The sequence below is a fragment of the Parageobacillus sp. KH3-4 genome (assembly GCF_022846435.1).
Taxonomy (GTDB): Bacteria; Bacillota; Bacilli; order Bacillales; family Anoxybacillaceae; genus Parageobacillus; species Parageobacillus thermoglucosidasius_A.
The window spans coordinates 2,490,517-2,548,187 of record NZ_AP025627.1 but is presented as its reverse complement, the minus strand read 5'-3'; the positions used below and the strand labels follow the sequence as shown (position 1 = coordinate 2,548,187).

Below are 57,671 nucleotides of genomic sequence, written 5' to 3'. Positions count from 1 at the left end.
AGTTCTGTACGTACTGTATCGTTCCGTATACGCGCGGAAAAGAACGAAGCCGCCGTCCGGAAGACATTATCCAAGAAGTGCGCCATCTCGCCGCCCAAGGATATAAAGAAGTTACGCTTCTCGGCCAAAACGTCAACGCCTACGGAAAAGATTTCACGGATATAAAATACGGCCTTGGCGATTTAATGGACGAACTCCGAAAAATTGATATTGCACGTATCCGTTTTACGACTAGCCATCCGCGCGATTTTGACGATCGTTTAATCGAAGTGCTCGCCAAACGCGGCAATTTAGTCGAACATATTCATTTGCCGGTGCAATCAGGCAGCACGGAAATATTGAAGTTAATGGGCCGGAAATATACGCGCGAGGAATATTTAGAGCTTGTTCGCAAAATTAAAGCGGCGATTCCAGACGTTGCATTAACGACGGACATTATTGTCGGATTCCCGAACGAAACGGAAGAACAATTTGAAGAGACGTTGTCGTTATACCGCGAGGTCGAATTTGATTCTGCTTATACGTTTATTTATTCGCCGCGTGAAGGCACACCGGCAGCGAAAATGGTTGACAATGTGCCGATGGAAGTGAAAAAAGAACGCTTGCACCGGTTGAATGCGCTTGTCAATGAAATTTCGGCAAGAAAAATGAAGGAATATGAAGGGAAAGTTGTCGAAGTATTAGTGGAAGGAGAAAGCAAAAACAACCCTGATGTCCTTGCCGGATATACGCGAAAAAACAAACTAGTCAATTTCACCGGTCCAAAGTCGGCGATTGGCAAACTAGTGAAAGTACGGATTACCGAGGCGAAAACGTGGACATTAAACGGGGAAATGGTAGAAGAAGCGATCGAGGTGAAATAAGATGGCCAAATATACGCGTGATGAAGTTTTAGCACAGGCGAAAGAACTGGCAAAAATGATTGCCGAGACGGAAGAAGTTGATTTTTTTAAACGCGCGGAAGAAAAAATACACCAAAATGAAAAAGTGCGCGCGATGATCGCGCAAATTAAATCGCTGCAAAAACAGGCGGTAAATTTAAAACATTACGGGAAATACGAAGCGCTGAAAAAAGTAGAAGAACAAATTGACGACATCTATGAAGAACTTTCGCAAATTCCGATTGTAAACGAATTCCAGCAGTCGCAAATGGAAGTGAACGATCTTCTCCAACTTGTTGCTTCTACCATTTCCAATACAGTGACCGATGAGATTATCGCATCTACAGGCGGCGACGTATTGCGCGGCGAGACGGGCGCGCAAATACGCTATAGCAGAAACGGCGGCTGCCATTAATAAAAAGAGAGAAGAAAAGGAAAGAAAAGGAGACGTCCTTTGTTGAGGGAAGGGCGTCTTTTTTTATGGTCGAAAAAGTAGGCACATCATACGAACCCCACGCATACAATGAACTATAAGGGAATGATTCATCAACTTATGTGCACATTAGGCGAAGTCATGCATAGGATGAAATGAAGAAGATTCATTTGAGGAGGGTTTTTCGTATGTCTGAATACAGAGAAATTATTACAAAAGCGGTTGTCGGGAAAGGCCGTAAATTTACGCAATCGACGCATACAGTTACGCCCCCAAATCGGCCATCAAGCATTTTAGGGTGCTGGATTATTAACCATCGCTATGACGCGAAAAAAAGCGATAAAACGGTCGAAATCCATGGAAACTATGACATTAACGTTTGGTATTCGTACAACAACAACACAAAAACAGAAGTTGTTACGGAAACCGTCTCTTACACGGATGCCGTGAAATTAAAATATCGCGACAATGACGACATTATTAACGATGATACAGATATTATCGTCCGCGTCATCCAGCAGCCGAACTGCTTGGAATGCACCATTTCGCCAAACGGAAATAAAATCGTTGTTGATGTAGAACGGGAATTTGTTGCCGAAGTTATCGGAGAAACGAAATTATACGTGGCGATCAACCCGGAAGGCCGCAGCAGCGACGATGATTTCGAATACGATGAACTTGATGAAGAATTGGAAGATTTAAGCCCAGATTTGCTTCTTGATGATGAAGAGTAAAAACTAGGAAGGAAGACCTTCCTAGTTTTTATGTTGGAAATATATGAGGTTTAATTTGCTACCATCTAGCACATCTTGAATATTATATCAAAGTTTACATCATATTTATGATCCAGGTCCTGATTTATTTTGTAAAATTTCTTTCTCGGTTCAGCGAATTTAGGATTTGGGAAAAACAAAATCCTGGACTTAATCATGCTTGTTATTTTTTAATATTAATAAAATTAAAAAAATAATAAAAATATTAAATTTTCTGTAGACATGTATATTTATATGTGTTATTCTATTTAACAAATAAGATGTATTAATTGTGGATCGATAGAATAAAAGGTCATACAAATTAATTTATCTCTTGTTTTCCAGAAAAAGCTAGAGATTGAAGAGACAAAAGGCGCTTTTGATGGAACATGTTTTGGTGTTCTCTAGTTGTTTTAGTCATTGAAGCAACGCTTCCACACTCATTGAATTGCCTCAGCGTTCTTCTGATTTAACGTCAGACATATTATCCTTCTGCTGTTCCACTGAACAAAGCAACGTTTCCGCTTGCTGAACTTTTTGATGTTCCAATGCATCCACAATGATTTTGGCTATTCGTTGGCTTTTAAATGTTTATTTATTCCAAAAATTATATATTTTACTTGTTGATGTTTTATAAATCATTGCTTTCTGCATTTGGAAATTACTATTTCTTTTTTGTAAGAATAATAAAATTGCCACTTCTATGATCATCTCTTTTGTCAATATCCATCCATTAAAGGAGGTGATGATGTTTAGCTTAGGGTAAGATCGAACACAAATTTTTTGTACAGATTGCTTTGTGACGACCGAAGAGTAGTGGTGGCATGAAAAGGTCATATATGTCCAAAATTCCATCTTATGATCCAGTTTGGCATTAAGCTTCTAGCCTGCTTTCCGGATCTATCGTTTATAGCCATTTTCTTATAAAATATCACGATAACATGTAGGAAGGGGATGAAAAAATGAAAACAGCGGTAAAAAGAAAGGCGCAAATTCTTGCAATTGATGCCGGAGGGACGATGACAGACACATTCATCATCGATGAAAACGGAGAGTTTGTCGTCGGGAAGGCGCAATCCACACCGGAAGACGAATCGATAGGCCTCTTAAACTCCGCAAAGGATGCGTTTGCTTACTGGGACACAACGGTTGAAGAGCAATTTCCGCAACTGCTTGCCGGAGTCTATTCGGGAACCGCGATGCTGAACCGGCTCGTTTCAAGAAAGGGGCGCCGGGTCGGCCTGATCGTTAACAAGGGCATGGAAGATTTTCACCGGATGGGTCGGGCGATCCAAGCATACCTCGGTTATTCTTATTCAGATCGCTTGCATTTAAACACTCACCGTTATGATCCTCCTCTTGTACCGAGGGAGTTGACAAGAGGTGTAACGGAAAGAGTCGATTTATTTGGCAACGTTGTCATTCCGCTTTATGAACATGAAGTAGAACCAGCTGTAAGGGAACTTCTCGAACTAGATGTGGAAGCTATTGTCATTAGTTTGCTCCACTCTTACAAATATCCTAATCATGAGCGGAGAGTGAGAGATATAGCGAAAGAAGTCATGAAGAAAGTTGGAAAAGAAGTTCCTGTGTTTGCGTCGGTTGATTATTATCCAGTCAGAAAAGAGTCGCACCGGACGAATACGACGATCATTGAGGCGTATGCGGCCGATCCTTCGCGCGAAACGCTTATCAAAATCAACAACATGTTAAAAGCGCATGGCGCCAATTTTGATTTGCGTGTGATGGCAAGCCATGGCGGAACGATTAGCACGCGGGCGAACGAATTGGCAAGAACGCTTGTTTCTGGTCCGATCGGCGGCGTCATCGGCGCGAAATACCTTGGGGAACAGCTTGGCATCCGCAACATCGCTTGTTCGGATATTGGAGGAACAAGCTTTGATATGGCGCTCATTACCCAGGGGGACTTAAGCATCAACACAAGTCCAGATATGGCCCGTCTTGTGCTTTCACTTCCGCTTGTCGCCATGGATACCGTCGGTGCAGGAGCTGGAAGCTATGTGCGGATCGATCCAAACTTTAAATCGTTAACACTTGGTCCGGACAGTGCTGGATCGAAAGTCGGTGTCTGTTATCCAGAAGGCGGCGTAGACACGGTAACGGTCACAGATTGCCATGTTGTTCTTGGATTGATCAATCCGGATAATTTTCTGGGCGGGGAAGTCAAGCTCTATCCAGAGCGTGCATACGAAGCGATTAAAAAACAGATCGCCGATCCGCTCGGATTATCTGTCGAAGATGCGGCATACGGTGTCATCGACTTGCTTGAATCGCAGCTTCGCAACTATCTTGAATCGATGATTTTAGGAAAAGGGTATTCACCGTCCCAGTATGTATGTTTCTCATATGGAGGCGGCGGACCATTACATACCGCCGGTTATACGAAAGGCCTTGGTTTTGAAGATGTGCTTGTGCCGGCGTGGGCAGCAGGATTTTCTGCGTTCGGCTGTGGTGCGGCGGATTTCGAATACCGTTATGATAAAACGCTCGATATTAACGTTAATAACGGTGCCAGCGAAGATGACAAATTAAAAGCGGGAAAAGAACTGCAGGCCGCATGGGATGAGCTAAAGGAAAAAGTCGCAGCTGAATTCGAAAAAAGCCAATTCAGCAGAGAAGACGTTGATTTCCGTCTTTATTTCCGCATGCAGTACCAAGGGCAATTAAACGACTTGGAAATTGAAGCACCGATCAAAGAATTCAAAAATGTAGGTCACTGGAATGAACTTGTAAATGCGTTCGAAGACACATATACAAGAGTTTACGCCAAAGCAGCGAAATCGCCAGAGCTCGGTTACAGCATCACAGGCGCGATCGTTCGGGGAATCGTTGAAGTGCCGAAACCGAAAATCCCAGTAGAGCCGTTTGCGGGTGAAACACCAGCGAAAGAAGCGTTCCTTGGCAAGCGCAGAGTGTATTGGAAAGGCAAATGGATCGAAGCGGATATTTGGGAAATGGAAAAACTGAAGCCGGGCAACAAAATTAAAGCGTTTTCCATCATTGAGTCTCCGGCTACGACATTTGTCATTCCGCCAGGATTTGAAACATATCTTGACCAGCATCGCATTTTCCATTTGCGAGAAATTTAAAAGGAGGTTGAGTTGAAGATGGCGATGAACATAAAAGAGGTGAAAAAACGCAAAACGATCGGGTGGAATGGAAAAACACTCAAAGAAATGCGGGAGGAAATCGACCGGCTTAGCCAGCTGACTGGACATTACGCGGGATTGAAAGAACTTCCGCTGAAAGAAAGCGATCCGATCCGTTATGAAAAAATCTTTTCCAAACTGCGCGGCGGTGTGGTACACGCGCGGGAAACGGCGAAAAGAGTTGCCGCATCGCCGATTGTCGAGCAAGAAGGTGAATTATGTTTTACGCTTTACACTCCTGAAGGCGATTCTATCGTTACTTCCACCGGCATCATCATTCACGTTGGCACGATGGGTGCCGCCATCAAATTTATGATTAAAAATGATTATGAAGAAAACCCTGGCATTGAAGATGGCGATATTTTCTGCAACAACGACTGCCAGATCGGAAACGTCCATCCGTGTGACGTTCATACAATCGTGCCGATTTTCTACGAAGGAGAACTGATCGGCTGGGTCGGCGGCGTTACTCACGTTATCGATGTTGGCGCAACAGCGCCTGGAAGCATGACGGTCGGTCCGGTCACCCGTTACGATGACGGTTATCAGGTAGCCTGCCGCAAAATTGGGAAAAATGATACACTGCTAAAAGACTGGTTAATTGAAAGCCAGCGCTCGGTCCGTACTACCAAGTACTGGCTGCTTGATGAACGGACTCGCATAGCCGGATGTCATATGATCCGCGATCTTGTTCTTGATATTGTAAAAGAAGAAGGAGTCGATACGTATAAACAATTTATCCGCGAAGTGATCGAAGAAGGGCGCCGCGGCTTTATCAACCAAGTAAAAACGCTGCTTATTCCAGGCAGATACCGTCAAGTTTCCTTTGTTGACGTACCGTACAAAAATCTGGATGTCCCTCCTTATGCTCGTGTCAACACGATCATGCACGCACCGACGGAGATAATCGTTCACAAGGACGGCAAGTTTGAAATCGACTTTGAAGGGGTTAATCGATGGGGTTGGCATAGTTATAACGCAACGCCGGTTTCGATTACGAGTGGAATCTGGGTTATGATGTCGCAAACGCTTATCCCAAACGACCGGGTCAATGACGGTGCATATTATGCGAGCAAGTTTGACTTGCCATACGGTTCATGGCTAAACCCAGACGATATTCGCACCGCGCACAGCTATGCATGGCATTTCCTTGTATCTGCGTGGAGCCCGTTATGGCGTGGGCTCAGCCGCAATTATTTCGCCCGCGGCTATCTCGAAGAAGTCAACGCTGGAAACGCTAATACATCCAACTGGCTGCAGGGCGGCGGCTACAACCAGTTCAATGAAAACCATGCCGTCAACAGCTTCGAGTCAGCCGCTGAAGGTGTTGGAGCAAGCGCGGTAAGAGACGGGATCAGCCACGCCGCGGCGATTTGGAATCCGGAAGGCGATATGGGCGACATGGAAATCTGGGAGCTGGCAGAACCGCTCATTTATCTCGGAAGAAGCATTAAACCAAATACAGGCGGCCATGGGAAATACCGTGGCGGAAACGGCTATGAAACGTTGAGAATGGTGTATGGGGCAAAAGACTGGACGATGTTTTTCATGGGGAACGGTTACGTGTCGAGTGACTGCGGATTGATGGGCGGTTATCCGGCTGCATCGGGATACCGTTTTGAGGCCCATGGCACGAACTTAAAAGAACGGATCGAAAAGAAACTGCCGATTCCAACTGGCGGTGATCCTGACCCGGATGATCCGCAATATGAAAAACTGATGGAAGCAAAAGAAATTATCCGTGATAAGCAGGCGATTACGACGGAAACGATTTTTGAAAACTATGATTTATATTTGAACTATTTGCGCGGGGGCCCAGGGTTCGGCGATCCGCTAGAGCGGAAACCGAAAATGATTGAAGATGATTTAAACGAAGGCCATATCCTCCCGCGTTTTGCCGAAAGTGTTTATGGAGCAGTTTTCACCCAAGATGAAAAAGGGAGATATATCGTTGATGAAGAAGCAACGATGAAACGCCGGGAGGAAATAAGAAAAGAGCGGCTGAAGCGGGGGGTGCCGACAAAACAATGGATGGACGAGGAAAGAAAGAAAATTATCAATAAAGAAGCAGCGATACAAGTGCGTCACATGTATGCGAGCACTTTCGCGTTAAGTGAAAAGTTTTACAATGAGTTTAAGCTGTTCTGGAACTTGCCGGAGGATTGGAAATTGACGGAAGATGAACTAGGCATCCCAGTCTTTGGCGCAAAAATTAATAAAATGAGATGAGGTGGTGAAAACATGGAAAAGTATGATAAATACGATCGCAAGACGATAGAGGAATTAATTGACGGCACGATAGATTTTTTCAAATTAAAAGAAATGCTCTCCAATTTTAAAGACGTTGACCGGTTTGACAAATATATCAGCATCCTGCAAGAAAGAGTGCCGTGGGATGATCCGATTTTGCTTCCGGCCGGGCTTCATCTCTACATTGTTCAAAAGCCGGATGGCCGGCGCATCGTAAAATGCGATTGCGGGCATGAATTTTGCGAGGCAAGCGACAACTGGAAGCTTCATGCGCTCATCTATGTTCGCGATACGGAGGAAAAATTGGCGGAACTGTATCCAAAATTGATGGCGCCAGATCCGGAATGGCAGGTGTTCCGTGAGTATTATTGCCCTGGTTGTGCAACCCAGCTTGAGGTGGAAGCAGTGACGCCTTGGTATCCGGTCATCAAAGATTTCGAACCTGATATCGATACGTTTTATAAAGAATGGCTAAAGCGCCCGCTTCCGCAGGCGAAATGAAAAAACAGACGGCGGCTGTTAACCGCCGTCTGTTTTTGTTTTTATGCTCGCCGGATTAAATAGGGGAAAATATGAATCCAGACTGCTTCTCATGCTTTAGCGATGTTATCATTGAACTTTCTCTTTTTCTTTTTTAATATGTTATAATGAAACATGTTGGAACGATTATCGATTCATTAAATTTATAAGTGGTTCGGAACTAGATACATAATGTCGATGAGGAGATCGCGAAGATTTTTTTGGCTGTTTTGTTTCGAAGGCGATGCACGGATGGAAACGCCGATGATTATTTCGTTGAGAAAGAACGGTTCGTTCCTTTTTTGCATGGAGAAAAAGAAACGTAGATTTGTAAAGGTTGGAGGAGAACGATGGCAAAATATACGCCAATGATTCAGCAATATTTGGACATTAAGGCACAATATCCAGATGCCTTTTTATTTTTTCGTCTTGGTGATTTTTATGAAATGTTTTTTGATGACGCCATCAAAGCGGCGCAGGAACTGGAAATTACGTTGACAAGCCGCGATGGCGGCGGCGAAGAGCGGGTGCCGATGTGCGGTGTTCCATATCATTCAGCGCAAGGGTATATTGAACAGTTGATTTCAAAAGGATATAAAGTGGCGATTTGCGAGCAAGTCGAAGATCCGAAGACAGCAAAAGGCGTTGTCCGCCGCGAAGTCGTCCAGCTCATTACTCCTGGTACGGTGATGGAGGGAAAAGGGCTTCTTGAAAAGGAAAACAACTATTTGGCGACGGTGACCATGTTTGCTGACGGCACGTACGGTTTTGCATATACGGATTTATCAACGGGGGAAAATCGCATCACGATTCTTGCCTCCTTTGAAGACGTGATGAACGAACTGTATGCGATTGGGACAAAAGAAATTGTCCTTGCCAGCGATTTTCCAAGCGACGAGCAACAGCTATTGAAAGAACGATATGGGGTGACGATCTCGTACGAAGACGGAACGGAAATGCCGGAAGGGTTTGCGGCGATTGCCAGCGGGCTTGCACAGGACAAGCTGCAAATCACGTTTGCCCGCCTCCTTCATTACATTATTCGTACGCAAAAGCGGCGCCTTGATCATATGCAGCCCGTTCAAGTGTATCAAGTTGACCACTATATGAAAATCGATTTGTATTCGAAGCGGAATTTGGAATTAACCGAGACGATCCGTTCAAAAGGGCGGAAAGGCTCGCTCTTGTGGCTGCTTGATGAAACGGTGACGGCGATGGGCGGACGATTGCTGAAGCAATGGCTCGACCGCCCGCTTTTGGACCGCGGACAAATTGAACGGCGCTTGCATATGGTTGAAACATTGATTCATCACTATTTCGAGCGCCAAGAGCTGCGCGAACGCCTCCGTGAAGTGTACGACGTCGAGCGCCTCGCCGGCCGTGTCGCCTACGGAAACGTAAACGCGCGCGATTTAATTCAGCTCAAAAAATCGCTTCAGCAAATTCCTGCGCTAAAAGATATTGTCGCAAATCTTTCCGATGACGAAGCGCAGCAGCTTGCCGACAAACTCGACCCATGTTCGGAGCTTGTCGATCTGTTGGAGCGGTCGATTCAAGAAAATCCGCCGTTATCCGTAAAAGAAGGCAACATCATTAAAGACGGGTATAATGAGACGCTCGACCGTTTCCGCGATGCAAGCCGCAACGGAAAATCGTGGATTGCCCAGTTGGAAAGCAAAGAACGAGAACTAACCGGAATTAAATCGTTGAAAATCGGTTATAATCGCGTGTTCGGCTATTACATTGAGGTGACAAAGCCGAATCTTCATTTATTGCCGAAAGGGCGCTATGAGCGGAAACAGACGCTTGCCAACGCCGAGCGTTTTATTACCCAGGAATTAAAAGAAAAAGAAGCGCTTATTTTAGAAGCGGAAGAAAAAAGCATTGAACTAGAATATGAATTGTTTGTCGACATTCGCGAACGAGTCAAACAATATATTCCGCGTCTGCAATCGTTGGCGAAAGCAATCAGCGAGCTTGATGTCTTGCAGTCGTTTGCGACCGTCAGCGAAGAGCGCCATTATGTGAAACCGCAGTTTTCCGATCATCGGGAGCTTGTCATTCAAGCGGGCCGCCATCCTGTAGTGGAAAAAGTGCTTGGGGCGCAAACATATGTGCCGAACGATTGTTATATGAATAAAGAACGGGAACTGTTGTTGATTACGGGGCCGAATATGTCCGGAAAAAGCACGTATATGCGGCAAATTGCCCTTACTGCCATCATGGCGCAAATCGGCTGTTTTGTACCAGCAGATAAAGCAGTGCTCCCGATTTTTGATCAAGTGTTTACGAGAATCGGCGCTGCCGATGATTTAGTGTCGGGGCAAAGCACATTTATGGTCGAAATGCTCGAAGCGCGCAATGCGATCGTTCACGCAACGCAAAACAGCCTCATTTTGTTCGATGAAATCGGGCGCGGCACGTCTACGTACGATGGGATGGCGCTGGCGCAAGCGATCATCGAATACATTCATGACCATATTGGCGCGAAAACGTTGTTTAGCACACATTATCACGAATTAACGGATCTGGAGCAATCGCTTCCGAAACTGAAAAACGTCCATGTGAGCGCCATCGAGGAAAACGGAAAAGTCGTGTTTCTCCACAAAATTGAAGAAGGGCCGGCCGACCAAAGCTATGGTATTCACGTCGCCGAGCTTGCCGGCCTTCCTTCCTCCCTCATTCAACGCGCTCAAGAAATTTTGGCGGAGCTTGAGCAGCAAGAGCAGCGGAAAGAAGAAAAAGAAGAGCCGAGCGGCAAGAACGAAGCGGCCTTTGAACAACTAAGCATGTTTGCCGAAGAAAAGCCTTCCAAAGAAGAATCCCGTCTATCGAAAAAGGAAAAAAAGGCGCTCGAGGCGCTAAGGTCCGTCAATTTATTGGAAATGACACCGCTTGAAGCGTTAAATAAATTATACGAAATTCAAAAACTATTAAAGTAAAGGGGGCATAGCGATGGGAAAAATTCATAAGCTCGACGACCAGCTGTCCAATAAAATCGCTGCAGGAGAAGTCGTCGAGCGCCCTGCCTCCGTCGTCAAAGAGCTCGTGGAAAACGCGATTGACGCGAATAGCACCATCATTGAAATTGAGTTAGAAGAAGCGGGACTGATGAAAATTCGCGTCATCGATAATGGAGATGGAATGGAAGAAGATGATTGTCTCATCGCATTTGAGCGGCATGCGACAAGCAAAATTAAGGACGAGCATGATTTGTTCCGCATCCGCACGCTTGGTTTTCGCGGCGAAGCGCTGCCGAGCATCGCCTCCGTCTCAGAAGTCGAAATGAAGACAGGCACCGGCGATGGTCCGGGAACGCGGGTTGTCTTCAAAGGCGGCAGACTCGTCAAACGCGAACGGACAGCAAGCCGCAAAGGGACGGATATTACCGTATCCAACTTGTTTTTTAATACACCGGCTCGCTTAAAATATATGAAAACGATTCATACGGAGCTTGGGCATATCACCGATGTCATTAATCGCCTTGCCATGGCGCATCCTGACGTTTCGTTTCGCTTGCGCCATCACGGGAAGCAGCTGCTTTATACGAGTGGAAACGGTGATGTGCGCCATGTGCTTGCCGCGATTTACGGCATGGATGTCGCGAAAAAAATGATTCCGATTCAAGCGGAATCGCTTGATTTCACTGTCCAAGGCTTCATTTCGCTTCCAGAAGTGACGCGCGCGTCGCGAAACTACATGTCCACGATCGTCAACGGGCGATATGTGCGCAACGTTCCGCTCATGAAAGCGATCGAAGCGGGATATCATACGTTTTTGCCGATCGGCCGCTATCCGATTGTACTTTTATCGGTGACGATGGATCCGATTTTAGTCGATGTCAACGTCCATCCGGCGAAATTGGAAGTACGTTTCAGCAAAGAAGCCGAATTAAATGAGCTCGTCACCCAAGCCGTCCGCCAGGCGCTTCAAGCGCGGACGCTTATTCCCGAGATGACCGCCAAGCCAAAAGAAACGCCAAAACTAAAAGCGGAACAGACAACTTGGACGTTTGAACATGTCGTGAAAGAGCCAATTGTTTCTCCACTCATTCATGTCGAGGAACCGAAACAACCGAGTCAAGCGGAAGAACAGAAGGAAGAACTCCCTCCGCTGCCGCCGCAAGCGGAAGCAACAAAAAATAGCGCGGATGAGGAACGGGTTGAGACGAGCGAGAAGACGGAATCAGCCGAACGAGAACAAGCGCGCGTGAATGACCGGCTTCCGCCGCTTTATCCAATCGGACAAATGCACGGAACGTACATTTTGGCGCAAAACGAGAGAGGGCTTTACATCATTGACCAGCACGCCGCCCAAGAGCGCATTAAGTACGAATATTTTCGCGAAAAAGTTGGGGAAGTAACAAACGAAGTGCAGGAATTGCTCGTTCCGCTTACGTTCCATTATCCGGCCGACGAATATGTGCTGATTGATGCGCATCGTGAAGAATTGGCGAAATGCGGCGTTTTTTTAGAACCGTTCGGCCACAATACGTTCATTGTCCGCTCCCACCCATCATGGTTTCCAAAAGGGGAAGAAGCGGAAATTATTGAAGAAATGATCCAGCAAGTCATCGAGATGAAAAAAGTCGATATTAAGCAGCTCCGTGAAAAAGCAGCGATTTTAATGAGCTGCAAACGCTCGATAAAAGCGAATGAGTACTTGCGCGATGACGAAATCTTCGCCCTGTTGGAATCATTGCGCAAAACGACCGATCCGTTTACGTGCCCGCACGGCCGACCGATCATTATCCATTTTTCTACATATGAGCTCGAAAAAATGTTTAAGCGGGTGATGTAAACACATTAGCGCAACACCCTTGTTTTATCAAGGGGTTGCGCTGTATTTTTTAACATTTGGCCACATTTTGACTGCATTATTTGACTCCGTGAAGTTTTTTCAGCGCTCTTTCAAAACGGTCGGATGATTGTTGCTGCATGTCAGTGGTAGCATGAGAATAGGTGTTCATGGTCATCTCGATGGATGAATGGCCAAGATGTTCAGAGACGACTTTCGGATGTTCCCCTAATTGAAGCATAATCGTTGCGTGCGTGTGGCGCAAATCATGAAAGCGAATTTTCCTGACTCCTGCCTTTTTAATCATTTGGTGAAGTTGGTTATAACACATATTGCAAAATATGAAGTGTGTAATTATTTTTACATATTTGTTAAATACAATAGTGGATTCAGCGGGTTGCCCATTACACAAAAGTTAGAATAAAAGTATTTCAACTAATACTGTAATTTGCTTACTTTAGAGTTTTACGGAGGAAAAGTGAAAAAGGCGGGGCAAAAACTGAAAACGGTGATTGATCTTGGTGCTGTGACAAATGGACTACGCGAGAAAGGTCTCTGCACGGTAGGAACGGATTTTAGTGCTGGTCCATATTTTACTTTCTTTTTTGTCGTAATGTCATTCTACGGAAATAGTGAATTTATTATTTTTTAAACTGGGCGTGAATTGTATTTTGCTTATTGGTAAATTTTCACCTTTGTTCGTACCCCCTGACGCTTTCTTCGCTTTTAAATACTCATCGATAGTATCGTATTTAGTCGGGGAGACTTGAAAAGTATATGTAATACCGACATATAAATTCAATGTAAAAAATTTTTTGTTTACAATCATCGTTTTATCTTTAGGAACATAGGCAATTTCTTTGGTTTGGTATCCTTTTGCAGTAATATGCACTAAGAACTTAGAATATTTGCCACCCTTATCTAGTATTTGTATGGTTACAGGTATTTTATCAGGGACTTGATGAACCGCATCTTTTTTGTTAGAACAAGCGACTAGCAATACAATAATAATTAATAAAAATGTTTTTTTTATTTTCAAAGCCTCCTTCCAAAAATTATAAAAAATCATTGCAGCTAATGTTATAATATAGTAAATTTACAAAAAATTCAATGATAAGGGGGATAAATTGAAGAAAGACGAAAATTGTTTTATTTTCACTAGTATTATCACTTTAACTTTCGGGTACGAGCTTAGCGAACAAAATCCTTGTAGCAACGTTCAATGGCGAGACTGCCAAAAATGATATTTACGAAAAAATGGCGTTTCCGAAAATAGGAAAATAACGTACGGAGAGATGCACAATATGATTAAATCATCCAAACTATTAATACCAATTTACAAGTTGATTTAACAGGTGATCACAGCGATAAAAGGTTTGGGTACAATGATGGTTCATATTACGATTACATGTGCGGAAGCTCCGGTAAAATTCATTGCACATACGTCTATGTTACATTAGGAATGAATGATGGGCCAGTTATGTTAACTAGTAATTGTTGTAACTTTAATAGCACTTCTAGTTGGAAAGCTGCTTTTTCAACAGTTTCGAGAACTTATGGTGCTAAAAATAACTTAGGAGTGTCAGTGGGATAAGAAAAACAAGAGGTATGCAAACATATTAAGCATGACTAATATGTGCTTACCTTTATTTTTTAGGTTTTGATAAAAAATCCCTGCTTTTTTAATTAGTCCAAATGGATGTTAATTTTTGCGCCTTCAAACGGAATCCGTTAGAGTGAGAACTCCGCCTTTTTTAATTGGCCTGTTAAATTTCGGTGTTGAATTTTAGACCGCACAAAAAAGACCGAAAGAAATCGGTCTTTTTTGTGCGTCTTGTTTAACCATGGCACTCGCAGTTCAACAAATAACGGGAAGTGTAATCATTTAACAATTTTCAAATCCACATAGGAAAGGGGATTTACCAGAATCCAAACCCTGGGCCATAACCGCCAAAGCCATACCCTCTTCCGTAACCACCAAAGCAGCCACAACCAACAATGATCAATAAGATGAACAGAACAACGATAAACGCAAGGCCGGCACCTGCATATCCTCCAGCACTCATTTAATTTCACCTCCATTTATTTGCCTTCAGTTTATAATATAGGACTTTTGTTCAATTTGATTGGGCTTAAATAAATTTCCGCGAATGCTGATTAACAGAGCCATTGAAAAAGGGGGCATGGATCATGTTTTGCCTTAGTCTTTTTATGTATCCATTGCCACATTAGTCAGAAACGAAAAGCTGGAAAGTGGCGCAGGCAGTATGAAATTCTGCATGAGGTGTTGTGTAGGCAGGACTTCTGAAGAAAAAAATTCACTTTCTTGACTACGTGATCATCAAAATGACCCAAATAGATAATACAATGTTTGGGTTGACAAATTGCTTGAAATCAGTGTAGAACACTTGATCTGTCAAAATGCGAAAGTCGTTAATCAAACGGTGATGTGGTTAACAAAAAATGCAACCCTTTTATTGAAAGATGGTGTTGCAAAACTAGAGTAAAAACTCGAAGTTATGCATAAGGATACAGCATAACACATGCAGTAAATATCGATGAAATCCATACCATCGCGGCTGTTCCACCCCGTCACTTTTTAACTCATTAAATACCCGTTCTATCTCGCGGCGAAGTCCAAACAGCCATTGGCCAAATCTCGTTTTCAAAAAGACAGGAACAACCCGTCCATAGGCATCTTTTCGCTCCTCGCTATTGCGGCGGTTGATAGGGGAAATGAATAGGATTCCTGACTGCTCTGCAGTTTGACGAACCTTTTCGCTGTCATACGCGGCATCGCCCAATACCAATTCGATATCCCACTGCTTTAAAGAAACAAGCAATTCTGGTGCTACTGCCGCATCATTTCGATTTGCGGTGGTCAACACATGAGATAAAATGATTCCCTCGGCAGTAGTGCACAGATGGAGCTTATATCCTTTAAACCAGTGATATCGGGTGGACACTCCCCACTTTGCCTGTGAATCGTAAAGACTGCTTCGAAGGGCCGTGCTGTCGATCAGCACGATTTGCGGATAACGTACTTCTAGATCTTTGAGCAGCTGTGCATGAAAAACAGGAAATCCTTGTTCCCTAAACCACTTCGCCGCACGGGAAAACGTAGAAAGGTGAGGGACTTCACCAAGCCCACAGGCCCGTTGAAAACAGCGAAAACGCTGCAGAATGCGCACTAATTTTCGCAAGGAATCAATGGAAAAATAGGTTTTCAAAAAGAAACATTTCAACAACGATTTTTTCGATACTGGCGGCCTTCCTGTCACATACGATGTTTCCGGCAACGACAGCGAGTCGATATATCGAAATAAGGATGCTAAAAGTGGATCAATTTCATAAGGCCATGCATGTTCGTTGTTTAAATTGGAAATCATGATAGTGTCCACCCCTTGGAGAGTTGTTTTTTGGTCACTGTATATGATTTCCAAGGTGGTGGATTTTTTATGTGTATTTATGCATTCGTTATACGTTTTGCAACACGTTCTTGAAAGCAAAGAGTTGCGCAATATTTTTGTCGCACTTTTTTAGAAAAGTTGGCTTTATGCTGGGGGATCGACGTTTTTAATTTGCGTTCAAAAGAGATTCTTTAGGGATACAACAGATTGTACCACCTGTCATAGTGCAAGGCGATGGGAATATTTTCTTTTTTTTAAAAGTAATGCTACAAGTTTAGTTTATGTTAGTTTATTTGTTATGGCTTTTGAGGTTTTTTTCTTGTTTTCTATCGCTGTGTTTCCTAACCTCATAAAAACGGCGTGGTAAAGAATGTCAATGACAGTAATTTGGGAAATTTTTGATGAAAGTGCTCCACCTTGTAAAGGCCCTTCTTTTGATCCGTGCACTAAAACGATATCGGAAATTTTAGTTATCGGAGATTTTGCGTGATGTGTTATGCTGATAATTTTGGCTCCCGACTCTTTGGCAATTTTTAAGGCATCATATGTATCCTTAGAGCTTCCTGAGAACGAAATCCCGACTGCTACATCTTCCGAAGTTAAAAGAGAGGCCGCCATTAGTTGTAAGTGAAAATCCACAAATGAGTTTATATTCATTCCTATTCTCATGAATTTGGCTGCAGTATCTTGTGCTGTTATAGAAGATGAGCCCACGGCAAATAATTCAATTTTACGGGCTTGTATAAAAGCGTCAACGGCTCTTTCCAATTCTTTGATATTTAGGAGCGATAAAGTTTCATTAATTACCCTAACATTGTTCATTACTACCTTTTGTGCTATCACGTCTAAGGAGTCGCCCGGGGATAAATCTTCGTTGATAAGTGTTAAGTGGTCTTCATTTTTGGAAATATCTTGGGCTAAAGATAGTTTAAATGACTGAAAACTTTTAAAACCGACTTTTCTGCAAAACCTGAGAACTGTAGTATCACCAACTCCTGCTTCTTGTGCTATATCACTGACAGACATGTACAAAATCTTTTTTGGTTGAGACAAGATAATATCGGCTACTTTACGTTCAGATTTAGTAAGAGAATCATAAATGCTATGTATATATGTCCATATTTCTTTATCGCATTCTAACATTGTACAAAACCCTCTCAATTGTAATATTTGTTTTTTGTATAAAAGTCTAACATATAAAAATTTTTAGTGCAAAATTGTCTTGAAAGATCTATAAAAATGGAGGATAAATCCTAAAAATAATTTAAAATAGGTGGAAAAATCCTCTTAATGGTGGTATACTTTGATTAACAAATGAATTTCGACAATTAATTATATTTGTGTAATTTTAAATAATTAGAATATTAGTTATAACAAACATTTTACGGCGGGTGACAGTTATGAAAAAGGAAGAAATTTTCAATGCGATAAAAGGGGGGCTAATTGTATCATGCCAAGCATTAGAACATGAGCCTTTACATGGTTCGTATATAATGTCAAAAATGGCTCTTGCAGTACAGATGGGGGGAGCGGTTGGAATCAGAGCTAATAGCGGAAAAGATATTGTTGCTATCAAGGAGAAGGTAAATTTACCAGTTATAGGAATTGTAAAAAGAAACTATCCTGATAGTGAAGTATATATCACTCCTACAATAGAAGAGGTCAGGGAAGTAGTTCAAGCAGGGGCAGAAATAGTTGCGGTGGATGCCACCAAACGAAAAAGACCGAATAACATCATGTTAAAAGATTTTGTTAGGCAAGTTAAAAAAGAATTTCCCCAGATCATTCTTATGGCGGATATCTCTGATTTTGAAGAAGGAGTAACTGCTGAAGAACTTGGATTTGATATTGTGGGTACTACCTTGAGTGGATATACAGAATATACAAAAGGAGTTAGTTTACCCAATTTTCATCTTATGAAAACGCTTGTAAATAGACTCAGCGTGCCAGTTATTGCAGAAGGAGGGATTTGGACACCGGAGCAATTAAGAAAGGTTATGGATATTGGAGTACATGCGGCGGTTGTGGGGACAGCTATTACTAGACCGCAGGAGATCACCAAAAGATTTGTACAAATACTAGGCAAAAGCAATAATTAGCAAAAATGTTTCAATGCCAAGGAAACTAATGCGAATCATCTTTAATTTTTTGAAAGCGATTCCTATAAATCGGTTTGTAGTTAATAGTCGATTTCTTTTGTTGGGACTGTGTTTAAATTTGCAAAATATGTTTCTAAAAAGAGGCGAGAAGCAGGAAAAGGGGGTGAGCAGCAAAATACTTCTTTAAATAAAGAAAGGCAACAGCATAATAAAATAATTCAAGGAGGGAGACTATATGTTTGAAAGACTACAACGTTTGGGAAAAGCTTTCATGGTTCCAATCGCTGTATTGCCTATAGCAGGATTGATGTTAGGAATAGGTGCTTCTTTTACAAACCAAGTCATGCTGAAAACATATGGACTTGAAGGAATTTTTGGGGAAGGAACGTTTTTACATTACATTTTAACTATTATGGCTGGTATTGGTGAAGCTGTTTTTAATAATCTTCCTTTTATTTTCGCGATTGGCGTTGCAGCAGGGTTAGCATTGCAAGAAAAGGGAACAGCTGCATTATCTGCTGGAATTGGTTTTATAGTTATGCATATAGTAATTAGTAAAATATTAGGTTTTTTAGGGTATACACCAGAAACTACAAGCATTGATTATTATCTAAAGCAAGGGCTTAGCAATCTTGAAGCTACCGAACGGTCAAATGTTTATGGATATGAACTAGGGATATTTACTGTGAAAATAGGAGTGCTTGGAGGAATTATTGTAGGCGTTGTTTCATCTATTCTTACAAATAAATTTTATAATAAAAAACTTCCTGAAGCATTATCATTTTTTTCAGGGGTTAGATTTGTGCCAATTGTCACAGTTTTCTTTATTAGCATCATAGGTGCTATAATTCCTTTTATATGGCCATATATTCATTTAGGCATTTCTAAATTTTCTGAATTTTTTGGTTCGACTGGTCCGGTAGGTATGTTTTTCTATGGGACTGGTATGAGAATACTTAATATATTTGGGTTACACCATGCTATTTATCCTTTATTTTGGTATACTTCACTCGGAGGAGAAATGCAAGTTGCCGGACAGCTTGTACAAGGGGGACAAAGAATTTTCTTTGCACAGCTTGCTGACCCTAACACCGTAAAATTTTCTGCTGAAGCCACCAAATATTTTACTGGCGGGTATTTACCGATGATGTTTGGTTTGCCTGCTGCAGCTTTAGCTATGTACAAAACTGCTGATAAAAAAAATCAAAAAGTGGTTGGAGGATTGCTTTTTTCGGCAGCTTTAACTTCTTTTCTTACAGGTATCACGGAGCCGATTGAATTTACATTCTTATTTGCTGCTCCATTACTTTATGGAATACATGCAGTTTTAGAAGGAATATCCTATGCAGTTTTATACGCACTTGATGTTGCCGTTGGATGTACTTTTTCAAGAGGATTTATTGACTTTACCCTTTTTGGGTTACTACAAGGCAATAGTAAGACCAACTACGTATGGATATTAATTTTAGGAGTAGTTTATGCATTTATTTATTACTATGTATTTAAAATTTTAATAGTAAAACTAAATTTAAAAACGCCTGGCAGGGGCGAAGATAGTGAAAATAAACTCTATTCTAAGAAAGACGCGCTATTGAAAGATATAGATGTAGAAAAAGTAATTGAGGCACTTGGAGGAAAGGAAAACATTGTTGATGTCGATGCATGCATTACTCGCTTAAGAGTAACTGTTAAGGATATTGAGAAAGTGGCGTCTGATCAACTATGGAAACAAGAACTTAAAGCCAAAGGTGTGTTTAAGAAGGGGTCGGGTGTTCAGGTTGTATATGGTGCCTTGGCTGAAATACTAAAAAGTGAAATAAATCATAAACTGTAATTAACTGGAAAGTGTTGTTCGCCAATTTGTGAAAGAAAAACTAGAACTGATTATGCCGACAATAGACAGAAATTTCAGTCTTTTAAGTGGGACAAACCGTCTCTTTATTATTCTAAATTTATCCATATGCATCCTGTTATTTACATTACACAAAATTCTTGGCGGCCGATTGAAGGACGCTGAATGAGCTCAAGCTCGTTTGGTGTCCTTTTGGTTTTACTGCAGCGGTATTCAAAAAAAGATAGTTTTTGATGATGGTAGCTATTTATGCATGAGGCATGAATCTCCTTATAGGAATGGGGTTGGCACATTGATGCTAACCAAGGAAATGCGGTTCATGCCTCCTTTTTGTTGTTAGCGATTGCTTAAGTACAGTAAATAATTGCTATTTGAACAAATTCGCTAATATAAAACGCTTGGGGAGCGAAAGTTTATTTTTTACGGATAGGCGTTGAACAGCTAAAAGCTGTTAGTGGCAATTAAGAATTGTAGTGTTTGGCAATTAAGGATATGCATAATTTATTGCATATTCACCGCTTTACATGGAGTGGCGGGTATGATAGGCTTATATGCCTTGCAAAGTCCTGTGGCTTGCCCCCTTTGCCAGAAAGCATGCCCGCAGAGGCTCCATGTCAAGCGACAACAGGTATGAAATTTTATACAGATCATTGAATATTCTTATTTGCCATTTCATGCATTTTTTAATTGCCAAAAACATAAAAGCAGAGTTAAGAGAAGCACAAAAAATAGAACTATTGATGGATAATAATGCAACCCCTCTCGTACGAGAAGGGTTTCTTGGCATGAATGAACATGGTGTTGTTTATGCAAATGTTTCAATTCCTCGTAGGTAAGATACAAACTCCAAAAAGTGTTGGCGTATCAACGTTTTTCTGAATGGCTACATCCAGTATATTTCATTTAGAAAATTGCATTAATGTAGTAATTTTTACATAATTAGACAATATTTTTTTATTAATTGTGATATGGTGTAGGCGAGAAGGGGGATGCATTAGATAATATTGCTCTTATTGTTGCTTTGCTTGCATTTGTTGACTTTCTTTTTTATTTCTTCAAGGGTGGGGTTGCGGCCGCTAAAAAGCAAGATAACAAAAAAGAAGGGTTATTTAAGCGGGCGCTAGTATTTTTTGCAGGATTAATTACATTTGGAATAACAACAGAACCAGCAAAACAATCTGTGGATGAGCCAAGGCAAGAGCAGCAAAAGCAGAAACAATCTGAAAAGACGATGGAGCAACCGACGGCAAAGGAAGAAGAAACAGGACAGCCACAGGAAGCCGCAAATCAAAATTTTGCTTCAGATCAACAAAAGAAAGTAGCTGAATTAATGAAAAATGGTTCGGATTTCCTTCTATTGGCAGGGGATTACTATAATTTTCTAGGTGGGCAAAAATCTCAAACATGGGATAATTTTATATACAATTAAAGAAGTGACTTGGACGGGAATTATTGCAGATTTAGAAACTATTACGGATAGTATTGTTGTTTATGGCAAAGAAGATGGGTATAACGGCGAAAATTGGATAACCATTAATCACGAGGAGATAAAGAATTAAAATATAACTGGAAATTATATGAAGCGGAAGTAGTTCAATAATTGCTTAACTTACTTGCTTTAAGTGGGCCATTTTTTCATCAGTAAGCCCTCGTCCGTTTTCTTAAAGCAAAAGAGGAGGCTGGAGATTTTAGATAGCGATGAATATCCGTTTTATGAGTGAAACGGGTAAGCATGGAATTTCAAGAATGGCTAGGAGGATTGAATGACAAGGGGATTGTGACTTTATGAGTGTGCGAAAGAGCTTGTTAGGCAGGCATACGAACTCGGAGTAGAGGAAGGGAGGAAAAAATACAGCTATCCTCCTTTCCTTACCCGGAAAAACCTGTCGGAAATTTTTCAAGTCCAGCTTTCAACGTTGAACAACTTGACCAATATTCTTGGATTTCCGAAATTTGAACACATACGAGCTCGGTATCCTCGAGGTCAGGTTTTCGTTGGATAGAAGAGAATTCTCCCTATTGGACTAAGTAGTAGTTTCTAATCGAAAGGATGATAAAAAGCAACATGGTACCCATCAATGTGGATGAAAAACAAATGGAAAAAATGTTCTTGGATGAGCTCCAAAAACGACTTGAGCAGTTGGAACAACGCCACACGTTTTGGGACATGAAAGAGTTCTGCCGCCAAACATGCATGAGCAAGAATAACATCAAAGTAAAATTCTTTTATAATCCGTTGTTTCCAAAATAAAGTCGGCGGCAAGTGGCGCTTTCCAGCCCGTGAGTGCGAAGAATTCCTTCTTATAGGCTAAAGCCGACAGTTTAAATAAGCATGGAGTCAATATTCTAATCTATCCAAAAATTGCCACTTTAGCGTGACGGGGGATAGACGTGTGTGAACGGCTGAAAAGCGAAAAACATATCAAAGGCTTTGGAGGGCGTAAATTCATGCTGATCGGCCTTTGCCGGCAAGCTTCGTCAAGCGTTCTGATTGCTTGATGATGGCAATGCATTGGAAAATTGATTTTTATAAAACCATCTATAATATACACGCGATATGTAATAAGTAATCCATAATGTAATAAAACTCCAATACCATGTCCATTTTTTGTATCGAATTAGTTTAGTGTACTTTACAGCGATTATTTCCAAAAATGTAATAATCGAAGTGTGGAAAAAATAGTAAATTACTTTTATCAAAGCATTTCTTTTTTCCGGATAATAAAGGTTAAACAGAGTGCATAATGCTGGATAGACAAAATATTCGAACGTAAAGCTTGATTTATTAGATTTTTTAAAGAAAAGTCGATAAGGGTATTCAATTAAACCTTTTTCCACTACAAATAGTCCAAAAAGCCAAGTGATCACTTGTTTAAAAAGAAATGGTATCTGTGCCTCACGAACCCTCTCCCTTGGTACAAATAAAATTAATAATAAAAGCGTAACGACCCAAGAAGAGATTAAAATCGTTTTTTCGACTTTGTGCGCCAATTTTACCTCCTCCTTTTTTGGATATTGTTACCTAAATCAAATTTTGTATGCTAACATGTATAGATGTTGAACAAGGAAACAAGTGACAAGTCAGTTGAACAAAGGGGATGCTTATTCGTTCCGAAATATAATCATTCCGCAAACCATCGGAATAATGATTAGCATCGCAACTGTTAAAGTAGGTACCGGCAATCGGTTCCCAAATATTGCGCCGACCGCTCCAAGGAATCCCCCAATAATAAAGGGAATCGGGGTTTTTGCTTTGTCAGCATCGGGTTTTGCGTAATACCATGCGTCCCATACACAATAGGCGTAAAATCCGGGATAGAACAAGATGTATTCAAAATTTGCCGCTTCCAAAGCTTGTTGGTGTAATCCGTTAAAATCAAGGTGAATGGTCTTGTTGATTTGCCCTAGCGTATTATCGAAATGTTCGATTAATACAAAGAAGATGCCTTTCACGAATTGGCCGTTATATATTTGTCCGAATCCCGGCATCAACATAGAAAATAAAGCGGCGATATTCCTCATGATATCTCCTTTCGTTCTTTTCAGAAAGATGGTTATGATGGATTATGCTTTGTTCTTTAGTATGGGTGGTGTGGTGCAATGGCTTTATTGTGCCAAAAAAGATTGGACAAAGAAAAGGAAGGTTGCCCCAAAAGTAAATGTTTTTAGGACAACCTCAACTTTTGTATTTTTTTAATGGAAAAAGATCGATAGTTTCTTCTAATCTTTTCTGTCATTTCTTCTTCTTAACCCGAAAAGTCCTGCCAAACCAAGTAAGCCAATCCATCCCCAATCTGTGTCGTTATCATCATCGTTATTATCATCGTTATTATCGACAACGTCTCCGTTTTGAGCCATGTGAGTTATTTTGTTTGTGCTGTTATTGGCGTCAATATTGTTATGTTGCGCGTAAGCAGCTATTCCACAAAGCATTGCTGTAACCAATAGAGCGCAAAATGAATGAAGAATTTTTTTCAACACGGCTTTCACCTCCTTTTCCTTATAATGTATCCAATTAATCAGGAATATTACATTTTCTTTTTTTATTTACAATGTAACATTGTTATGTTACATTATTAGCGTGGGAGGTGTTGATGGTGGAAGAGGATTTAATCTCGAAAAAAGAGTTGCTCGAGCAAACAGGGATCTCTTATGGCCAGCTGTATCGGTGGAAACGGAAAAAACTAATTCCCGAAGAATGGTTTATTCGCAAATCGACATTTACGGGGCAAGAAACGTTTTTTCCAAAAGAAAAAATACTAGCGAGAATTGAAAAAATTAAACAGTTGAAAGATGATTTGTCACTTGATGAATTAGCGAATATGTTTTCGCCCAACCCTGCTGCGGTGACTCTCCATAGAGACGAAATTATAAAACGTAACATTGTTTCAAAAATAGCGTTGCAATTTTACATGGAACAAAAAGGGGAGCAGCACACTTTTTCCTTTGCCGAACTGCTGCAGCTCTATATTCTTGATCAATTGCTGCAAACAGGAGAAATTAGTTTGGAAGAAGGAAAAAGCGTATTCGATATATTCGAGAAACATTATGCCGCCTTTCAAGGCCGGAGTTGCGAGTTGCTTTTTCTGCGAAAAATGGGAATAGCAATATGTTTATTAGTAGCAAGCGGAAATGACGTCTATGTCGAAGAAACAGCAAAAATCATTGTTCGTCTTCACGTGCCGACTTGCATAGAGCAATTAAAACTGATGGTGTCGGAGGGATAAACAGATGGAAAGGAAGGATTTGGTTATATCTGGTGCTGGAAGTGCTTCGGGCGGTCTATACAACTTGATCAAAATTTCTGGAACCGGAAAGGTGCATGGAGATACTGACTGCAACGATATGGCGATTTATGGGACAGCGACAATGGAAGGAAACGTGAAAGCAAAGGCGGTGCATATATCCGGAAAAGCCCGGATTACGGGATCATTGAAAACGGAACAAGCGAAAATTCATGGAAACGCCCGGATTAACGGCGATGTGCAGTGCAAACAATTGGATTGCCACGGGAGGGCAAATGTTGACGGGAATGTATCAGCGGATGAAGTGCATATTCATGGAGAGGCAGTCATTAAAGGAGACTGTGACGCGGAACAATTTCAAGCGCGAGGAGAGTTTTCCATTGGCGGTTTATTAAATGCGGGGACCATTCAAATAAAGCTTTGCGGACATTGCCAAGCAAAAGAAATCGGCGGAGAGCGCATTGAAGTAAAACTGCACGGAATGACATTTTTAAAAAAACTGTTATTGCATTTTGGTTTGACCGCTGAAAGCATCGAAGGGGATGAAATTTATTTAGAGCATACGAGCGCGAAAGCAGTCAGAGGCAACCGGGTGACGATCGGTCCTGGATGCGACATTGACGTCGTAGAATATCAAGGGGAGTTTCAATGTGATCCGGGAGCGAAAGTCGGCACTTATAAAAAAGTATGAAGGAGGAAGAAATGTGGGAAATCATGTGCGCCATTTAACCATAAACGGATCTGCTCTCACTTCAGGAGGAACGTTTCATAAAGTGACGATTCGCGGAGATGCAACTATTAACGGCGATTTATGGTGTGATCGCTGCAAGGTGTTTGGCAATGCCGATGTGAGCGGCAACATTGCGGCGAAGTCGTTTCGCATCTTTGGTCAAGCGAACATACGGGGAAATGTTCAAGGAGAAATGATCAAGCTGTTTGGGGAAATGAATCTACGCGGAAATGCCGCCGCGGCATATGATTTTCATCTCCGTGGCGCTGCTCATGTGGATGGCGATGTAACAGGAGGAATGATTCATGGTTACGGAGAAATGAAAGTGTCTCGTGATTGTGAAGCGGACGTTTTTTCGATCAAAGGCGCGGTGGAGATTGGCAGTACGCTAAACGCGGAGCAGATCGAATTGTACCCTCATTTTGCTGATAGCCGCATCGCTGAAATTGGCGGGAAAACGATTCGCATCAAACGAAGTAAAGCAATAAATATTCTTCACTTCTTGAAACGATTTGCCCGCGAATCGGCGAAGTTAAAAGCGGAAACGATTGAAGGGGATGACATTTATTTAGAACATACCGACGCCAAAGTCGTCCGAGGAGACCGCATCATCATTGGTCCGGGCTGCAACATTGATCTTGTGGAATATCATACAAGTTTTCAGCAAGACGGAAAAGCGATTGTGAAAGAAAAAAGAAAACGATAATAAGATTAAGGGGGAAAAGAAAGATGGCGAGGAACGAAACAAGCATTAAATGGGTGGTGCTCGGGCTGCTCATTGGCATTTTTGTCGCGTCGGTGGACAATACGATCGTCGCGACGGCGATGGCAACGATCGTCGCAGATTTAGGAGGACTTGATAAATTTGTTTGGGTGACGTCCGCGTATATGGTGACCGAAATGGCAGGGATGCCGATTTTCGGGAAGCTTTCCGACATGTATGGACGGAAGCGGTTTTTTATCTTTGGATTGGTGGTCTTTCTAGCTGGATCGATGTTATGCGGGATCGCGCAAAATATTGTGCAGTTAAGCATTTTTCGGGCGATTCAAGGAATCGGCGGTGGCGCTTTAGTGCCGATTGCGTTTACGATTATGTTTGACATTTTCCCGCCGCAGCAGCGCGGGAAAATGGGTGGCCTTTTTGGAGCGGTATTTGGGCTGTCGAGCATTTTCGGTCCGCTCTTGGGAGCGTATATTACTGACTACTTGTCGTGGCGTTGGGTGTTTTATATTAACATTCCACTCGGCATTATCGCTTTTTTGCTTGTCGCTTTCTTTTACCGGGAGTCGCCGAAGCATGCGAAGCAAAAAATCGACTGGCTTGGCGTAATCACGCTTGTTCCGGCGATCGTATGCTTGATGTTTGCGCTTGAACTCGGCGGCAATCAATATGAATGGGACTCTTCCGTGATCATTAGTTTATTTTCTGCCTTTACTCTATTATTTTTGTTGTTTCTTTATGTGGAGACAAAAGCAAAGGAGCCGATTGTCTCGTATCATATGTTTCGCAAGCGTTTATATGCTGCGAGCAACCTCATCGGCTTTTTCGCGGGAGCAACCTTTATCGTTGCTACCGTTTACATTCCGATTTTTATTCAAGGAGTAACAGGCGGCACGGCGACGAACTCCGGATTGATTTTGCTTCCGATGATGTTGGCGACTACCGTCTCTGCGCAATTAGGCGGGTTTTTAGCGGCAAAGACGAGCTATCGGAACGTCATGATTTTTTTCATGTCGGTGTTTGTGATTGGCATGTTTTTGCTTAGCACGATTACGGAGGACACGTCCCGTTTCACCGTAACTTGTTATATGATTATCGTAGGATTAGGAGTTGGAGCCTCATTTTCTGTGTTAGGAATGGCGGCCATCCACCATTTTTCAGAAACGGAAAGAGGCGCGGCCAGTTCGACAAACTCGTTTTTGCGGTCGCTCGGCATGACGATCGGCATTACGATTTTTGGAATCATTCAACGCAATTTGTTTACGGATCGATTAAAAGAGGCATTTCACGGAATGGCAAACGGATCACCAGACATGAACATTCATGACCCTCGTGCGATTCTTTCGCCGGAAGCGCGCGCCCATATTCCAGCGCCGATACTCGAAAAAATAACGTCCGTGCTAGCTTCTTCCATCGCGCAGACGTTCTTATGGAGCTTAATTCCAGCAGCACTGACGCTTCTGTTCGTCTTTTTCATGACAAACGATCGGCTCGCGTCGATGCATGCCGTACAGCGCGGCAAGGCGCAGGTCGGAAAGGAATAAGTTTTCCGCAATAAAATAACAAAGCGAATGCCGACAATACACGGCATTCGCTTTTTTGGTGCGCCCAGCATGGGTGCAGTCTATAGATTGAAATTCCTGAACTGCGAAGGCAGAAGTAGCAGTTAGCTTAACACAAGGGTGTCTGCGGTGACACAGAATTGGAAGGAAGGGGCGGCAGAGGAACACGAACTTCATACGAGGCGGGTATCATTGATGTTCGTCTAAACTCTATAGACACGATGAGCAAAATCTATCCATCATGAGGAGTGTCTATAATGACAAGGAGTTTTGCTAAAGAATTCAAAGTATATGCAGTGAAATTAGTGATCGAGGGAGGAAAAGCCATGCTGAAGCTGTTAGGAAACTCGATATTTCCCCAGAACTCTTTCATAAATGGATAGTAGATGATAAACGCGATGCGGAACTAGCTTTGTCGGAAGTGGAAATGTCGAACGAGAAGATCGAGAAAAACGGCAAAAACGCATTCGTGACTTAGAGGAGGAAATGCGATCTTAAAAAAAGCCATGAGCATCTTCGGCAAAAACAGAATGCACATCAAAAGGAGTTTCGCGTGACGAAAATGTGCGGGGTCCTCGATGTTTCAAGAAGCGGGTGCTAGGAGCTTGCCATAAAAATGAATGGTCCATTATTTATGAGGAAAATTTCGTTAGTCTAGAGAGACTCCGACTTTTTCTTCCGGCGCGTTAGCGAATGCTAGTGTCTTTTTTCTTTTGGATATTGACAGTAAATGGGCACGATGATACAATTACAAACATAAAAACATACTAATCTTATAGGATTTATATGTTATAAAATCCGACTGTAGAAAGGGGATTTATATGGGGAAAGCGGTCATTATCAATGGGAATCCTTCTCTGGCATCAAGACTCAACGGAATTATTCAATACGTAGAACAACGGTTGTTACAAGCGGGTATTGAAATTGAGCACATCCGAGTCGCGGAATTGCCCGCAGAAGATTTAATCAAAGCCAAATTCGACAGTGAAGCCATTTTGCATGCTAACAAAAAGGTGGAGGAAGCGGAGGCGATCGTCATCGCGAGTCCGGTGTATAAAGCGGCGTATACGGGAGTATTGAAGGCCTATCTCGATTTGCTTCCGCAAAAAGGGTTATCAGGAAAAATCATTCTTCCACTGTTTATCGGAGGCACGATCGCCCATCTTTTGTCCATCGACTATGCATTGAAGCCGGTGCTATCCGCATTGGGCAGCAGGCACATTCTTGGCGGGGTGTATGCGGTCGACACTTGGATAACCCGAAATGAACAAGAAGGCTGCCATCTATCAGAAGATTTGATCCACAGATTAGAGGAAGCAGCCGCGGAATTTGCTAAAGAAATCAAACGAAGAACTAGGTTATCGCTGGAAAGAGTCGAGTAAAGCAGACAGCACCTTCATTGCAACAAGATGAAAGAAGCACACCCACTAGTTCACACAATGTACCTAATTCCGATTCCACTCAGATGATGCTTTTATCCGTTCCAATTATTCCTGCAAATAGCAGAGGGACTCCCCCTTTGTCTATCAATAAATCTAAACAGAGGTGAAAAATATGTCTTTGAAGTTTGCTTACTGGGTGCCCAATGTCAGCGGAGGCTTGGTCATTTCGAAGATTCCGCAAAAAACCGGCTGGTCTTTTGAAGACAATGTTAGATATGCCCAAATTGCTGAAGAAGCCGGATTTGAATATGCGTTGCTGCAAACTAGGTTTGTTGCAAGCTATGGTGCGGAAAATCAACTGGAGGCTATCACGTTGGCGGCAGCTTTAGCGGCGGTGACCAAAAAGCTAAAGCTGATTTCGGCTGTTCTTCCTGGCTTGTGGCATCCGGGGACGGTAGCCAAAATGATCTCTACCATTGACCAAATCAGCCATGGACGTGCGGCGGTTAACATAGTGAGCGGGTGGTTTAAAGGAGAATTCCACGCGTACGGCGAGCCTTGGCTGGATCACGATGAAAGATACCGGAGATCCGAAGAGTTCATCCGTGTGCTGCGCAGCATGTGGACAGAGGAAGAGACTCATTTTCGCGGCGATTTTTACCGAATTAACGGTGCTCCTCTAAAACCGAAGCCATATAACGTTCCGGAGATTTTCCAAGGAGGCAATTCCCGTGCCGCCCGGCAGATGGCTTCCAGAGTGTCCGACTGGTATTTCATGAATGGAAATACGATCGACGGTCTCAAAGCGCAAATCGATGAAGTGTCATCGCTGGCTAAAGCAAACAACCGCAAGGTGAATTTCGGCGTCAACGCGTTTGTGATCGTACGGGACACGGAAGAGGAAGCGAAGCAGGTGCTTCGCGACATCATTGCATACGCGGATGCCGAAGCTGTGGAAGGCTTCCGCAGCCAAGTGCGCTTTGCCGGCAAAGCCTCCCCAGAAAAAGAAGGCATGTGGGCTCATTCAGATTTTAACGATTTAGTCCAATACAACGACGGTTTCAAAACCGGATTGATCGGTACGGCGGAACAGGTAGCGGACCGCATTATCGAACTCAAAAAAATCGGCGTCGATCTCATCCTGACCGGGTTCCTCCATTATGACGAAGACATCCGATTATTCGGCGAAAAAGTGATTCCGTTGGTTCGCGAAAAGGAAGCAGCGTTAAACGTGGATGCCGTATAAAAAATTACTTACAAAGGGGGATTGGGAGTATGAGCGTAACAGTGGATAGCTCGGGCGTACAGCCGAATTATGAAGCGCTGCGAAAAGAAATCCGCTCCATTGTGGAAAAAGTCATTAAACCGAATGCTGACGTCATCGACAGGGACGGCATTTTCCCTAAACAAAATCTTCAAGTGCTTGCTGAAACAGGATGGAATGGTGTATTGATTCCCGAACAGTGGGACGGACGCGGTCTGGATCATGTCGCTTTTGCCATAGCTGCGGAAGAGATCGCTAAAGGCTGCCCTTCCACATCACTCGTTTATGTCATGCATGTAGGTGCAGCCCAGACCATCTTGCTGTATGGAAACGGCGACCAAAAGGAGCGCTGGCTGAAGCCGATCCGCCAAGGGCTCATCGGCACCTATTCCACAAGCGAAAAAGCGACGGGAGGCCACTGGTGGTTCAATTTAAGCGAAGCCTCCCGCGATGGAGAATATTACATTCTCAATGCGGAAAAATCGTTTACCACCAGCTCGGGTCAAGCAGATTTTTACGTCGTTCAGACCCGTTCGCCGGGAGCACAGGCACCAACAGATGTTAGTTTTTTCATTGTGGACGGGAAGCTGCCGGGAATTAAGCCGGGAGTATGGGAAGCTCTTGGGGTTCGTGGGAATCACAGCGGCCCGATTACCTACGAAGGCGTCCGCGTTCATCAAAGGGACAAACTTGGGAAAGAAGGACAAGGGCGAGAAATATTAGAGAGCGGCGTTTCTCCCATCTATTTGATCGGGCTTGGTTCTACTTGGCTTGGCGTTGCGGAGGCGGCTTTGGAAGCAGCAACCTCATACGTAAAAAGGACGATTCATCGCGATTTCAACAAACGTCTTGCGGATTACCAAGTGATCCGCCAACAGTTAGCTGAAGTGAAAATTTTGATTGACAGCCTCAAACCATGGCAATATTCATTGGCTAAACAGTTGGACGAGCTGCAAGCGCAGGGCAAACCGCAAGTAGAGCTGCTTTTACCGCTTGTCGAATTCAAAATTCATGCATCGGAAGCCGCCAATAAAGCGGCGCAGACCGCACTGGATGTCACAGGCGGTTACGGATATAAGCGCGGGGTATTTGAGCGGTTGTTTAGAGATGCACGCGCCGGTATCGCTATGGGTCCTTCCAACAATATTGCCCGTGAATGGATAGGGAAAGCGCTTGTTGGTTTGCCTCTCGAGCTTTGGTATGAAGGCGGAGATTAGAACCTAACACATACGGTTGAATGCAAGGCATGAGTGATTCCCTTAGTCCGTTTCAAACAAAGGCAGCTGATTAAAAGTAGTGGAGCGCCGGCTATGGAACACTCGTCCATTTTTTCTGTTCAGATCATCTATCATATTTCATTAAATAGCAAGTCAGAATGGGGAGGGATAGGTATTGGGTATAAAGTCTATAGGCTCCCATTTGCAGGTAAAAGGTGTTAGAAAACAGTTCGGCAATGTCGAAGTGCTGAAACATTTGGATTTAGAAATCAAACCGGGGGAATTTGTTGCCATCGTCGGGCGTAGCGGCTGCGGCAAAAGCACGCTGTTGCGCCTGCTCGCTGGACTTGATGTTCCGGCAGAAGGGGAAATTCTTTTAGACGGAGAGAGAGTCAGGGGAATTCGTCCGGATACCAGGATCTTGTTCCAAGATGCCAGATTGCTTCCGTGGAAAAACGTTATTGCCAATGTGCAAGTTGGTGCGAGAAATGAAGACAAAGCTAGAGCGGAGGAAGCTCTGCGGCTGGTGGGACTGGAACATAAAGCAAAAGAATGGCCTAGCGTGTTATCCGGAGGACAGCGTCAGCGCATCGCTCTGGCGAGAGCGCTGGCAGGCTCCCCGCGTCTCCTGCTGTTGGATGAGCCGCTCAGCGCATTGGATGCGCTGACACGCATCGAAATGCAGGAGCTGATCGAACGGATTTGGCAGGAGCAGCAGTTTTCAGCAGTGCTAGTAACACACGACGTCAGCGAGGCAGTCGCATTAGCAGATCGCATTGTCCTCATCAAAAACGGCGCGATTGCAATCGATATACCGGTACATCTACCTCGACCGAGGGAAAGAAACAGTGACTTCGCATACTACGAAAAATTGATTCTCGATCACCTCATGGAGCGGGGAGCTCCCGCATCCGTATTGGCGGTCTCTCCCTAAATAATCATTTTCAAGCGTTTCATATCATTACCGATGAAAGAGGGATCTTCACGATGATTTCAAAAATATATAAAATCGCCTTCATTTTTCTGATCATTGCTGCAATAGGGGTTCTCAGCAGCTGCAACCGCTCGGCTTCCACAGCGTCGGAAGTGAAAACGGTAAAACTTGATTACGCCTATTACAATCCAGTCAGTCTAGTATTGAAAGAAAAGAAATGGTTGGAGGATGAACTGCAAAAGGACGGCATTGAAGTCGAATGGGTTTTCAGCGCTGGAAGCAATAAAGCGCTGGAGCTATTGAACAGCAAGAGCATCGATTTCGGTTCGACAGCAGGCTCTGCTGCTCTGCTCGGAAAGGCGAATGGAAACCCGATCAAATCGATTTATGTTTATTCCAAACCAGAATGGACAGCATTGGTTGCACGCGCTGGTTCCTCCATAGAAAAGGTAAAAGATTTAAAAGGGAAAAAAATCGCTGTCACACGTGGAACGGACCCTTACATCTTTTTGCTACGGGCGTTGGATGCTGCAGGATTGAGCGAAAAAGACGTGGAAATCGTCCAGCTGCAACACCCCGACGGCAAAACTGCACTTGAAAAAGGAGATGTGGACGCATGGGCAGGGCTTGATCCGTATATCGCACAGACGGAAATAGAAAAGCACTCCAAGCTGTTTTTCCGCAACGCAGATTGGAATACGTACGGGTTCCTGAATGTCCGGGAAGCTTTCGCGAGAGACCATCCCGAGATTGTGGAAAAAGTGCTGAAAGCTTATGAAAAGGCTAGAAAATGGGCGATCGAAAACCCGGACGAATTCGTGAAAATTGTGGCCGCGGAAAGCAAACAGAGCGAAGAAGTCACAGCTAAAATGCTCAGCCGTACAGATTTCACAAACCCGGTCATCGGCGAGGTCCACAAGCAGACAATTGAAGCGGCAGGCGAAGTCCTATTGAAAAGCGGCGTCATTGACAAATCCGTCGATATAAAGAAAACGATCGACGATTTAATTGATCCGCAGTATATAAAACACATCGGCGAGAACTAAAAGGAGGGATTGCGGTTGCGCCAATGGAACAAAAATATCGCCATCACAGGAATGGGGCTCATCATTCCAATATCTCTTGTGATCGTGTGGCATATCTTCTCCGTTAACGGTTGGATCGCTACAAATATCATGCCTTCCCCTTTGAAAATCGTTTCCACCATCGTGGATTTGTTTCGTGAAGGCGAGCTTCTGGAACATGTTGGAATTACATTATACCGGGTAAGCATGGGATTTCTGCTCGGCACGGCTGTAGCTTTATTGTTTGGGGTACTGAACGGATATTTTCGTACGATTCGATATTTGTTAGATCCTCTTATCCAGGCGCTGCGCAACATTCCGTCCTTGGCATGGGTGCCGTTGTTTATTTTATGGATGGGAATCAGTGAGGCTTCCAAAATATCATTAATTGCTTTGGGTGTCTTTTTCCCGGTTTATCTAAATTTGGTGTCTGGCATTCAAGGAGTGGATCGCCGCTTGCTGGAAGTGGGATGGGTGCACGGTTATCAAGGTTGGAGATTGATTCGTCATTTTTTTCTTCCGGCGGCCCTTCCTTCTTTCATTGTCGGACTAAGAAGCGGTCTTGGATTAGGATGGATGTTTGTCGTAGCTGCAGAGATTATGGGAGCAAGCAAAGGATTGGGATTTCTTCTGACTGATGGTCAAACGACAGGGCGTCCAGCGATCATCATTGCCAGCATTTTATTGTTTGCGTTGCTTGGAAAATTGACCGATTATCTCCTGGAACTGGCAGGGCGCCGAATTCTCCGTTGGCAAGATAGCTACGAATCGTTTGAAAGGAGAAAAGCATTATGAATACGACAAGAGAAAATAATGTTTTTTCGCCATAAAATGTACTTGACAATCAAGTTTTTTGTACATAAGGGCACAAAACAGCGAAGGGACCAAAACACCGACTATGGAGAATTTTTCGCATACCATCTCCGTTTATCAAAGAGTTGATCGCTTTACTAGACTTTCTTATTAAAAAGGCGGAACGAAACATGGAAGCATTCGCCGTGTTTGTCGCTTATTAACCCAACGTCCAAAAAGGACGGAAGCAGAAAAGCGGGAAGTACAACGATGGTGTGCGCCCTGTTTATGGGCGGCTGTATCGTTGAAGAAGAGGCGCCAGCTGAGCGCAATGTTTGACCATCCAAAACATGAACGGACAAAACTATTTTTATCGAAAGTACTGGAATCGCGCATTTTTCTTTGTTGCACAAGCGAAATGACAGGCATCTCATGCTGCTTCCATCCGCATGCATAAATAAGCCCTGGTTTTTATGCCTACAAAAACCAGGGCTATATTTATGCTTTATGCTAAAGCGGCTTGAAGACGCTTTAATTCTTCACCTAAAAACTTGGCCACTTCTAGCATGCCAAACTTGCCGGCGCGCGCTTCCGCTTCCGAATTGTAGTTCGTATTGGTGTTGACATCGTACGTAAAAATCGTGCCGTTTTGGTCGCGGATAAACTCGATGCCGGCGATATGAATATCATTGGCGCGCAAAAATTGCTCGTATTTCTCGAGTATCGGGTCGGAAAAACCGTCGATAATTTCAAATTTCGGACGCGTTGCCGTTTCGCCGACCGGACAGAATAAATCGCCGATTTGGCAAGCATCTGCCGGGCAAAGCTCAAACCCTTCCGATGTGTCTACGCGCACGGCATACATAAACTTGCCGCCGACAAATTCACAACGGGTGATAAACGGCTCTGGCGCTTGAATGTATTCTTGCACCAGCGTAATGCCGTCGACCGAATCCTCAAAGGCAGGGCTTTCGAGATATTGCTGAAGCGCTTCAATGGAATGGAACAACTGCACGCCAAGCCCTTTTCCAGCGCGGTTATGTTTCGTAATAAACGACGGCGCGCCAAGCTGTTTCGCCGCTTCCACGATTTGTTCCTTGCCGACGGCAGCGATCGTTTTCGGCGTGCGGATTCCATGCGCATTTAACGCCATATATTGATTTACTTTGCTGACTTCTAAGCGGAGCGCTCGGCTTCCGTTGAGCACCCGGCGCCCATGGCGCTCGAGCCAGGCGAGCACCGCTTCCGTGAGTTCCGGGGCAAAACGATGGGCCCGCGTATGGGAAGAGGCGCTCATTCGGCTGTAAAATATCCCTTCCGGCGGCGGCGCCGATAAATCGACCGTCCCCTTGTCTAAAAACCATTCTTCATAAGGCAGACCCAGCTCGTCCAACCGCTGCGTTAAATGCACGGTCCATTCGCTATTTTCGTGAATAATGTAAATTTTGCTCATCTTGCTTTCCCCCTTTTGCCGCGAGCTTGTTCCGGCGCTCCTCGACAAGCGGCATTACTTGTTTGGCAAACCGCTCCATTTCCTCTAATTGCGGAGAAAATTGTAATAACAATAAATCAACGCCTGCATTTTCATATGCCAAAATACGATCGGCAATTTGCTCCGGCGTGCCGACGAAGTTTGGCCGCAGTCCACGGTTGGATACAGAATAGTCTTGCAATTTTAATTGCAATTCAAGCTGGGATTTGCTGACAAAATCATGATATCCTGCATAGCCGCTTGATAATTTGACGTCGGTAATACGCTGTAGTTCCGCCTGCGCTGCCTCCTCGCTGTCGCGGCAAATGACAAACGCCGCCATGCCAAACGAGCGAAACGGCTCTTTTCCTGCCTGCCGGCGGCGCTGTTTCATGTCGGCAACTTTGCGGGCGATTTCTTCGACTGTTCCGCCGTGCATCACATACGCATCGCAATGCTCGACAATCGCTTGTTTTCCTCGTTCGCTCTCGCCGCCGGCGTATAAAATCGGATGCGGCTTTTGCACCGGCTTTGGCGCTAAATGGGCTCCTTTGACTTCATAAAATTTCCCTTGGAAATGAAACACATTGTTCGTCCACATCCCTTTTAACACTTGGACGAATTCTTCGGTGCGATCATAGCGCTTATCATGCTCGGTAAAAATACCACCATATTGACGCGCTTCTTCTTCCCACCATGCTGATACGATATTCAGCGTAAAGCGGCCGTTGCTAATGTGGTCAATATTGGCCGCCATTTTTGCCGTAACAGCCGGATTATGGAAACCAGGGCGGACTGCCGTCATAATTTCCAATTTTTCTGTCACCGCCGCTAGTGCCGCCGCTGTTGACCATGCTTCCAACGAATCGCTCTCCGGCCCTTTTATATCATTTAAATACAGCTCTGCGACTAATGTTGTGCTATATCCCCACTGTTCCGCTTTTTGCGCCACCGTTTTCGCATATTCAAACGTCGCCGGCATGTTTTCATCTTCAACGTTGCGCAGCCAGCCTCCGAAAATCGGCAGCCAAAATCCATATCTCATTTTGTCTCTCCTCCCCATGATAAAAAATGAAAAACTTCTTCGATAAGAAGAAGTGTTGCGCTTCACCTTATCTTCTAGAACCGACTGTTCAGCTAGAATTCATAGGACAGTATTTCCGCTACTCTTGATTGGATTTGCAATTTATTTTCCGTTATTTCTTATCGGTTTTATATGATTTATTTCATCTTACCATAACTTATTGACAGCGTCAATGAAACTCTTTGGTCCTTTTACGTTTGTGGATCTACTGGCGCCGATGGGAAGGGGAGTTGACCAACAAACCGCTGAACAACGAGATAAAAAAAATTAAACAATGATCGTCGAGCGCAATTATTATTTCGCCGGAAAGGGGAGCTATAGTGTTTACTGGATCTGATGTTAAAATGGGTGTTAAGCGTTTGTCCTTTTTTCGCCATAAAAAATCCCCTCCCAAGTAGACAATTAAGAACATCATATCAAATGTCCTCTGTTTTTGCTGTCTACTTGTAGGGGATAATATCAGCCGGCAATGCGAGGCATTCGCTTTTTATTTATATTCGTTTTTTGGCAATAGGCTCTTTTTGAAACGAACGAATTAACGAGATGACGATCAAAATCATGATGATCGCAAACGGAAACGCCGCGATGATCGATGCGGTTTGCAGCGCTTCTAAACCGCCTGTCCAAAGCAAGATGACAGCGGCTGCCGCTTGAACGATCCCCCAAATAAATTTTACGGAATTTGGTGGGTTCAACATCCCATTTGTTGTTTGCATACTGAGAACGAACGTAGCTGAATCGGCTGATGTGACGAAAAATGTGCAAATGAGTAAAATCGCCAGCCCAGATAAAATCGCACCGAGCGGAAACTGGTACAACATGAAAAACAGAGCTGTTTCCATTCCTTTTTCATTCATAACATCCATAATCTCAATATGTCGAAATTGTTCTAAATATAGCGCTGAACCGCCGAAAATGGAAAACCATAAGGCGCTGAATACTGTTGGTACAGCTAACACTCCGATCATAAATTCGCGAATTGTGCGCCCTTTGGAAATGCGGGCGATAAACGTTCCAACAAACGGCGCCCACGCGATCCACCATGCCCAATAAAAAATTGTCCACGATTTTGGCCAGTCGCTTTGTTCAAACGGCGCCAACTGAAAACTCATGGACGGCAAGTTTTGCAAATAAGAACCAATTGTTGTTGTAAATACGTCCATAATAAAGTTCGTCGGGCCAGCAAAAAGCAAAAAAAACATCAGCAGAACGGCAAGAATGATGTTCATATCGCTCAATATTTTAATTCCTTTATTCAATCCTGTTTGCGCGGAAAGCATAAATAAAAATGTAACAATGATAATAATCATCAATTGAGTTGTAAAGTTATTTGTTATTGATGGAAATAAATGTGACAATCCTCCGCCAATTTGAATTGCTCCAAGCCCTAACGAAGTTGCAACGCCAAAGGTCGTTGCGTATACAGAGAGCGTATCAATCGCGACACCGACAGCGCCATTTGTTTTGTCGCCAAATATTGGCCGCAATGCGCGGCTAATGACACCTGGTTCTTTTTTGCGAAATTGGAAATATGCAAGCGCCAGCGCAATTACGCCATAAATTGCCCACGGATGCAGCCCCCAATGGAAAAAGGCGTACCGCATCGCCGTGCGCGCCGCTTCCGGCGTTCCTCCTTCTCCGGCAGGTGGCTCGTAATAATGGGAAATTGGTTCAGCCACCCCCCAAAACACTAACCCGATTCCCATACCGGCACTAAATAACATTGCAAACCATGTGATGTTGCTATATTCCGGCTTCTCATCGTCCGCACCAAGACGAATATTGCCGTACTTCGAAAAGATTAAAAATAAACAAAAAACAAGAAATGTTGTCGCCGCCAATAAATAAAACCAGCCGAATTTATCAATTAAAAAGGAATGCACCGCTGTACTGACAGCACCCAAGTTATAATCGGGCAGCTTGTTGGCAGGAATCATCCCCCAAAAAATAAATAAAGCAGCAATCGCTATTGAGAAATAAAATACGCTTGTTGTTTTTTTCATCCAATTCCTCCTTTAGTTTAGTATAAGTATGTGCCGTTGAGGATCGTGTTAGCGTTTTCGGGCGCCGGAGAAGGAAATATAAAACTTTCCAATTTTATGGTAACGAAAAAATACGGAAAAAGCAATTGATTCGTTTCGTTGTAAAAAGCATTTTCTTTGTATGAAAGCAATGATGTCGTGTAAAATAAGGTATTCATGATAGATAAGATAAATAAAGAGGGGGACAGATGCAGTGAATAGCAAAATATCTGTAATGGTAAGCATTGTGCTCGCGATGCTCGTGGCATCGATGGATACAACAATCATGAATACGACGATGCCGATTATTGCGAAAGAACTCGGAGGATTTTCTCTTTACGCGTGGTCGTTTGCCTCTTACATGATTACGACGACCGTTCTTTCTCCAATCGCCGGGAGGCTTTCCGACATTTTTGGGAGAAAGAAAGTGTTTAGCTTCGGCATTATTTTATTTCTAATCGGTTCTCTTCTTTGCGGGATGTCGCAAAATATGGTTCAGCTTGTTATATTCCGCGCGCTGCAAGGAATTGGCGCTGGTTTTATGATGCCGTTTCCTGCCATCATTGCCGGGGATTTGTTTCCAATTGAAAAGCGCGGCAAAATTCAAGCGTTTTTTACGGCGATGTGGGGGATTTCCGCCGTTTTGGCGCCGCTGTTAGGATCGTTGTTTGTCGAATACGCATCATGGCGCTGGATTTTTTATATTAATATCCCGCTTTGCTTGCTTTCCTTGCTCACACTATTGCCATATAAAGAAGTGTACGAACCAAAGCAGGCGGCGATTGACTACATCGGAGCGGCATTATTTGCGACCGCGATCAGCCTTTTTCTGTTGACGACGGTGGTCGAAAGCAACTATTGGACGTATGGCGTTATTGGCGCTGTGCTATTAGTTGTTTTTTACTTATATGAAAAAAAGCAAGCGTCTCCGCTTGTTCCATTGGCGCTCGTGCAGCATAAAACGTTAAAATGGATGAACATGAACGGGTTTGTCAGCTGTGTCGCTTTATTCGGTACATCAAGCTACATACCGCTATTTTTGCAAAATATCGTGCACCAATCGGTGTTTGTGAGCGGTGTCGCCCTTTTAGGCATGTCGATTGGTTGGATGATTGCGGCTGTACCGGCAGGAAAATGGATTTTACGTTACGGGTATCGCATTTTATTGATTATCGGAAACGTTCTTCTTGTGCTTTCTGGACTGTTGCTTGCGCTTTTAAATGAAAGCTACGGATTTTTGTACGTCTTTTTTGTCATGTTCATTCAAGGGCTATCGTTTGGATTAACATCTACCGTCGGTATCATCGGTTCGCAGCAGCTTGCCGATGCACATGAAAAGGGAATCGCGACTTCGTTTTTCATGTTTTGTCGCAATATTGGCACAGCCATTGGCGTCACGATTATGGGTGCCTTTTTAACGAAAGCGGCCGATTTTATGACAGGCATCCATCATCTGTTTTTGTTTGGTTTTATCGGCAGTATTGTCGCTTTAGTCACATCGTTGTTCATTTACGATGAGTCGGAACAAGAAAAAAATAATTTGTTTCGTTCTGGAGAGATGCTCTAAATATTTGGGTTGATATGCCGATAATAAAAAAAGAGAAGTATTTTCTATCAGGGGAATATATGGTGCAATGAACGGGGGATTTGACATGAACATGACTGTAAGAAAGAAACTGACAGCAGGATTTGGCGTGATATATTTGTTGTTAGTGATACTTGTCGGTTTTGCTTACTATGAAATTTCCACGATTGATGCTAATTATACGCGCCTTGTCCATGATAAAGTTCCAAATGTTGTTAATGTTAAACAGTTGGAAATTGCTATTCGGCGCGAACAAGGAAGCATGCGCGGCTATTTGCTTATCGGCGATGAAACATCATTAACCAACTTTACGGCAGCGCACAATGAGTATAAAAAACTAAGCAAAGAATTAGAAAAAACGTTGACAAGAACAGACACAAAAGAATTGCTCGCGAGATTGAATGAATTGGAACAGCGGTTTTACGAACTAGGACAAAAGTCGTTTCAATTGAAGAACGAAAACAATGTCGAGGCATATACACAGCTAATAGCCACGACGGGTAGAGACATTACAACGCAATTTGACACCGTGGCACAGCAGCTGACGGAAATTCAGCAAAGAGATATGAAGCAGGCGAGTGAAGCGACGACATCGGAATCTAAGGCCATTAAATCATGGATGATCATCATTGGGATAGCGGCACTTGTGCTTGGCAGCATTGTTACCTTTTACATCAGCCGCATCCTTTCCCGCCCGCTTCTTACTCTTTCTGAAGCGGCAAAACGAATTGCCGATGGCGATTTGACCGGAAAGAAAATTGTCGTTCACAACCGTGACGAAATCGGAGAACTGGCGGCATCGTTTAACCAAATGGCAAGAAATTTGCGTGATGTACTAGAGCAAGTGACGATGAGCGCCGAACAAGTCGCGTCGTCTTCTGAACAATTGACAGCAAGCGCCGAACAGACAAGCAAGGCGACGGAACAAATTGCGTTAACCATTCAAGATGTTGCCGCAGGTGTGGAAAAACAGGTGCAAAGCGTAGAAGAAACATCCGAAAAGATCGAGCAAATGTCTGAAGGAATTCAACAAATTTCCGAACGCGCACAAAACGTGTCGGCGATTGCGATGCAAACGTCGGAAAAAGCGTCGGAAGGCGTAAAAACAGTTCAAACGGCCGTCGCGCAAATGAATACAGTCAATGATACCGTTGAGCGCCTTGCAGGGGTCGTAAAAGGATTAGGAAATCGTTCTGAACAAATCGGAAAAATTACCGAAGTGATCAGCGGAATTGCTGCGCAGACGAATCTTTTGGCGCTGAACGCGGCGATTGAAGCCGCGCGGGCAGGCGAGCATGGACGAGGCTTTGCGGTTGTGGCCGATGAAGTGCGGAAATTGGCTGAACAATCGGCACAGTCGGCGCAACAAATTGCTTCGCTAATCGCGATGATTCAAGAGGAAACAAACGAAGCTGTTCAATCGATGGAAACGGTGCAAAAAGAAGTGGCGAATGGCACCGGTGCTATCAGCACATCCGGAGAAGCTTTTCGACAAATTCAGACCTCTGTTCATGAAGTTGCGGCGCAAATTCAAGACGTTTCCGCTTCCGTACAGCAAATGTCAGCTGCTGTGGAACAAGTAGCGCAATCGATGCAGCTAGTGACGCAAATTGCCGAATCCGCCGCGGCGGGAACGCAAGAAGTATCGGCGTCAACAGAAGAACAGCTTGCATCGATGGAGGAAATTTCTGCTTCGTCTGCTTCTTTGGCAAAAATGGCAGAAGACTTGCAATCACTTGTAAAACGATTCAACGTGTAGCGAACGTCCATTGCGGCGTTCGTTTCTTTTTTGTCATTTTATCACGAAAAATACATGCAAAATTTTTGTTTATTTGGATATAATAAATAAATGTACATAATGATGAAAGAAAGTAGTGAAAGTTACCGATGGGAGAGAAGCTTGTCGTCATCATCGGACCGACCGCCGTAGGAAAAACGAAGCTAAGCATTGTTTTAGCGAAACGGTTACATGGAGAAATTATCAGCGGCGATTCGATGCAAATTTATAAAGGAATGGACATCGGCACGGCGAAAATTAAACCGGAGGAAATGGAAGGGATTCCGCATCATTTGCTTGACATTAAAGAACCGTGGGAATCGTTTTCCGTCGTCGAATTTCAACATCTTGCACGTTCGCTTATTCATGAAATTTCCGAGCGTGGACGCCTGCCGATGATTGTCGGCGGCACGGGGCTTTACATTCAATCCGTCATTTATGACTACCGTTTTTCGGCGGCTCCTTCCGATGAGGCATATCGTCGCCAACTTCGGCAGATCGCCAAGGATAAAGGAGAAATGGCCCTTTACGACATGCTGAAAGGGGTTGATCCGGAAAGCGCAGCGCGGATCCATCCACGCAATATTCGCCGCGTCATCCGCGCGCTAGAAATATATCATTGCACGGGTAAGACGATGACGGAATGGCAGCAGGGACAAACAAAAAAGCTTCTTTACGATGCGGCGATTATTGGACTGACAATGAAACGTGAACAGCTGTATCGTCGTATTAATGAACGGGTAGACGAAATGCTTGCCGAAGGGCTGCTGGAAGAAGCGAAGGCATTATACGACCGCGGCATTCGCAATTGCCAATCCGTCCAAGCGATTGGTTATAAGGAGCTGTATGCCTATTTTGAGGGGCGCGTCTCTTTAGAAGAAGCGATTGAACAGCTGAAACAAAACTCACGACGCTACGCGAAGCGACAACTCACATGGTTTCGCAATCAAATGCCTGTGCAATGGTTCGATATGACCGATGTAGCAAAGTTTGACGAGAAAGCGGAGGAAATTTTTCAATACGTAGCAGGAAAGCTTCAATTAGAAGCGAATATATAAAATAGGTAGAGAGAAAAAGAGGAGGACGTCTTATGAAAAATTCGATTAACATTCAAGACCAATTTTTAAATCAATTGCGAAAAGAAGGAACACAAGTCACCGTATTTTTATTGAATGGTTTTCAGCTCCGAGGTTATATCAAAGGGTTTGACAATTTTACTGTGCTGTTGGAAGTTCAAGGAAAACAACAGCTCATTTATAAGCATGCGATTTCTACGTTCGCGCCGGAAAAAAATGTTCAATTTGAGACAGAGTAATTGTCGTGCCAAAATTGGATAGCGACGCAAACAGCAAAGTGCCCGTCAATGAAGGCGGGCGCTTTTTTACTCGTAAAAACAGATCGTGCTGAATAAAATATACAAAACTTTATTTCTTTTGAAGCTTGCGGAATCATATTTTCGGATTAAGTCCCGGACATCGTATAAAAAGGAAGCGGCAAAAAGTTGTTTTCTTGAATTTGCTGGACGGAGAGGGGAATGTTGCACAATAATGAGGGATTGGCGTTTTTCCAAGCATGCTGATGCAGGCCAGCGATTTGCTGTTCAACCATCGAAGAGGAATTTCCTGTTTGCTCCTTTCGCTTGGGCGATTGTCACGAATTGGCGATGCAGAACGTATACTGATAAAGAATAATGAAGCGGTGAAAAAGAAAGCGATGAAACGGGAAAGTGAGGTGACGCCCCATTGTCGGAATTGACGATGAACAAAGCAAAAGGGCAAATTAATGTTGTCCTCAATTCGAAAAATATTAATCATCTTGTCAAAGACGATCGGAATGAAATAATTAATTACGAGGAGCATCGCGTGTTAAAAGATATCCAAAAAGAACTGGATCAACTGATCGGGCTTGATCATGTCAAAAAAATCATTAAAGAAATTTATGCGTGGCTATATATTAACAAAGTTCGCAAAGAAAATGGGCTAAAATCGAATAAGCAGGCGCTTCATATGATTTTTAAAGGAAATCCCGGCACGGGGAAAACGACGGTGGCGCGTTTGTTGGGAAAACTGTTTTTTGAAATGAACGTTCTTTCAAAAGGGCATTTTATTGAGGCGGAACGGGCCGATTTAGTCGGAGAATATATCGGGCATACGGCAAACAAGACGAGAGATTTAATTAAAAGGGCGCGCGGCGGCATTTTGTTTATCGATGAAGCGTATTCCCTCGCGCGCGGCGGGGAAAAAGACTTTGGAAAAGAAGCAATCGACACGCTTGTAAAAGGAATGGAAGATTATTGCGATGATTTAGTTGTCATTTTGGCGGGGTATCCGAAAGAGATGGACTATTTTTTATCATTAAATCCAGGGTTGCCTTCCCGTTTTCCATTAACCATCGAGTTCCCTGATTATACGGTCGATGAACTGGTGAAAATCGCCAAACAAATGTTGCGCGAACGGGAGTACGAATTCACGCCGGAAGCGGAGCGAAAACTATATTATCATATGGAAGAAATGCTTGAGGCGAAACAGTGCGGAAAATTCAGCAACGGGCGCTATGTGCGCAACTTGATTGAAAAAGCGATTCGCAAACAGGCGGTGCGCTTGTTACACGAAGGGAAATATGATAAAAAGGAGCTAGCGCTGATCCGCGGTCGGGATCTTATAGTAGGCACGTAAGCGAGAAAGGGGAAATGGCCCTTTCTTTTTTATGCAAATAGAGGAGTTTTTGATAATGTGTAGAATAGTTACACATAAAGAAGTCGGGCGATTAATATTCATAATAGTATTTATATTTGATATTTTATTTATATTAAAACAATAAAATAATACTGATGTTTTAAAATGACAAGGGGCTATGCACATGTAGATGAAGATTGGCGAAGTAGTTTTTCCATGCTTTGCATTTCAGTGATGTGAATTCGCGGTTGTCGCCGCGCCGATGTCTCATTGTGCGGAGTTGCATTGCTGCTTTTTGCCGCGCGTTCATACGAGTGCCGTAAACATCATTGTCCATCATTTCGCCCCAAAGTTAATGCTACAAACGGTTGAATAAGAAAAAATTACGTTGTTGTTCGCCGCGCCGACGATATGGAATCTGCTTTTTGCCAAAGAAACTTAGCGATTATAATTTATCATCACTTCGCCTTGGATTGTACGGCGCCGCTCCAATGGCTCCTGTTCTTGGCAAAGAATGTAAAGAACGGTTAGGAATCGATCTTATTCAGGCATAAGGCATGATGGAAATGGGACCGGCAGTGACGTTTTTGCTGAAAGATGAGCAGCTGACAAAAGCCGGATCTGCCGGGCGCATCTGCCTAAATCATGAAGTTCGTGTCGTCAGGTCGCGGGAAGACGGTCCGTCTGACCCGGATGACGTGCTTCCGCCAGGGGAAGTCGGCGAAATTATTATGAGAGGTCCTGGCATGATAGTCGGCTATTATAACCGGGAGAAAGCAGCCACAAGGGCGATGTATAAAAAGATGGCATCATTCCGGCGATTTAAGCTGTATGGATGAAGACAGCTATTTGTATGTGGCTGACCGTGTCTATGACATGCATTAACGGCGGGGAAAACGCCTACCCGCGCGAAGCGGAAGATGGGCTATGCAAACATCATGGCGTGATCGATGTTGCTGTTGTCGGCACGCCGGATGAATAGAAGAAAAAGTCGTTGCTTTCGTGGTGAAAAAAGATCCAAGCGTTACCGCATAATATTCTAAAAATTTTTAAAATAGCGATTATCTCGCATCTTGCAACCGGCCGCGCGCTTATTATTTCGTTGGTGCTTTGCTGAGAAACGCGAGCAGGAAAATTCAAAAGTGTTTGCTCTGCGTGCAAATGAAAAACGCGACAAAAATCTGAAAGCGAGGGGATGGGATGACCGCTGCATATTTACGCGAAGAGCACCATATTTTCCGCGATGCCTTTCGCAAGTTTTTAGAAAAAGAAGCGTATCCGTACTATTCGGAATGGGAACAAAAAGGAATCATTCCCCGTTCGTTTTGGACGAAAATGGGAGAAAACGGTTTTCTCTGTCCGTGGGTCGATGAAACGTACGGTGGCTTCAATGCGGATTTTGCGTATTCGGTTGTGATTAACGAGGAATTAGAAAAAGTTGGTTCGAGTATGGTCGGCATCGGCTTGCATAACGATATTGTCGTTCCGTATCTCGCTTCTTACGGTACGGAAGAACAAAAGCGAAAGTGGCTCCCGAAGTGCGTATCCGGCGAAATCATTACAGCGATTGCGATGACCGAGCCGGGAGCTGGATCGGACTTGGCGGGGATTTCCACAACGGCGAGCAAAGACGGCGATTACTACATCGTCAACGGACAAAAAACGTTTATTACCAACGGCATTCATGCCGACTTAGTCGTTGTTGCCTGCAAAACAAATCCGGACGCCAAACCGCCGCATAGAGGTATCAGCCTTCTTGTCATCGAGCGCGATACCCCGGGGTTTACGCGCGGAAGAAAGCTTGACAAAGTCGGGCTGCGCGCGCAAGATACGGCCGAACTGTTTTTTCACGATGCGAAAGTGCCGAAAGAAAACTTGCTTGGCGAAGAAGGAAAAGGATTTTATTACTTGATGGAAAAGCTCCAGCAAGAGCGGCTTATAGTGGCGATTGCCGCGCAGACGGCGGCGGAAGTCATGTTTGAGTTGACGAAGAGATATGTAAAGCAGCGGTCGGCGTTTGGAAAGCGAATTAGCGAGTTTCAAACCGTCCAATTCCGCCTTGCCGAAATGGCGACGGAAATCTCCATCGGCCGGACGTTTGTCGATCGCGTCATTGAGGAACATATGCAAGGGAAAAGTGTGGTGGCGCACGTTTCCATGGCGAAATGGTGGATTACGGAAATGGCGAAGCGCATTGCTGCGGAAAGTATGCAGCTCCATGGGGGCTACGGGTATATGGAAGAATACGAGATTGCTAGACGATACCGCGATATCCCCGTCAGCGCGATTTACGCCGGAACAAACGAAATGATGAAAACAATTATTGCGAGAAACCTGGAGTTATAGAAAGAGGGTGACGCCGTGTTAGACGGAGTAACAGTCATCGATTTTTCCCACTACCTTCCCGGTCCGTTTGCCAGCCTCCGTTTAGCTGATTTAGGAGCAGAGGTCATCAAAATTGAACCAAAAACGGGAGATATGATGCGTTCGCTTGCGGAGGAATGCGTGTTTCGCGCAAACAATGCAAGCAAAAAAAGCATTGCCCTGGACTTAAAAAATGAACAGGATTTACAGACGGCAAAACAGCTGATCCGCAAGGCCGATGTCATTATCGAAAGCTTCCGGCCGGGAGTAATGAGACGGCTCGGTTTAAGCTACGAAGATATCCGTGCCATCAATGAAACGGTCATTTACTGTTCGATTAGCGGCTTCGGACAACAGAGCAAGTATTCTTTATTGGGAAGCCATGATTTAAATTACATGGCGATGACCGGAGTGCTGGCGCAGCTGAAAGATCAAGAAGGGCGCCCTGTTCATCCGACGATTACGCTTGCCGATTTGATCGGCAGCATCCATGCGGTCGAGCAAATCGCCGCTGCGCTATATTACCGCGAACGGACAGGAAAAGGAATGTACATTGATCTTTCGCTAGTCGATGGATTGCTATCGATGATGATGAATCATTTTGTCATCGAGCATGATACAGGGAGGAAAAACGGCATCGACGTGCTTGCCGGCACGATCGTTTCCTACCACTTGTACGAAACGAAAGACGGGCGATATGTAAGCCTTGCGGCGCTCGAGAAAAAATTTTGGGAAAACTTTTGCCATGCTGTCGAAAAACCGGAATGGATTCCGCATCATGATTCGCTCGCAAGCGAAGAAAACGAAATTTTTCAAGAGATCGTTCGCTTATTTCAAACGAAAACGCTTCAAGAATGGATCGAATTTAGCCAAACGGTGGATTGCTGCCTTGCTCCCGTACTGGAAGCAGATGAAGCGAAAACGCTGTTTGCCGCGGACAGCTATCGCAAGATGATTCATATTGCCGGTCGGCGCATAGAGGTGGCGACCCGGTATGACGAGGAGTTATGGCAGAAACGAAAACCGGCGCCATCACTCGATGAACATGGCGACCAATTGCGTAAAAAGGAGTGGTGAACGATGATGAATATGCCATTAAACATTTCAACAATGTTAGAGAGAGCGGAAATATTTTTTGCGACGAAACAAGTCGTTTCCCGTATGAAACATGGCATTGTTCGCCATACATATAAAGAAATCGGCGAACGGACAAGGCGGCTTGCCAGCGTCTTGGCTGGTTTTGGAGTTTCCGTCGGCGATCGCGTCGGGACGTTTGCTTGGAACCATCATCGTCATTTAGAAGCATATTTTGCCATTCCAGGCATCGGCGCGGTGCTGCACACGATTAACATCCGCTTGTCACCGCAACATATCGTCTATGTTATTAACCACGCTGACGATCGCGTGTTGCTCATAGACGATGACTTGCTTCCGGCAATTGAAGCAGTGAAAGAGGACATTCCAAACGTTCGCGCGTTTATCGTTATGACGGACGAAGAAGAGCTTCCAGAAACGACGCTTTCTCCTGTTTATCATTATGAAAAATTATTGGGACAAGGTGATCCGAAATTTCCATTTAAAAAAGATCTAGATGAATACCAGCCAGCTGGAATGTGTTACACATCGGCAACGACTGGATATCCAAAAGGGGTTGTATATACGCATCGCAGCACGGTGTTGCATAGCATGGCGCTTGGATTAGCAGATACAAAAGGATTATCAGAAAAAGATGTAGCGATGCCGGTCGTGCCGATGTTCCATGCCAATGCATGGGGCATGCCGTTTGCGGCGACATGGTTTGGTACGACATTGGTCATGCCTGGCCCGGCTTTTACTCCAAAAGTGCTAGCACAATTAATTGAAAGTGAGAAAGTCACCATTGCGGCGGGAGTACCGACCATTTGGCTCGGTTTGTTGCAAGAATTAGAAAAAGGAAACTATGATGTAAGCAGTTTGACGCGCATTATATGCGGAGGGGCAGCAGCGCCAAAAGGAATGATCCGCACATTTGAAGAAAAGTACAAAATTCCGTTTATCCATGCTTATGGCATGACAGAAACAAGCCCGCTTGTTCTAGTATCGCGCCCGAAAAGCTATCAGCAAGACTTGCCTTATGAGGAACAATTAGAATTGCGTGCAAAACAAGGTATTCTCGCTCCAGGTCTGGAAATGAAAGTGATTGGCAAGGACGGGGAAGTGCGCTGGGATGGGCAAGAAATGGGCGAGCTATGTTTGCGCGGTCCGTGGATTGCCGGGGAATATTATAACGATGAGCGGACAAAGGAAGCGTTCCGTGACGGATGGCTGCGCACAGGGGATGTCGTCACCGTCGATGAAGAAGGGTTTGTCAAGATTGTCGACCGCACGAAAGATGTAATTAAAAGCGGTGGAGAGTGGATTTCTTCCGTTGATTTAGAAAACGCGTTAATGGCGCATGAAGCGGTATTTGAAGCGGCCGTTGTCGCCATGCCGCATCCGAAATGGCAAGAACGACCGATTGCATGTGTTGTTTTAAAAGAAGGAAAAACGGTGACGAAAGAAGAGCTTTATGACTTTTTGCGGCCGCAGTTTACAAAATGGTGGCTGCCGGATGACATTGTCTTTATGAAAGAAATACCGAAAACGAGTGTCGGAAAATTTTTAAAACGAAAGCTGCGCGAGGAGATGCAAACCTATTATTCTAGTAAGGATGCTCAATAACAATGATGCGTCTATTGAGCGATAGACTTGATTTTGATTGGAGGAGATGTTATGGCAGAGACGATTGCTGTTGTTGGCGCTGGGGTAATGGGAAGCGGCATTGCCCAATCAGCAGCGATGGCAGGGAAAAACGTCCGTTTATATGATATTTCCGAAGCGGCGCTTGAAAACGGGCTTGCATCGATTCAACAAAGTTTGTCCCGGTTTGTGAAAGCAGGAAAATTATCCGAACAAGACGCGCAGAAAATTTTGCAGCGCATTCGTACTGGCATTGATTTGCAAGAAGCAGTGCAAGAAGCGGATGTCGTCATTGAAGCGGTGCCGGAAGATTTACCATTAAAGAAAGGTGTATTTCAGAAATTAGACCGTTATGCGAAACGGGAGGCTATTTTAGCAACAAACACATCCGAATTAAGCGTGACAGCAATTGCCAGAGCGACGACAAGGCCGGATAAAGTGATCGGCATGCATTGGTTTAATCCGGCTCCGGTCATGAAGCTGATTGAAATCGTGAAAGGAGTGACGACATCCGAAGAGACGGTAGCAGCCATCCAGCAGCTGTCCAAGGAAATTGGCAAAGAAACGGTCGTTGTTAAAGACAGGCAAGGGTTTGTCACGACAAGAGCAATCGCCGCGCATATGATCGAATGCATTCGTATGTATGAAGAAGGAGTCGCGTCCGCTGAGGATATTGATAAAGCCGTTCGCCTCGGATTGAACTATCCGATGGGCCCGCTCGAGCTGGCCGATATGGTCGGATTGGATACGATGCTGTTTGTTAGTGAAAACTTAACGGAAGCTTACGGTGACCGGTTCCGAGCGCCGCAAATTTTGCGCAAGCTCGTCGAGGCCGGACATTTCGGAAGAAAAACAGAAAGGATTTTATACGTACAACAAATGATGCAAGGAGGAAAAGCGATGCGCGAAGTTGTCATTGCCGAAGCGGTGCGCACGCCAGTCGGCAAGCGGAACGGCGTGTTCCGCAACGTACATCCCGTTCATTTAGCGGCGATTGTGCTCGATGAAGTCGTAAAAAGAGCGGGAATCGAAAAGCGGCTTGTCGAAGATATTGTGATGGGATGTGTCACACCGATTGCCGAGCAGGGCTACAATATCGGACGGCTTGCCGCGCTCGAGGCAGGGTTTCCGATCGAAGTGCCAGCCGTGCAAATTAACCGGATGTGCGGCTCGGGGCAGCAGGCGATTCATTTCGCCGCCCAAGAAATTCGCTCTGGCGATATGGACATTACGATTGCTGCCGGCGTCGAGAGCATGACGAAAGTGCCGATTTTAAGCGATGGCAACGAAAAAACGATTCCGCCGTCGCTGCATGAAAAATATGAATTTGTTCATCAAGGCATTTCCGCGGAATTAATCGCCGAAAAGTACGGGCTGACGCGCGAACAGCTGGACGCATATGCATACGAAAGCCATCAGCGCGCGATCAAGGCGCAGGAACAAGGAATATTTGATCAAGAAATCGTGCCTGTGGAAGGTTTGGATAAAGAAGGAACACCAATAATGGTAACAAAAGATGAAGGACCGCGCCGCGATACGTCTCCAGAAGCGCTCGCTTCACTAAGGCCTGTTTTTCAGGAAAACGGAAAAATTACAGCCGGCAATGCGAGTCAAATGAGTGACGGGGCGGCCGCGGTGCTATTAATGGAAAAAGAAACAGCGCGGAAGCTTGGCGCAACGCCAAAAGCGAAGATCATCGCGCAAGCGGTTGTCGGCTCCGATCCGACATATATGCTTGACGGTGTGATTCCTGCGACAAAAAAAGTGCTGCAAAAAGCGGGGTTAACGGTGGATGATATCGATTTAATTGAAATTAACGAAGCGTTTGCTCCTGTTGTCTTGGCGTGGCAAAAGGAAATTGGCGCTCCGTTTTCCAAAGTGAACGTAAACGGCGGCGCCATCGCGCTCGGCCATCCGTTAGGCGCAACCGGTGCGAAATTAATGACATCGCTCGTTTACGAACTTATACGGCGAAACGGCAAATACGGGTTGCTCACGATTTGCATCGGCCACGGGATGGCTACCGCAACGATTATCGAACGGCTGTAACAAAAACCGACGCTATCAATGCGCCGGGTTCTTTTTAGGACTGATCTATGGATTGATTCCGCAATGAACGGTGCGGAAGTTTCCAATTATATGTGTACGATAAAATTCTTAAAAGCGTGACAATAACGAATAATGTATAAAGCTCGGCGGGGGTGGAGGCAAGTTTTGTCCCGACCGCTACGCCGGCGACAATCGCCCATACCGCGTAAATCTCCGCGCGAAGCACTAGCGGTTTTCTGCCGGCGAGGATGTCGCGGATAATTCCGCCGCCGCTGCCCGTGAGCACCGCGGCAACAATCACCGCGCTGAGCGGATGGTTCATTTTTACGGCATAAAGCGCTCCTTGAATGGCAAACGCCGAAAGGCCGAGCGCATCAAAAAAATTTCCCCACCGTTTCCAATGTGCCAACGTTTTTTGCGGAAATAAATAAACGATGGTCATTGCCAATAACGCGACGAGAAACAGCGTTCCTTGCTCCCATAACGCCGATACCGGGACGCCGATGAGCAAATTGCGGATGGCGCCGCCGCCAAACGCGGTAACGATGCCAAGAATATAGACGCCAAGTAAATCATACTCTTCTTCCATCGCGACAATCGCTCCGCTAATCGCGAAGGCAATCGTGCCAATGATGCTCAACACTTCCCATGTCATACGTGCATCCCTTTCATTCTCATTGTACGGTAACAATTGTATGGTCATATAAACAGAAAATCAATCTTCATTATTTTATTATCATCACAAGCTGTATGCTCGTGATATAGCGATTTGCAATCAGATTTGTTATGATGGATGCAGGTTGAGTTATGCTGCTGATGGAAAGAAGGTGCTGCATTGAACGAACGCGAAAAAGTGATTTTAGTCGGGTGCCAGCTTCCTCATATCGATGATGAACGGTTTTTTTACTCCATGGAAGAATTAGCGTCGCTAGTGCATACGGCAAACGGCGAAGTGATCATGACTGTTACGCAAAAGCGGGAAGCGATCCACCCAGCGACATATATCGGAAAAGGCAAAGTAGAAGAACTTGTTCGCCTTGTCCAACAATTGGAACCAGATGTCGTTATTTTTAATGATGAATTATCGCCAAGTCAAACCCGCAACTTGTCAAGGCAGCTATCCGTCCGCATTATTGACAGGACACAGCTTATTTTAGATATATTTGCGCAACGCGCACGTTCCAAAGAAGGAAAACTGCAAGTAGAGCTTGCGCAATTGCAATATTTATTGCCGCGTTTAAGCGGACAAGGAACGGAGTTGTCTCGCCTTGGCGGCGGAATCGGAACAAGAGGACCGGGGGAAACGAAGCTGGAAATGGACCGCCGGCATATTTACCGGCGCATCAATGAAATTAAAGCACAATTGAAAATGGTCGCCGAACATCGCGAGCGATACCGGGAACGCCGCAAAAAAAAATCACGTTTTTCAAATTTCGCTTGTCGGATATACGAATGCAGGAAAATCGACGCTGTTTAATCGCTTGACAGACGCGGATTCGTTAGCAGAAAATTTATTGTTCGCTACCCTCGATCCGCTCACGCGAAAAATAGCGCTCCCAAGCGGCTATACGGCGCTTTTAACAGATACGGTCGGCTTTATTCAAGATTTGCCGACAACGTTGGTGGCGGCGTTTCGCTCTACGCTCGAAGAAGTCAAAGAAGCAGACTTAATTTTGCACGTTGTTGATTCATCGAATCCAGATTATTACCATCATGAACAGACGGTTTACGAATTGCTCGATGAACTAGGTGTCTCCACCGTTCCGATCATTACTGTGTATAACAAACACGATATTGCTCATAGAAGCTTTGTTCCGAGCACAAAGACGGAAGCAATCATCATCAGCGCTTTTAACGCGCATGATTTGCGCAGATTGCGGCAATTTATTGAAGAAACAATGATAAAGCAAATGATTTATTATCACGTATCGATTCCGAGCAATGAGGGGAGGCTGCTGGCTCAGTTAAAAGCGGAAACGATTTTACGAGAGTTGCATTATAATGAAAAATGCGGCATGTATGAATGTAAAGGTTATATGATGCCAAAACATCCGCTATACGGACAATTGCGACAATATCAAAAATAGAAAGGGTCATCATATGTTTACACAGTTGCGACATGGAGAAAAAATCGCTGCACTTGTGAAAGAAATCGAAGCACAAATTGCACCAATCCACAAAGAGATTGATGAACGGATCGATATCAATCAATATCGGGTGTTAGACAGTTTTCGGCGCCATAAAGTAAGTGACAGCCATTTTATTCCATCGACAGGGTATGGATATGACGACATCGGAAGAGATACACTCGAACAAATATATGCGGACGTATTTGGCGGCGAGGCGGGAATTGTCCGTCCACAAATTATTTCCGGAACACATGCGATTTCGATCGCGCTATTCGGCATTCTTCGCCCAGGCGATGAGTTGCTTTACATCACGGGAAATCCGTATGACACGTTAGAAGAAATTGTCGGCATTCGCGGCAGCGGCGTCGGTTCCTTAAAAGAATTTCATATTCATTATCAAAGTGTGCCGTTAACGCCAGAAGGACGCGTTGACTTTGATGCTGTCAAAAACGCGATTAATGAGCGGACAAAAATGATCGGCATTCAGCGATCGAGAGGATATGCGACGCGGCCATCGTTTACAATTGAAGAAATAAGCGAAATGATTTCGTTTGTCAAAGCGGTCAAACCGGACGTTGTTGTATTCGTCGACAATTGCTATGGCGAATTTGTCGAAGAAAAAGAGCCGTGCCACGTCGGTGCGGATTTGATGGCAGGATCGCTGATTAAAAATCCCGGCGGGGGGCTTGCGAAAACAGGAGGATATATCGTTGGAAAAAAACAATATGTGCAGGCATGCTCGTATCGCATGACATCCCCGGGTATCGGCGCCGAAGCGGGCCCGACTCTATACAGCTTGCATGAAATGTATCAAGGGTTTTTTCTAGCTCCCCATATCGTCGGCCAGGCGTTGAAAGGAGCGGTTTTTACGGCGGCGATGCTTGAACGGATCGGTTTAAACACGCAGCCGTCTTGGGATGCGAAGCGGACGGATTTAGTTCAATCAGTGCAATTTGACGATCCGGAGCAAATGATCGCATTTTGCCAAGCGATTCAATTTTCCTCTCCGGTAAATGCGCATTTTACCCCATACCCAAGCTATATGCCCGGCTATGAAGACGACGTCATTATGGCGGCGGGAACGTTTATTCAAGGAGCGAGCATTGAATTAACTGCGGACGGTCCGATCCGCCCCCCATATGTTGCTTACGTGCAAGGAGGATTAACGTATTCGCACGTAAAAATCGCAATTTGTACAGCGATTGATCAATTGCTCGAAAAACAATTAATTTCTTTGTAATAAAATCTAACATTATATTGACATATATTTTAACATGATATAAAATAAATCATCATAAGCGAGGAGGAATTGGCATGAATAGTAATATTCGTCGTTCCATGCCATTGTTTCCGATTGGGATAGTGATGCAATTAACAGAATTGTCGGCCCGCCAAATCCGTTATTATGAGGAGCATGGCCTTGTTTCTCCTGCGCGCACAGAAGGAAATCGCCGCTTGTTTTCGCTAAACGACATCGATCGCCTTCTGGAAATCAAAGATTTAATCGATCAAGGAGTAAACTTGGCCGGCATTAAGCAAATTTTTGCGGCGCGGCAATCGGATAAGAATGAAAAGCAAGGGGAAAAGGCCGAAAAAGTCGTGAAACAAAGCTTATCCGATGAGGAATTGCGCGAAATTTTGCGAACGGAGCTAATGCAGGCGGGGCGTTTCCATCGTGCATCACTTCGCCAAGGAGATCTCGCTCGCTTCTTTCACTAAAATAAATTTCTTTAATGAAAATTAAAATTGGGAGCCGGGGAGGAGTTAATAAATGGCAAAGTACACGAGAGAAGACATTATGCGCATCGTCAAGGAAGAAAACGTCAAGTATATCCGTCTGCAATTTACTGATATTCTTGGCACCATTAAAAACGTGGAAATCCCAATCAGCCAGCTGGAAAAAGCGTTAAACAACAAAATTATGTTTGACGGTTCGTCGATTGAAGGATTTGTCCGTATTGAAGAGTCGGACATGTACTTATATCCTGACTTAGATACGTTCGTTATTTTCCCATGGACGGCGGAAAAAGGAAAAGTAGCGCGCTTTATTTGCGACATTTATAATGCTGATGGCACTCCGTTTGAAGGATGCCCTCGCTATAACTTGAAGCGGATGCTAAAAGAGATGGAAGCGCTCGGATTTACCGCTTTCAATCTAGGCGCGGAACCGGAATTCTTCCTGTTTAAACTCGATGAAAATGGGCGCCCTACTCTTGAATTAAACGACCAAGGCGGTTATTTTGACTTGGCGCCTACTGATTTAGGAGAAAACTGCCGCCGCGATATCGTGCTTGAACTTGAGGAAATGGGATTTGAAATTGAAGCTTCGCACCATGAAGTAGCGCCTGGCCAGCACGAAATCGACTTTAAATACGCGGATGCGGTCAAAGCGTGCGACGACATTCAAACGTTTAAGCTTGTTGTCAAAACGATCGCGCGCAAACATGGCCTTCACGCAACATTTATGCCAAAACCGCTCTTTGGCATTAATGGGTCTGGCATGCACTGTAACTTATCATTATTCAGAAATAATGAAAACGCGTTTTTCGATCCGAACGCCGACTTGCAATTAAGCGACACGGCGCGCCAATTCATCGCCGGTGTGCTGAAACATGCGCCGAACTTTACGGCAGTGACAAACCCAACGGTGAACTCATACAAACGTCTTGTGCCTGGCTATGAAGCGCCATGCTATGTTGCATGGTCTGCTCGCAATCGCAGCCCGCTGATCCGTATCCCGGCTTCACGCGGAATGAGCACGCGCATTGAAGTGCGCAGCGTCGATCCATCGGCGAATCCGTATTTGGCAATGGCGGTATTGCTAGCAGCTGGACTAGACGGCATTAAAAACAAATTAACTCCTCCGGCTCCGGTGGATCGCAATATTTATGTGATGACAAAAGAAGAACGATTGGAAGAAGGAATCGTAGACTTACCAGCGACGTTGGCAGAAGCGCTCGAAAACTTGAAATCGGACGAGGTCATCGTTCAAGCGCTCGGAAAGCACTTGTTCGAACACTTTGTTGAAGCGAAAGAAATCGAATGGGATATGTTCCGAACAGCCGTTCATCAATGGGAGCGCGACCAATATATGGAACTCTATTAAAAGGCAAAAGGCTATCTCGTTTTATGCGAGATAGCCTTTATTGTTTGCTAATGTTTAATGAATGACGCGGTAGACGCCGATGACTTTGCCGAGAATCGTACAATCGCGGACGATAATC

47 protein-coding genes and 4 pseudogenes (2 of these 51 only partly in view) are annotated in these 57,671 nt (G+C 44.2%); 37 read left to right on the top strand and 14 right to left on the bottom strand.

The window, feature by feature from the left end; translation table 11 throughout:
- The 8 genes from miaB to mutL form a co-directional block, all read left to right on the top strand.
- A protein-coding gene (miaB, locus tag MWM02_RS12820; RefSeq protein ID WP_064550962.1) for a tRNA (N6-isopentenyl adenosine(37)-C2)-methylthiotransferase MiaB crosses the window boundary here: on the top strand, window positions 1-863 show its 3' portion. 709 nt of this gene lie to the left of the window's left edge; only the last 863 of its 1,572 coding nucleotides appear in the window; the start codon falls outside the window, past its left edge; the stop codon is at window positions 861-863.
- 1 nt (window position 864) lies between these two features.
- Window positions 865-1,296: a YlbF/YmcA family competence regulator gene (locus MWM02_RS12815; protein ID WP_064550961.1), complete on the top strand. Its 432-nt coding sequence runs from the start codon at window positions 865-867 to the stop codon at window positions 1,294-1,296.
- 206 nt (window positions 1,297-1,502) lie between these two features.
- Window positions 1,503-2,048, top strand: coding sequence for an outer spore coat protein CotE (locus tag MWM02_RS12810; protein WP_064550960.1), 546 nt, complete (start codon window positions 1,503-1,505; stop codon window positions 2,046-2,048).
- Between the two features lie 980 nt (window positions 2,049-3,028).
- Window positions 3,029-5,176 carry a hydantoinase/oxoprolinase family protein gene (locus MWM02_RS12805; protein WP_244402183.1) on the top strand — a complete coding sequence of 716 codons (2,148 nt, stop codon included), beginning with the start codon at window positions 3,029-3,031 and terminating at the stop codon, window positions 5,174-5,176.
- A gap of 18 nt (window positions 5,177-5,194) precedes the next feature.
- Window positions 5,195-7,465: a hydantoinase B/oxoprolinase family protein gene (locus MWM02_RS12800; protein WP_244402182.1), complete on the top strand. Its 2,271-nt coding sequence runs from the start codon at window positions 5,195-5,197 to the stop codon at window positions 7,463-7,465.
- A 12-nt stretch (window positions 7,466-7,477) separates the two neighbouring features.
- Window positions 7,478-7,987, top strand: a complete 510-nt coding sequence (locus MWM02_RS12795) for an acetone carboxylase subunit gamma (protein ID WP_064550957.1) — start codon at window positions 7,478-7,480, stop codon at window positions 7,985-7,987.
- Between the two features lie 368 nt (window positions 7,988-8,355).
- Window positions 8,356-10,947 (top strand): DNA mismatch repair protein MutS, encoded by a 2,592-nt coding sequence (mutS, locus tag MWM02_RS12790; RefSeq protein ID WP_064550956.1) that lies wholly within the window; start codon window positions 8,356-8,358, stop codon window positions 10,945-10,947.
- 13 nt (window positions 10,948-10,960) lie between these two features.
- On the top strand, window positions 10,961-12,805 hold the full coding sequence (mutL, locus tag MWM02_RS12785; RefSeq protein ID WP_244402181.1) for a DNA mismatch repair endonuclease MutL: 1,845 nt from the start codon (window positions 10,961-10,963) through the stop codon (window positions 12,803-12,805).
- A gap of 76 nt (window positions 12,806-12,881) precedes the next feature.
- On the opposite strand, the pseudogene MWM02_RS12780 reads toward mutL, so the two are convergent.
- The 5 genes and pseudogenes from MWM02_RS12780 to MWM02_RS12760 all read right to left on the bottom strand — a co-directional run.
- Window positions 12,882-13,118 (bottom strand): annotated as a pseudogene (locus tag MWM02_RS12780) (tyrosine-type recombinase/integrase); the annotation flags it as partial.
- A gap of 300 nt (window positions 13,119-13,418) precedes the next feature.
- Window positions 13,419-13,841, bottom strand: a complete 423-nt coding sequence (locus tag MWM02_RS12775) for a hypothetical protein (protein ID WP_064550953.1) — start codon at window positions 13,839-13,841, stop codon at window positions 13,419-13,421.
- An 880-nt stretch (window positions 13,842-14,721) separates the two neighbouring features.
- The gene (locus tag MWM02_RS12770; RefSeq protein WP_081260228.1) at window positions 14,722-14,868 is read right to left on the bottom strand and encodes a YjcZ family sporulation protein; all 147 of its coding nucleotides are present in this window, start codon (window positions 14,866-14,868) and stop codon (window positions 14,722-14,724) included.
- 432 nt (window positions 14,869-15,300) lie between these two features.
- On the bottom strand, window positions 15,301-16,191 hold the full coding sequence (locus MWM02_RS12765) for a transposase (protein ID WP_244402180.1): 891 nt from the start codon (window positions 16,189-16,191) through the stop codon (window positions 15,301-15,303).
- Window positions 16,192-16,491: 300 nt separating this feature from the next.
- A complete protein-coding gene (locus MWM02_RS12760; RefSeq protein WP_064550952.1) occupies window positions 16,492-17,355 on the bottom strand; it encodes a MurR/RpiR family transcriptional regulator in 864 nt (287 codons plus the stop codon).
- Between the two features lie 257 nt (window positions 17,356-17,612).
- Here MWM02_RS12760 and MWM02_RS12755 point away from each other — a divergent pair, with 257 nt between their 5' ends.
- The 3 genes from MWM02_RS12755 to MWM02_RS12745 all read left to right on the top strand — a co-directional run bounded on the left by MWM02_RS12755 (window position 17,613) and on the right by MWM02_RS12745 (window position 21,592).
- Entirely contained in the window at window positions 17,613-18,311 is a 699-nt protein-coding gene (locus tag MWM02_RS12755) for an N-acetylmannosamine-6-phosphate 2-epimerase (RefSeq protein ID WP_244402179.1), read from the top strand.
- Between the two features lie 235 nt (window positions 18,312-18,546).
- Window positions 18,547-20,145 carry a PTS transporter subunit EIIC gene (locus MWM02_RS12750; RefSeq protein ID WP_244402178.1) on the top strand — a complete coding sequence of 533 codons (1,599 nt, stop codon included), beginning with the start codon at window positions 18,547-18,549 and terminating at the stop codon, window positions 20,143-20,145.
- Between the two features lie 1,039 nt (window positions 20,146-21,184).
- Window positions 21,185-21,592 carry a hypothetical protein gene (locus MWM02_RS12745; RefSeq protein ID WP_244402177.1) on the top strand — a complete coding sequence of 136 codons (408 nt, stop codon included), beginning with the start codon at window positions 21,185-21,187 and terminating at the stop codon, window positions 21,590-21,592.
- Window positions 21,593-22,641: 1,049 nt separating this feature from the next.
- Here the strand turns inward: MWM02_RS12745 and MWM02_RS12735 are convergent.
- The 3 genes from MWM02_RS12735 to MWM02_RS12725 form a co-directional block, all read right to left on the bottom strand.
- Window positions 22,642-23,154 carry a CBO0543 family protein gene (locus MWM02_RS12735; protein WP_244402176.1) on the bottom strand — a complete coding sequence of 171 codons (513 nt, stop codon included), beginning with the start codon at window positions 23,152-23,154 and terminating at the stop codon, window positions 22,642-22,644.
- Between the two features lie 111 nt (window positions 23,155-23,265).
- Window positions 23,266-23,685 carry a hypothetical protein gene (locus tag MWM02_RS12730; protein ID WP_064550946.1) on the bottom strand — a complete coding sequence of 140 codons (420 nt, stop codon included), beginning with the start codon at window positions 23,683-23,685 and terminating at the stop codon, window positions 23,266-23,268.
- Between the two features lie 198 nt (window positions 23,686-23,883).
- Window positions 23,884-24,144, bottom strand: a complete 261-nt coding sequence (locus MWM02_RS12725; protein ID WP_244402175.1) for a WGxxGxxG family protein — start codon at window positions 24,142-24,144, stop codon at window positions 23,884-23,886.
- A 116-nt stretch (window positions 24,145-24,260) separates the two neighbouring features.
- Between MWM02_RS12725 and MWM02_RS12720 the strand changes: the two genes are divergently transcribed.
- The 11 genes from MWM02_RS12720 to MWM02_RS12670 all read left to right on the top strand — a co-directional run bounded on the left by MWM02_RS12720 (window position 24,261) and on the right by MWM02_RS12670 (window position 35,031).
- Entirely contained in the window at window positions 24,261-24,890 is a 630-nt protein-coding gene (locus MWM02_RS12720; RefSeq protein WP_244402174.1) for a YhbD family protein, read from the top strand.
- A gap of 4 nt (window positions 24,891-24,894) precedes the next feature.
- Window positions 24,895-25,599 (top strand): bactofilin family protein, encoded by a 705-nt coding sequence (locus MWM02_RS12715; RefSeq protein ID WP_244402173.1) that lies wholly within the window; start codon window positions 24,895-24,897, stop codon window positions 25,597-25,599.
- 13 nt (window positions 25,600-25,612) lie between these two features.
- On the top strand, window positions 25,613-26,344 hold the full coding sequence (locus MWM02_RS12710) for a polymer-forming cytoskeletal protein (RefSeq protein ID WP_244402172.1): 732 nt from the start codon (window positions 25,613-25,615) through the stop codon (window positions 26,342-26,344).
- 23 nt (window positions 26,345-26,367) lie between these two features.
- Entirely contained in the window at window positions 26,368-27,903 is a 1,536-nt protein-coding gene (locus MWM02_RS12705; protein ID WP_244402171.1) for an MDR family MFS transporter, read from the top strand.
- An 839-nt stretch (window positions 27,904-28,742) separates the two neighbouring features.
- Window positions 28,743-29,303: an NADPH-dependent FMN reductase gene (ssuE, locus tag MWM02_RS12700; RefSeq protein ID WP_244402170.1), complete on the top strand. Its 561-nt coding sequence runs from the start codon at window positions 28,743-28,745 to the stop codon at window positions 29,301-29,303.
- Between the two features lie 172 nt (window positions 29,304-29,475).
- Complete coding sequence (sfnG, locus tag MWM02_RS12695) at window positions 29,476-30,549, top strand: dimethylsulfone monooxygenase SfnG (protein WP_064550940.1); 1,074 nt, start codon at window positions 29,476-29,478, stop codon at window positions 30,547-30,549.
- 29 nt (window positions 30,550-30,578) lie between these two features.
- Entirely contained in the window at window positions 30,579-31,784 is a 1,206-nt protein-coding gene (locus tag MWM02_RS12690) for an acyl-CoA dehydrogenase family protein (protein ID WP_244402169.1), read from the top strand.
- Window positions 31,785-31,959: 175 nt separating this feature from the next.
- On the top strand, window positions 31,960-32,718 hold the full coding sequence (locus MWM02_RS12685) for an ABC transporter ATP-binding protein (protein WP_244402168.1): 759 nt from the start codon (window positions 31,960-31,962) through the stop codon (window positions 32,716-32,718).
- Between the two features lie 53 nt (window positions 32,719-32,771).
- Window positions 32,772-33,764, top strand: a complete 993-nt coding sequence (locus tag MWM02_RS12680) for an aliphatic sulfonate ABC transporter substrate-binding protein (RefSeq protein ID WP_244402167.1) — start codon at window positions 32,772-32,774, stop codon at window positions 33,762-33,764.
- A gap of 15 nt (window positions 33,765-33,779) precedes the next feature.
- Window positions 33,780-34,577 carry an ABC transporter permease gene (locus tag MWM02_RS12675; protein ID WP_244402166.1) on the top strand — a complete coding sequence of 266 codons (798 nt, stop codon included), beginning with the start codon at window positions 33,780-33,782 and terminating at the stop codon, window positions 34,575-34,577.
- Between the two features lie 301 nt (window positions 34,578-34,878).
- On the top strand, window positions 34,879-35,031 hold the full coding sequence (locus tag MWM02_RS12670; protein WP_244402165.1) for a hypothetical protein: 153 nt from the start codon (window positions 34,879-34,881) through the stop codon (window positions 35,029-35,031).
- Window positions 35,032-35,079: 48 nt separating this feature from the next.
- Here the strand turns inward: MWM02_RS12670 and MWM02_RS12665 are convergent, their stop codons facing one another.
- From MWM02_RS12665 to MWM02_RS12655, 3 genes are all read right to left on the bottom strand, one after another.
- Window positions 35,080-36,027, bottom strand: coding sequence for an ATP-grasp domain-containing protein (locus MWM02_RS12665; RefSeq protein ID WP_064550933.1), 948 nt, complete (start codon window positions 36,025-36,027; stop codon window positions 35,080-35,082).
- The gene (locus tag MWM02_RS12660) at window positions 35,996-37,090 is read right to left on the bottom strand and encodes an LLM class flavin-dependent oxidoreductase (RefSeq protein ID WP_244402164.1); all 1,095 of its coding nucleotides are present in this window, start codon (window positions 37,088-37,090) and stop codon (window positions 35,996-35,998) included. Before MWM02_RS12660 ends, MWM02_RS12665 begins: the two co-directional genes overlap by 32 nt.
- A gap of 530 nt (window positions 37,091-37,620) precedes the next feature.
- Window positions 37,621-39,132 (bottom strand): glycine betaine uptake BCCT transporter, encoded by a 1,512-nt coding sequence (locus MWM02_RS12655; RefSeq protein WP_244402163.1) that lies wholly within the window; start codon window positions 39,130-39,132, stop codon window positions 37,621-37,623.
- A gap of 232 nt (window positions 39,133-39,364) precedes the next feature.
- Between MWM02_RS12655 and MWM02_RS12650 the strand changes: the two genes are divergently transcribed.
- The 4 genes from MWM02_RS12650 to hfq all read left to right on the top strand — a co-directional run bounded on the left by MWM02_RS12650 (window position 39,365) and on the right by hfq (window position 43,827).
- Complete coding sequence (locus MWM02_RS12650) at window positions 39,365-40,717, top strand: MDR family MFS transporter (protein WP_244402162.1); 1,353 nt, start codon at window positions 39,365-39,367, stop codon at window positions 40,715-40,717.
- A gap of 85 nt (window positions 40,718-40,802) precedes the next feature.
- Window positions 40,803-42,494, top strand: a complete 1,692-nt coding sequence (locus tag MWM02_RS12645; RefSeq protein ID WP_064551282.1) for a methyl-accepting chemotaxis protein — start codon at window positions 40,803-40,805, stop codon at window positions 42,492-42,494.
- A 128-nt stretch (window positions 42,495-42,622) separates the two neighbouring features.
- On the top strand, window positions 42,623-43,570 hold the full coding sequence (miaA, locus tag MWM02_RS12640; RefSeq protein ID WP_064550929.1) for a tRNA (adenosine(37)-N6)-dimethylallyltransferase MiaA: 948 nt from the start codon (window positions 42,623-42,625) through the stop codon (window positions 43,568-43,570).
- 32 nt (window positions 43,571-43,602) lie between these two features.
- Window positions 43,603-43,827: an RNA chaperone Hfq gene (gene hfq, locus MWM02_RS12635; protein WP_064550928.1), complete on the top strand. Its 225-nt coding sequence runs from the start codon at window positions 43,603-43,605 to the stop codon at window positions 43,825-43,827.
- Window positions 43,828-43,973: 146 nt separating this feature from the next.
- On the opposite strand, the gene MWM02_RS12630 is transcribed toward hfq, so the two are convergent.
- Window positions 43,974-44,120 (bottom strand): hypothetical protein, encoded by a 147-nt coding sequence (locus MWM02_RS12630; RefSeq protein WP_157778153.1) that lies wholly within the window; start codon window positions 44,118-44,120, stop codon window positions 43,974-43,976.
- Window positions 44,121-44,254: 134 nt separating this feature from the next.
- On the opposite strand from MWM02_RS12630, the gene spoVK reads away from it, so the two are divergent.
- From spoVK to MWM02_RS12595, 7 genes and pseudogenes are all read left to right on the top strand, one after another.
- A complete protein-coding gene (spoVK, locus tag MWM02_RS12625) occupies window positions 44,255-45,187 on the top strand; it encodes a stage V sporulation protein K (RefSeq protein WP_064550927.1) in 933 nt (310 codons plus the stop codon).
- A 247-nt stretch (window positions 45,188-45,434) separates the two neighbouring features.
- A pseudogene (locus tag MWM02_RS12620) lies at window positions 45,435-46,372 on the top strand (AMP-binding protein); the annotation flags it as partial.
- Window positions 46,373-46,387: 15 nt separating this feature from the next.
- A complete protein-coding gene (locus MWM02_RS12615) occupies window positions 46,388-47,533 on the top strand; it encodes an acyl-CoA dehydrogenase family protein (RefSeq protein ID WP_244402161.1) in 1,146 nt (381 codons plus the stop codon).
- A 15-nt stretch (window positions 47,534-47,548) separates the two neighbouring features.
- Window positions 47,549-48,628, top strand: coding sequence for a CaiB/BaiF CoA transferase family protein (locus MWM02_RS12610; protein ID WP_244402160.1), 1,080 nt, complete (start codon window positions 47,549-47,551; stop codon window positions 48,626-48,628).
- A gap of 3 nt (window positions 48,629-48,631) precedes the next feature.
- Entirely contained in the window at window positions 48,632-50,251 is a 1,620-nt protein-coding gene (locus MWM02_RS12605; protein WP_244402159.1) for a long-chain fatty acid--CoA ligase, read from the top strand.
- Between the two features lie 51 nt (window positions 50,252-50,302).
- A pseudogene (locus MWM02_RS12600) lies at window positions 50,303-51,152 on the top strand (3-hydroxyacyl-CoA dehydrogenase family protein).
- Between the two features lie 17 nt (window positions 51,153-51,169).
- Complete coding sequence (locus MWM02_RS12595) at window positions 51,170-52,318, top strand: thiolase family protein (RefSeq protein ID WP_064550922.1); 1,149 nt, start codon at window positions 51,170-51,172, stop codon at window positions 52,316-52,318.
- 34 nt (window positions 52,319-52,352) lie between these two features.
- On the opposite strand, the gene MWM02_RS12590 is transcribed toward MWM02_RS12595, so the two are convergent.
- Window positions 52,353-52,973: a trimeric intracellular cation channel family protein gene (locus tag MWM02_RS12590; protein WP_064550921.1), complete on the bottom strand. Its 621-nt coding sequence runs from the start codon at window positions 52,971-52,973 to the stop codon at window positions 52,353-52,355.
- Window positions 52,974-53,153: 180 nt separating this feature from the next.
- On the opposite strand from MWM02_RS12590, the pseudogene hflX reads away from it, so the two are divergent.
- The 4 genes and pseudogenes from hflX (at window position 53,154) to glnA (ending at window position 57,553) form a co-directional block, all read left to right on the top strand.
- Window positions 53,154-54,405: pseudogene (gene hflX / locus MWM02_RS12585) on the top strand (GTPase HflX).
- A gap of 13 nt (window positions 54,406-54,418) precedes the next feature.
- Window positions 54,419-55,687, top strand: a complete 1,269-nt coding sequence (locus tag MWM02_RS12580; protein ID WP_064550919.1) for a methionine gamma-lyase family protein — start codon at window positions 54,419-54,421, stop codon at window positions 55,685-55,687.
- 74 nt (window positions 55,688-55,761) lie between these two features.
- Window positions 55,762-56,166: a MerR family transcriptional regulator gene (locus MWM02_RS12575; protein ID WP_064550918.1), complete on the top strand. Its 405-nt coding sequence runs from the start codon at window positions 55,762-55,764 to the stop codon at window positions 56,164-56,166.
- A 52-nt stretch (window positions 56,167-56,218) separates the two neighbouring features.
- A complete protein-coding gene (glnA, locus tag MWM02_RS12570; RefSeq protein ID WP_064550917.1) occupies window positions 56,219-57,553 on the top strand; it encodes a type I glutamate--ammonia ligase in 1,335 nt (444 codons plus the stop codon).
- A gap of 54 nt (window positions 57,554-57,607) precedes the next feature.
- On the opposite strand, the gene lexA is transcribed toward glnA, so the two are convergent.
- Window positions 57,608-57,671, bottom strand: partial view of a transcriptional repressor LexA gene (gene lexA / locus MWM02_RS12565; protein WP_064550916.1) — the final stretch only. 560 nt of this gene lie beyond the right edge of the window; 64 of the gene's 624 nt are visible here — the last part of the coding sequence; the start codon falls outside the window, past its right edge — the gene reads right to left on this strand; the stop codon is at window positions 57,608-57,610.

Coding starts and splice junctions, on each gene's coding strand:
- MWM02_RS12815 (WP_064550961.1), top strand. CDS start 865: ATGGCCAAATATACGCGTGATGAAGTTTTAGCACAGGCGAAAGAACTG.
- MWM02_RS12810 (WP_064550960.1), top strand. CDS start 1,503: ATGTCTGAATACAGAGAAATTATTACAAAAGCGGTTGTCGGGAAAGGC.
- MWM02_RS12805 (WP_244402183.1), top strand. CDS start 3,029: ATGAAAACAGCGGTAAAAAGAAAGGCGCAAATTCTTGCAATTGATGCC.
- MWM02_RS12800 (WP_244402182.1), top strand. CDS start 5,195: ATGGCGATGAACATAAAAGAGGTGAAAAAACGCAAAACGATCGGGTGG.
- MWM02_RS12795 (WP_064550957.1), top strand. CDS start 7,478: ATGGAAAAGTATGATAAATACGATCGCAAGACGATAGAGGAATTAATT.
- mutS (WP_064550956.1), top strand. CDS start 8,356: ATGGCAAAATATACGCCAATGATTCAGCAATATTTGGACATTAAGGCA.
- mutL (WP_244402181.1), top strand. CDS start 10,961: ATGGGAAAAATTCATAAGCTCGACGACCAGCTGTCCAATAAAATCGCT.
- MWM02_RS12770 (WP_081260228.1), bottom strand. CDS start 14,868: ATGAGTGCTGGAGGATATGCAGGTGCCGGCCTTGCGTTTATCGTTGTT.
- MWM02_RS12765 (WP_244402180.1), bottom strand. CDS start 16,191: ATGATTTCCAATTTAAACAACGAACATGCATGGCCTTATGAAATTGAT.
- MWM02_RS12760 (WP_064550952.1), bottom strand. CDS start 17,355: ATGTTAGAATGCGATAAAGAAATATGGACATATATACATAGCATTTAT.
- MWM02_RS12755 (WP_244402179.1), top strand. CDS start 17,613: ATGAAAAAGGAAGAAATTTTCAATGCGATAAAAGGGGGGCTAATTGTA.
- MWM02_RS12750 (WP_244402178.1), top strand. CDS start 18,547: ATGTTTGAAAGACTACAACGTTTGGGAAAAGCTTTCATGGTTCCAATC.
- MWM02_RS12730 (WP_064550946.1), bottom strand. CDS start 23,685: ATGAGGAATATCGCCGCTTTATTTTCTATGTTGATGCCGGGATTCGGA.
- MWM02_RS12715 (WP_244402173.1), top strand. CDS start 24,895: ATGGAAAGGAAGGATTTGGTTATATCTGGTGCTGGAAGTGCTTCGGGC.
- MWM02_RS12705 (WP_244402171.1), top strand. CDS start 26,368: ATGGCGAGGAACGAAACAAGCATTAAATGGGTGGTGCTCGGGCTGCTC.
- ssuE (WP_244402170.1), top strand. CDS start 28,743: ATGGGGAAAGCGGTCATTATCAATGGGAATCCTTCTCTGGCATCAAGA.
- sfnG (WP_064550940.1), top strand. CDS start 29,476: ATGTCTTTGAAGTTTGCTTACTGGGTGCCCAATGTCAGCGGAGGCTTG.
- MWM02_RS12690 (WP_244402169.1), top strand. CDS start 30,579: ATGAGCGTAACAGTGGATAGCTCGGGCGTACAGCCGAATTATGAAGCG.
- MWM02_RS12680 (WP_244402167.1), top strand. CDS start 32,772: ATGATTTCAAAAATATATAAAATCGCCTTCATTTTTCTGATCATTGCT.
- MWM02_RS12665 (WP_064550933.1), bottom strand. CDS start 36,027: ATGAGCAAAATTTACATTATTCACGAAAATAGCGAATGGACCGTGCAT.
- MWM02_RS12660 (WP_244402164.1), bottom strand. CDS start 37,090: ATGAGATATGGATTTTGGCTGCCGATTTTCGGAGGCTGGCTGCGCAAC.
- MWM02_RS12655 (WP_244402163.1), bottom strand. CDS start 39,132: ATGAAAAAAACAACAAGCGTATTTTATTTCTCAATAGCGATTGCTGCT.
- MWM02_RS12645 (WP_064551282.1), top strand. CDS start 40,803: ATGAACATGACTGTAAGAAAGAAACTGACAGCAGGATTTGGCGTGATA.
- miaA (WP_064550929.1), top strand. CDS start 42,623: ATGGGAGAGAAGCTTGTCGTCATCATCGGACCGACCGCCGTAGGAAAA.
- hfq (WP_064550928.1), top strand. CDS start 43,603: ATGAAAAATTCGATTAACATTCAAGACCAATTTTTAAATCAATTGCGA.
- MWM02_RS12630 (WP_157778153.1), bottom strand. CDS start 44,120: ATGGTTGAACAGCAAATCGCTGGCCTGCATCAGCATGCTTGGAAAAAC.
- MWM02_RS12615 (WP_244402161.1), top strand. CDS start 46,388: ATGACCGCTGCATATTTACGCGAAGAGCACCATATTTTCCGCGATGCC.
- MWM02_RS12605 (WP_244402159.1), top strand. CDS start 48,632: ATGATGAATATGCCATTAAACATTTCAACAATGTTAGAGAGAGCGGAA.
- MWM02_RS12595 (WP_064550922.1), top strand. CDS start 51,170: ATGCGCGAAGTTGTCATTGCCGAAGCGGTGCGCACGCCAGTCGGCAAG.
- MWM02_RS12590 (WP_064550921.1), bottom strand. CDS start 52,973: ATGACATGGGAAGTGTTGAGCATCATTGGCACGATTGCCTTCGCGATT.
- MWM02_RS12580 (WP_064550919.1), top strand. CDS start 54,419: ATGTTTACACAGTTGCGACATGGAGAAAAAATCGCTGCACTTGTGAAA.
- MWM02_RS12575 (WP_064550918.1), top strand. CDS start 55,762: ATGAATAGTAATATTCGTCGTTCCATGCCATTGTTTCCGATTGGGATA.
- glnA (WP_064550917.1), top strand. CDS start 56,219: ATGGCAAAGTACACGAGAGAAGACATTATGCGCATCGTCAAGGAAGAA.